Raw genomic sequence first — 42321 nt, forward strand, 5'->3', positions numbered from 1 at the left:
TCGATAGCGCTATAAACTCTTATTGGATATTTAGTTACTTCCTGTACAACAGTGCGCTTCGCTTTCTTTTTATCTATCACTTTAAAACTGACGAAATCAATTGGAAATGAAACGAAGCTTGAATTCTTAATTTGTGTATAAAAATAAAATTTGTCATCATTAATATAAATACCTTTCAATAGAAATTCTATTCCAAATTTTCTGGTGCCAATTTGTTTTATAAAGTGCTTGTCTTGCTTATAAATCTCCTCCATTAATTCGTCGACCAATTTGGGCGAATTCGTTCCTAGTTCTTTAAACAAAATTGGTTTTGAATTCCACTCACGATCGGTCTTGACGGTTTTAGTTAAACTGTAATTAGTAACCCTAGGACATATATTGTAGGAGACATTAAAACTATAGAAGGCTCCGTCTTCCGTAATTACTGAAAAATTAGTTTCTTCTTCAAAATCGCGAACAAATGCCTTAACTCGCAAAACATTACCAGCATCCTCAGCCTTACTCGCAACCAAGTTAGTACTACCTAAATCTACGTAACGAATACCAGAGGGAAATAATAGATGTGTAGTTTTATCGAATGTTACTTCTATATCGTATGGCTCTATTATAGTTAGGTTTTTCTTTGCGCTTGTGCACAAGGCCTCCTGCCCATGCGTAATTGATGTGTATCCTAATATTAAAATTAGTATCATCAAAGTATTTTTTACAGCTGTTTTCATTTTATACCATTTATTTTTTAAACAATTATTTTTTTGATACTAGCAGCACTTGCAGTCCTGCTTTTAGGGTAACTTTTGGAATCTTAATTTTTTTTGAGAAATAATTTGAAACACCTTGAACTAATCCTCGGCTTAAATCCCCTGCAATTTGTTGTCCAGCAGAAGTTGACAGCATTATACTACTACCAGAAGTTTGTCCCATATTTGCTGCCATGTCGGTCATAGCGGTACGTTCTGGAGAATAAGGCACTACCAATCCCTGTTGTCCGTCCAAGCCATAGATAGTGAGCTCAATGGGGAGAATATTTCCCTCCAACTCAATAGAGCTAATTTTCAGTTGTAACCTACCTTGCTGAAACTTCGAATTTGCAGTTACTACAGTTCCGACTGGGATCGTTTTATTCTGTATCCTTGCAGGTTCCAATAAACGCAGGCTAACACTAGTTTCTTCGGAGACGAGTTGTGTTTCTTGAACAACAGCACGAATACTATTCTTTGCTTGCTGTTGTTGATTAGTATTGGTGAATGTACTATTACTAACCGCTACTACTAGATGTTCCTCGACTCTTTGCTCCAAGTTAGAAACGACATTTCGACTTTCTGGAATTATGGAAACAAAGGCTTCTTTTGGTGGTGAAGAAGTAACATTTGCCTTGCTTTCAGGCGATGCTGAATTGATCGGCAAATATTTAGCCGCCATTTGATACGATTTCTCCATTAACTCCAACTGATTATCAACAATATTAGTTGGTGTTTCTTCCTTTCTTGCCAGTTCTTCTTTTAGTTCCTCTAGTTGCTTGCGTAATTCCTGCGTTTCAGAATTATCATTATTGTAAAAACTGCCCAATGTGTTTTGTGCATTACGATAACTACTTAATGAAGCGTTAGTATTCCCTTCTTTTTCAGGAACATCTTGCAAAGATTCTTCTGTACTCCCTTCATTCCAGTAATCAGACAGCGATGTCAGGGCATTTTGTTTTTCTTGATTTTTCTGTTCTAATAATTCTTGTTCATAGGCTTTTTGTTTGTCATTTTCTAAACCAATAGTGGTAGCCTGAGGAACAGAGTCGTTAAGTCCTAGAATCTCAATATTTTTTATATTTTCTGCTGGTTTAAAAATCAAATACATACAGCCAAAAAATACTATCGCCATCAATCCAAAAATGATTGGCTTTTTAATTTTTTCGGCTTTACCCTCCCTACTCACTTCCAGTCCATCAGAAGCTGCATTTATACTGCCATCTGTAACATAGACTGCATTTTTCTTGTTTTCATTTTCTTTCATGTCTTTTCTTTTTTATAATTAGTACTAATGATCCCTCTAGCGATTGCTCACTACAGGAACTAAAACAAACTGATAAGAATACCAACTATGCTGATTATTAGATAGACAGTAAAGCAAACCATAATGTATGTATTCTGCTTCTGCAATGGAAGCATCCTCCATTTCACCTCAACTTCATTGATCCATAGGTTAATATTTGTTCGAATATGTTTCATCGTTACAATTTTAGCGTTCTATAATTTCTAGGTCTTTATTTTCCAAAACCGTAAACTTCTCCATATTGAAGCCTTGTGGATTGTTATCTGAACGAACGGAATTAACCAGATAGCAAGAAGTGACGAGATTCCTTTTTGTCACATTACTGGATCGAATGATGAACTGCTTAGAATACGTTTTCACAGCATAAGGATAGGTTTCAAAATCACAAACCACACTATCTGCTTCAAGTCGTTGTTGGACATTTCCTGAAATGATCCTATTGTAATATCCTTTTTCTGCTAGGTCTTTGTAATAATCAAAAGCACTTTTATCAGCAAGATTGAATGCTCTTTTCATATTATTGTCAATTGCATTTTTATCTGGAGCTAGTGTAAAGAAAAGCTCGTGAAACCGACGAACATGCTCACGAGCCTCTACAGGTCGATTGATCGAAGCATCCTGAGCAAGAGCCAACATTAGCGATTTTCCGTTGTCTAATACATAGACCTTCTGACGTTGCAATTCAGCGAATCGGTAAGATTCCCAAACAGCATAACCCGATATACCAACACACAGTACTGCAAATACAAAAGCGTAAAGCCTAATTTGACTGAAACTATTTTCGATGTTTCTTAAAGTTTTAAATTCCATTTCATCTTATTTTTAAATTGTTACTTCATTAGTTTACCGCCAATATTTCCAGCAACAGAGCCTGTACCAGCCCCTACTATATTCCCAGTTTTAGTAGTGGTTTGATTAATATTGCGAACAAAGTTTCCTGCGCCACCAGCCTGAATTATCCATCCAGTCACCGTAGGTATGGTAAAATACCCTATGATGCCAATAATCATAAATATGATATAAACTGTGCTTGATGAATCAGGGATAAAATTGGGATCAGATAAACTGTCAATATCCTTTTGGAGTATCAAGGATTGGATCTTGGACAACATCGCACTAAAAAGATCTGAAACGGGTAACCAGAGATACACACTAATATACCGAGTCAACCATTGCGTTAAAGTAGACTGAAATCCATCCCAGACTGAAATCGCAAATGCTATTGGCCCCAATATTGAAAGCACTATTAAGAAGAAAGTTCGTATCGTATCTATAACTAATGCAGCTGCTTGAAAAAGCACTTCTAAAAATTCACGAAAACTATCCCGAATCATTTTCTTAACTCCGTACATTTCTCTTTCGATATACATCCCAGATATGGTTGCCAAATCGGAAGGCGTCCATCCGAGTTCATCCAACTTTTTATCAAATTCTTCATCCGATGCTAAATAGGCTGTTTCAGGATTACGCAGCATCGCTTCTCTCTCCAATAGGTCTTTCTGCTGTTGTAAAGAATTCAAATCTAAAACTTGACTTTCTAATATGCTGTGCGTTCCTTGCACTACTGGACTAAGTACCCCATTAAGCGTTCCTAAAACAATCGTTGGAAAAAATGTAATACAAATACCCAAAGCAAAAGGCCTAAGTAACGGGAAGAAGTCTATTGGTTCGGCACTACTCAGCGCTTGCCAGACTTTTAATGCGACATAAAACAAAGCACCCAATCCAGCCAAGCCTTTAGCAACCGCAGCCATATCAGATGATAATGGTACCATCTCATCATAGAGCGAACGTAATACTTCATGAAGATTACTAAATTCCATGATTACCAATATTTCTGGTTAGCGGTTCCGTATAGATCCAATACTCTTTGGCTGTTATTAGCTTTCTTGGCTCGCAGATAACTAACCGAAATATTTTTATTCGTGAAATAACGAACCAAATTGTGGTACTCTTTTACTTTCAGATACACTTGGTCAATAATGTCCATTCGTTCTTTGTCATTGAGCGACAAGCTGGAAGAGTTTACAATTTGTTTTAGCTCCTTCAATAGTTCTGTGCTTTCGTTTAACAGTATGGAATACCCATTAGCAATAGCTGTTAATTCCTGCTCGTTGAAATTGGGATCGTTCAACATTTTCCCAAAATTGTTTACATACATTTCAGAAACATCACCAACAAGCAACACAGTCTGTTGCACTTTTCGAGCATCTTTTACCAGGTTGTTTACCGCCTTTAGTTTATCATAATATTCTTTACCTTGATTATACACTTTTTGAACTTCTTTAAAGTTGTTAATCATATTGGTCGCTGTGGTCGAAGTCTGTATAATCTGTCTTGCTGAATTGACTATTCCTTGAGCCAAATTTGTAGGATCTGTTACCACCCACTGTGCTTTAGCATTCGGCATGAAAGCGAATAAAATCACCATGCATATCATAATTTTTAAATTTTTCATTTCTATTCGTTTTTAAAATGTTTACTAATTGTTTTCTTGTTCCCTTTTCTCAAGAGCAATCCTCTTGATAGCCTGTTCTACATTTCCATCTAATTGGCTAGCCAGTTGCATCACTTCCAACTTTTCTGTTTCTTCAGTGGTGTAGGCTAGATATTCCTCGAAACTAACTTCTGTAGCATATACTGCCGAATGCGTTCCTCCTAGCCCAATCCAAACTTCTTTGTAGAGTCGCTTGGGATCATTGTTCATATTGATGGAAAGTACTTGCGCTTTTTCTTTTTCAGTTAGACCAAGCATGGCCTGGATATCGTCAAATTTGTTCATGTACTTTCTTTGATCCAGCAGTATTTTACAATCTGAATTATTGATAATACTTTCTTTTACAATGGGAGATTGGATGATATCATCTACTTCTTGTGTTACAACAATGGCTTCTCCAAAAAACTTTCGTACCGTTTTAAACAGGTACTTGATGTACTCTGCCATCCCTTCTTTTGCGATAGCTTTCCAAGCTTCTTCAATCAGGATTAGTTTTCGTACTCCTTTCAAACGACGCATCTTATTGATAAAAACCTCCATAATGATGATAGTCACAATTGGAAAAAGGATTTTATGATCCTTGATCGCATCTATTTCGAAAACAATAAATCGTTTAGAAAGTAAATCGAGTTGTTTTTCGGAATTCAATAGATAATCGTATTCACCTCCTTTGTAATAAGGTTCTAACACATTTAAGAAGTTGGCAATATCAAAGTCTTTTTCTCGTACTTTTTTATCTTCTAAGACTTGTCTATAATCTCCTTGTACAAATTCATAAAACCCATTGAAGGAAGGAAATTCATCCTGCTGCTTGATTCGTTCAATGTAACCACTCACTGCATTCGAGAGTGCCACTTCTTCGGACCGCGTTGGTGGTTCGTCATCCCTTTTCCATAAGGTCAATATCAAAGTTTTAATGCTTTCTCTTTTTTCAATATCGAATATGCCATCATCGGTGTAGAAAGGGTTAAAGGCTATCGGATTGTCTTCGGTATAGGTGAAATAAACGCCATCTTCTCCTTTGGTTTTTCCTTTGATTAATTCACACAATCCTTGATACGAATTACCTGTATCTACCAATAATACATGAGCTCCTTGTTCGTAATATTGCCTCACCATATGATTGGTAAAAAATGACTTCCCTGAACCTGATGGACCTAATATGAACTTATTCCTATTCGTAATAATACCGCGCTTCATCGGCAGATCAGAAATATCCAAATGAATGGGTTTTCCAGTCAGTCGGTCAGCCATCTTGATTCCAAAAGGAGAGGGGGAACTTTTATAATTGGTTTCTTCAGTGAAAAAACAAAGTGCAGGTGCTATAAAAGTGTAAAAGCTTTCTTCACTCGGAAAGTCTCCTGCATTACCTGGCATTCCTGCCCAATAGAGCGTCGCTACATCTGTAGTGTTGTGCCTTGGTTTACATTCCATCAACGCCAAAGCACTACCGGTGTCGTTCTTTAGTTGTTTTAATTCCACTGGATAATCTGACCATGCCATTACATTGAAGTGCGCTCGAATAGAAGCATGTCCAAAAGAATGTGCTTCGTTCAAATAGCGTTCGATCCATTCTTTATTGATTTGATTAGCCCTGCTATACCGTGCCAAGGAATGCATATTTCTTGCTGACTTCTCAAACTTGCGCAGGTTGTCTTCGCTGTTATCTAAAAAAAGATATTGGTTGTAGATGTGATTGCAACTTAACAACAATCCAACTGGCGCAGCAAAAGACAAGAGACAGTCACTTCTATCGGTGGACAACTTTTCGTAACGGGTTTCTGCTGCTACTGAACTCGGCAAATCATCGGTATCGGACAAGGTGTGCAGACAAAGCCTTTTGTTTCCTATGCGAACTTCTTCTCCTCCCAAAGCAATGTCTTGCAATGGTGTACCCTCCTCTCTTGAAAGACTTAGGTATTGTTCCAATAATCCTTGTTTGCTAGTTGTTCCAATAATATCTTCCTCGCTTAATCGTTCTAATTTTATAAAATCGGAATCGTTCACAATTCGCTCAAATTGCGCCACCGATTCCATAAAGCGAGAGATGGTTTCTTTATCTCTTAGCTCTTTTGGGATGAGCACTCCTTTGCAAAGCGAAGAAAAATTACTCTGCATTCGCATACGCTCTTTGGACGTTTTAGTTAAGAACAGATAGCAATAATGATTGAGAAACGGACGCTCATTAAAATGTTGCTGGTAGGACTTTGCCAAAAAACTCAAATCATCTTTGGCTATATCAGGAGCATATTTTTCCTTGATGTACCAATCCTGTTTGTGCACCACCGTATAATTAGGCAATGTTTTGATTGCCTTGTGCCATGCCGAATGAATGGCTTCGTATTCCGCAGAGGCTACTGTAAAAAGCTCTGGTAGCTGTACTCGAAAACAAGCGGTGATATCAGCATCCTTGGAGATAATACAATTATTTTCTACTGCTAGCAACGGAAACTTACTTTCCAGTGTAGTCGCCTTTGATTTATTTCTCATAGCTGATACATTTTAGAAGTCAACTGAAAATAGCGATGCACAGGCTTGCGACAGATGATATATCGTGGATGTCTTTTGTTCGCTCCCACTTTCATCAAACCATGTTCACCGTATTTTTTGTTCAGTGAAAAAGTTTGCCATACGAGTAGCGATCCACCACCGATTCCTATAAATAGGCACAGATAAGAATTGACTCCAGTCATGTACAAGATCATTATCAGGATAAGCATCCCGAGCAAACCACCTGCAAAGATGAACAGGTACTGCGCTTTCAGTCCTTTGAACTCCACCGTTCTTCCAATACCTTTATTAATATTATACGTATTCATAAGGCAAAAAATTATAGGAAGAAAGAGCGTAAAACAGTTGCCGCTACAATCAAAAAGATACAAGCTCCAAACCAACTGGCTGCAGTCTTACTCGTATCTGGATCACCGCTACTAAACTTGTTATAGACCTTCACGCCACCAATAAGTCCCACTACTGCCCCAATAGCATAAATAAGTTGGGTAGCAGGATCAAAATAAGAAGTGACCATTTGCGTCGCTTCTGTGATGCCTGCTGTTCCATTTCCTTGTGCCATTGCACTAATTGTTGATAGTACAGCCACTACCAACACTACTTTTTTAACTTGATTTCTCATGATTTGAAAAAATTAAATTGTTCTTTATTCCTGTACTTTACGGGAGTATGGAACAAATATCATTTGGAAACAGTTGCTGTTTAATATGTTGTCGTTAAGTGGAGTTATTTGGCAGAAGAAGACTTGACAACTTAGTTTGTGATAGTAAAAATCACTAAATTTGGGTAATCAATATTATGATATTTTAAGTTGCAATATGCAATACAGCGTGATGAAAGACTAATAATTAGAAAAGAACGTTTTTAAATGTTGATGAAGAAGATAGAATAAATTAAAATGACAATCCACAAGCTTTAACTATTGCTCATAATTATAAACTTATGTTCGAAACATCTTTGGATAAAATAACTACAAAAATTACAGTAAGGCTTAAAGAATCTTCAAGAAATATCTATATAGGAAGTGGAGTATTATATTATCAAGACAACTTTAAAGACAAAATTTACGTCCTTACAGCTTCTCATTGTCTCTTCGCAGATGGAGATGCATTCAAAGACCAAAGAATCGAAATCTGCATAGACATTCTAAAATCAGATTCTACAGAATATGAGACTATCAAAGTACAAGTAAGTAGAGAATTATTATTTACCGATATAACTAAAGATGTCGCTGTTTTAATTTTAGATAAAAAAGAAGTTGAAAATATTATTGGTATAATTCCAAAAATTTCACCTGTAAAAGAAAGAAGCAATTATAGTAATTTCATAACTAAAGGGTTTCCAAACGCTACTTATGGAAAAGAACTTGCAACTTTATACCCAACTTGGGTGCACGGTATAGATAATCAATTTCAATTACAACTACATGAAGACTATTCAAAATATTCAATTGAGGGCTTTTCTGGGAGTCCAATTTATATAATAGCTGAAGACGAAATTTATCTATATGGGATTTTCACTAGATTCAGACCTGAAGAAAAAGGGAAAGTTATCTATTGCCAATATATTGAAATAATTAACGAATTGTTATATAAACAATATCTACCAAGTATAACTTTTGGATATTTTGGCAACTACGGATTAACATCAGAGTTCTTTACTAAGCATATTCTGAATTCTATAAAAGATTTAGGGCCTAGATTTAATGAAGATTTAAATTTTCAATTACCAATTGCAAAAATTTTCAACGATATTGCTAAAGATGATTATTTCTTCAAAAGATTTTTAAATATCGTTGATAATTGGATAGTAGAAAAAGGCTATAGACAATTAAATGATAATATTCATCTTGATAAAATTGAGAAAGAATATGATAGTGTCAAACAGAAAGCTATTAATTGGATTAAAACGTTAGAAAATTCAATTATCCAAAATATTGATGTAAAATGGCTGTTGGAAAGTTTAGAAAAACTCAATGATTGTATTGACGATAAATCTCAAGAAGTCTATAAATTGAGAAGGGAGGAAGAAGAAAAAAATAAAAATATTAAACAAGATCACACTTATCGAACTCCTTATGAACAAGAAACAAGCAGATTAAGAGAAATAAAACAATCTAATAATGATTTTATTAATGATATTTCAAATAAGGTACATGTTAATCTTGCGAATAATCCTTATTTAATAATTAAAGGAGATGCTGGAAACGGGAAATCACATTTATTAGGAGATATCGCAAAGACTAGAATAAAAAGGGGGTTACCAACTCTTTTATTACTTGGACAACAATTTAATAGTTCTAAAGATATTTGGGAAAACATTAAATCCAATTTATCCGTCAACTGTACAAATAAACAATTACTAGAAACTTTAAATAATATAGGGAAGCAAGTTGGCTCAAGGGTTTTGTTTTTAGTTGATGCAATCAATGAAGGAGCAGGTGCGGATTTATGGAATTCTAGAATTGCAAGTTTTATTAATGAATTTACCAACTATCCTTTTATTGGTTTAGTTCTAACAATTAGAACAACCTATTTAGATTTTGTAATTCCGGAGAATGTTAGAAAAGATGCTAAGATAACTTTTAAAACTCACGAAGGATTTAAAGGCAATGAATATGCAGCTCTTAAATTATTCTGCGAATTTCACGGACTAAAACAACCTAACTTTCCAATATTAGCACCTGAATTTACAAAACCGTTGTTTTTACAATTAATCTGTGATACAATTAAAGACACACCCGAAAAAACATTTCCGCAGGGTTTCCAAGGAGTAAGTAGTATTTTTCAAATTTATATTGATTCAATAAATCGTAAGTTTCAAAACAAACGCGATGAGTATAAATATTGTAATGTTGTTTTAGACGCAATTCACAAAGTAGCATTTGCAAACTACAATAATGAAAATAACTCTTTACTACTCAAAGATGTTAGACAATTGCTAAAAACAGAATTTCCAGACCACAAACTTTTATTAAATGATTTAATAGAAGAAAGTATATTCATAACAAATCCACAAACAAACTATAAAACAAATCAGCAAGAAGAAGTAATATATTTTGCATACCAACGATTTGGAGATTTTTATATTGCCGAAGAGTTATTAAAGAACTTTAATAATTCAGATAATGTCATAAATAGTTTTAAAAAAGAAAATAAGTTTGGAAAATTAATTAGCGATAGAAACGGATATTGGTATAATGAAGGTATTCTCGAAGCTTTTTCTATTTTGTTACCAGAAAAATTCAAGTTAGAAATATTTGAAGTTTATAATTGGTATTTTGAGAATGACGAAATTGATAAATTTCATAAATCACACATCATAGGAGTATTAAATAGCTTTTTACTAGACAGCTTAAATTGGCGAAAGATTGAAAGCATAGATAATGAAAAACTTGTAAATTGGTTCAGAGGAGAATATTTTAGAGTTTCTGAAGATGACTATTTTTACAAGTTGATTGAATTATCAACTATTAAAGGGCATCCATTTAATAGTGATAGATTGTTTAGAATATTGAAGAGTTATAAAATGCCAGTGAGAGATAGCTTTTGGCAACAGCATTTACGATATTTTAGTAGTTATGATGACAATGAAAATGGTTATCCCATTCGTCGCTTAATTGATTGGGCTTGGACACCAGATATTTCTAACAAGTTAGATTTTGAAACAACTAGATTGACAGCTCAAACACTAACTTGGGTTTTATCCTCTACCAATATTAAATTACGTGATCAAACGACAAAAGCAATGGTTAATCTTTTAGAGCAACAACCTGATGCTCTAATATCAATTTTAAAATCATTTAAAAATATTGATGATTTATACGTATCTGAAAGACTGTATGCTATAGCCTATGGATGTGTTTTAAGAACTGGAAACGTAGATTCTATCAATAAAATTGCTTTAGTTATTTATAATTATATTTTCAAAAAAGGAATACCTCCAAATCATATTTTATTAAGGGATTATGCAAGAAATACGATAGAATATGCTTTATATAAAAATCCTAAACTAAAAATTGACATAAGTTTAATAAGACCTCCATATAAAAGTAAGCTACCCAACAGACTGCCTTCTAAGGAAGAAGTATTAAAATATAGCGTTCCATATGATGACCCTAAATCTAAAAAAGATTATAGATTAACGAACAATAGAATATACCATTCAGTAACAGGTTATGGTGATTTTAGTAAGCATATTGATGGTTGTTTAGATGACTTTGCCCCAACAAGTTTTACGTTTGAAATAGAATATAATTTATTTTATAAATCATTAAATAATAGTAAAAAGAAGTTATTACGAACAATAATTGAAATTTTAAAAACAAAAGCTTCATTAAATAAAAATAAGTCTCTTTTCACATATAAATATGGTGAAGATAAACACAAATCTCAATTAAAAAGTATTGATGAATTTTTAGATAAAATGTTGAATTTTATTGATGATATTTTTGATTCTAACGAAAAACTGTATTTGTTGGAAAAAGTAATTCCATTTTTAGAAGCAAAATATATATCTGCAGATTGGAAATTAAATAAAAGGGATATTAATTCTTTCAAATATTGGATTATAGATAGAGTATTTAAACTTGGGTTTAATGCAAAAATTCACGGTCAATATGATGATTCAATTTCACGTTATACTTCAAGAAGCGAAAATACTATTGAGCGAATTGGAAAAAAATATCAAAGAATTGCTTTTTTTGAAATTTTAGCTATGATTTCGGATAACTATAAATTAAATAAATTTAGTTGGAGTAGTGATAAAAAATATGAATTTTTCAAAGGTCCTTGGCAAATTTATATTCGAGATATAGATCCTGCTTTTACTTTAAAAAATCCAGAGGAAAATGAAGAAAAAGATGATTTAGGAATTTTGAGCGAAAAAAAAGAATGGTGGGAAGATTTAGATTATAAATATTGGAATCAAACTAATTCTGAATGGATTGAAAAACTAGATGATTTGCCAATAGTAAAAGATATTCTTGAGAAAAATGACTCTAAAAATAATGAAAGTTGGCTTTTTTTGAAAAAAATTGTTTCTTGGAATGAACCAAAACCAATTGGTGAAGATAAATATGATGTTCAACGTAAAGAGATCTTTTATAAAATTCAAGGTTATTTAATAAATAAAAAAGATAAGAATAAAATACTAAATTGGCTTGTTTATCAAAATTTCTGGGGAAATTGGATGCCAGAAAGTAGTGATTATAGTAAATTAATAAATAGAGAGAAATTTTGGTCACCTGCATATTTAGATAGTGATAAAGAAAATAAATGGGAGATAATTCGTGATACCAACTTTAAGCTTATAATTGCCTCTTCAAATGCTCTTGGAGAAATGAGTGATGATAAATCAGATGCTCATTTTAGTTATGATATGCCTTGCGAGACAATATTTAAAGGAATGGATCTTCAATATGCACCAATTGATGGACAATTTAAAAATGAATTAAATGAAATAATCGTGACCAACAAAAACTATAAAGGTCTAATGATAAAAAAGAAAGAATTTTTAAAGTTTTTGGATGTAAATAATTTAGATGTAATTTGGACAGTACTAGGTGAAAAAATGTCTTATCAATCAAGTAGACATACTAATTTTCACAAGGAGTTAAGCGGTGTTTATTACTTTGAAAATGGCATTATTAAAGGTCAAATTAAATCTTTAGAAGAAGAAAGTTTTTAAAATATGGAAATTAAATTTTTTCAAGCTGAATGTGGAGATGCTGCAAGCTTAAGGTATCTTGGCACTGATAATAAATATCATAATATTTTTATTGATGCAGGTTATGAAAGGACTTTTCGTCATGTATTAGAGAAAGAAATTCAAGAAATCACAAATAGAGGAGAACAAATTGATATATGGATTATCTCACATATTCACGATGATCATATTGGTGGAATAATAAAGTATATTGATACTATTAATGATGGTGAATATAAAGAAATCGTAAATCAGTATTTTTATAATCCACCGAAAGGTTATGATTTCAATCCATCAACAAAGAGTGCAAGTAAATTTGCCAGTATTGGACAAGGAGATTTATTATATGAGTACTTAAAATCGAATAATAAGTTATTAAATATTGACATTACAAATTCAATGGAACCAGTTGAATTGTTTGGATTAAAAATAACGATTTTGTCACCATCTCCTCAAAAATTAGATAACTTAAGATTAAAATATCCTTTAGATAGCACAAAATCATTTGAAAGAGAAGAAGATGAAAAAATAAGTTACGCAGTAGCACCACAACAAAACGACTACAAAATGCTTATCAACGATTTTACTTTGGATAAATGGAAAGAAGATGTTTCGGTTGAAAATGGAAGTAGTATCTCTGTACTTACAGAATTTAATAATAAAAAAATACTTTGGTTAGCAGATTCTCATCCCACTGATATTGTAAATTCATTAGAAAATCTTGGGTTTAATGAGGATAATAAAATAGTATGTGATTGGGTTAAAGTTACTCATCATGGCAGTAAAGGAAACAATAGTGATGCACTTTACAGCTTAATTGAATGCAACAACTATTTCTTTAGCGTTAATGGCGAAAACAACCATAATCTGCCATCGAAAGAATGTATTGCGAGAATATTAAAGAATGATCGGCGTCCAGTAAATTCTAAATATAAATTTCATTTTACTTATGATAATGAAATCCTGAGAAGTATTTTCAAGAATGAGAATAGTAGTATTTATGCAGAGTATAATTTTGAAGTATTTTATGGAATAGAGAAATATTTAAAATTTGACGTTGTATAAATAAGATAACAATTTAAGATTCTAAAAAATATCGGGGAATTTAAACAAACTCCCCAATATCAAAATCTTCCAAATCATTTTTGTGCAAAATAGAAGAACCAGAATCCGTCTCTGAAGAAAGTGTACCGTCTAGCAGCTTGGCTATTTTTTGAGAAGCATCTTCGATAGAATTTTCCAATAGGTCGAATAATTCGGTTCCTTGTATTTTCTGAAGTAGTACTGTCGCTGTTTCCTTTTGAGAGGGTCTCATTTTCTCTTTTTTTAACAACTTTTTTACAGTGCTTAATTCTTCAAAGGTAACCCCTTGGGCAAAACCATTATCGCCATCGGATCGTCCATAACTATTCCAATCTTCTTCCTCATTCTCAAAATCAGGTACATTCCCAAAAACTTCATCCAGCTCTTCTTGTGGAATTTGTAATTCGACTTTATCTTCGTCGATTTCTATATCAAAATTACCATTATAATGAACCTCTTTTTGCTCTTGTCTGTCATAGGGCTTCTTTGGCACGCAAAGGCTTCTTTGAGGCTTAGGCTGCCCCATAATATCAGGTAGATTCGAATTGACTTTCTCTTGCCTTGGCTTTTGCTTATGATATTTTCCTATGACAATTTTATCCTTTGCCAAAAGGAAAATGATGATGAGTAAACAAATTACAATTACAGTTTCCATGCTATTTAGTGTTATACATTAATTAAAAAATCGGCTTGTTTCTCTCATTAAAAAATTCCTGAATTTCGGTTCCAAAATCATTAAAATGCTGTTCTAAAATGTTATCGATATAGGAATACAAAGTTGTTTTCTCTTCCCTTGTCAATTGAACAATTCGAAGGAGCCGTTCGTGGTATTCAGGTCTTATGTACACCACTTTACCACTACGCCCAGACGGGTATCTGTTGGTAAGAAATACTTCTTCATAATTCCGTTTCCTTGGAGTGCTTACACGAATTTTCTCTTTAGGCTTATTTTCCTTAGCTTCGATACTTTGACTTGTGTTTTTATCGTTGTTGATCGCTTCATCCCCGCTCATAATATTCATGAGGTAATCCTCATCTACAACTGGTTTTTGAAAACCCTTATGCTTTTTATCAGATTCCATACAAGAAAAGATTTAGGAGTTTATGATTTTCAGAAATTCATTTACAAAAAGATCTAGCTTAGTTATCTTCATCAAATTAGGCTCAGCAGCAAGCAAACTAGATCTAAAAATATAATTACTAGTATCATCCGTTTCCTTGCGGAAACGCTTACTATCCATTATTCTTGACTCCATTATAGAAAGACCCAATTCTTCTATTACACTTTGATAGGACTTATACAAACTAGTCTTCTCCCTCCTATCTACTTGGTTCCAAAACAACCAAAACTTTAAGTTCTTGTTGCCTCCATCTGTTTCTGGAAGTTGCAAAAATGCTTTGGCAAAGCCTAAAGTGCTTTCTACTACCAAACGATCGGCAGTAATAGGAGAAAAGATAAAGTCCATTGCTTTCAAAGTTGTCAAAACACCTTTAGTGTTGGCAGTTCCTGGAAGATCAAACAAAATAATATTCCAATCACTATTCGATTGCTCTATATATTCTGACGCTTTTTCTAGCGCATTCTCGGCCTTACAGCGAATGACAGGAAATGCTTTTTTATCAATCGTCTGAAATTGCTTCATTGCCGCTCTCTTATGATATTCATTTTGCATCACCGTTTTAAGATCTCTGTCTCTCATATTGCCGAGACTATGCTGCGGAAAATCACAGTCTAAAACCAGTACATTAAATCCCAATCGATAATGAAGCACACTAGCCAACAAAGTTGTCATTGTAGATTTCCCTACTCCACCCTTTTGAGTTGAGAAACTAATTTTTAAAGTTTTTTTTATTGTTTCCATTACTTATAATTTTAAAGTTATCTATTTACTAAATTGTTTTGCTGTACAGCAGCGTGCCTTCTTATATTTCTATACAAGGTTCTGCCCTATTTATTTACTTTAAGTATGTGCTTATTTACAATTGTAGACTCATACAATTTCCAACAGCTATGCCTTGTTTATTGATAATAGGTACGCTCATTTGTTTTACTACTTTTATGCTTTTATAGTTGCATAGTTGTACAACTGTATCGTTTTATACTTTACTATTTTACTAAATACTTGCTTACTCCTGCACCTTGGTATTTGTGTTTGAAATTGGATATAGAGTCATTTATAAATATCCTTTTACAACTTTGAAACAAAGAAAGCTGGTAACTCCAGAACATCTCAGAATAAGGAATACATTGGCGTTCAATGGCAATGTTTGGCAATACTTACTACTACACCATTCTAAAAATCAATGATTTACTTTGTTAAATAAGTAAATAAATTAAAAAATGAAAGGCTCAAATCTATATTTGAATAAGAACAGGAACGGCTTAAAGCCGTTTTTCCCTGCTTTATTAAATCTGTCCCGAAGGGCAGATTATCTGTTCACCAGAACAGAGCAAGTTGTGTTTTGAGGCACTCGAAATGAATTCCGTGCCTCAAAACAACTTGCCCTTGCAGGTGCTTAAAACTCCCTCCGAAGTCGGGGTTTTCTAAAAATTAAAATTAGAATGATGATGGAGAATCAACAAAGCAAAAATCAACATAAAGGCGGTAGGAATCCTAAAAAGGATCCTAGCATCCACCGTTATGTTTTTCGATTAACAGACCAGGAAAATGCTAAATTCCTTTCTCTTTTTGAAGCTTCAGGAGCGGATAATAAAGCGCTATTTATCACTTCTCTCTTATTTGAAAAGCAAATAAAAACGGTAAAAGTAGATCTAGCAGCAATGGATTATTACATGCGCTTAACCACTTTGTACGGTCAGTTTCGTGCTGTTGGTGTTAATTACAATCAAATTGTTAAGATATTGTACCGTAATTTTTCTGAAAAGAAAGCCGCAGCCTATCTCTTTAAATTAGAGAAACAAACGATCGAGTTGGCTCAATTATGTCGTGCCATCACTCATTTAACGGAAGAATTCGAATTAAAACATTTGAAAAAAGAAGAGAAATGATAGCAAAAATTGGTCGTGGATCAAATATAATTGGTGCACTTTCTTATAATCAACTTAAAGTAGATCAAGAAAATGGATCAATAATAGCGACTCATAGAATAAGAGAAACAGTCAATGGACAATTTACTGTTAACCAATTATACCCTTCATTCGAACCGTATTTAATGGCAAACAAGCGAACAGAGAAACCTGTTTTGCATATCTCTCTAAACCCCAACCCAAAAGATAGTGTAAGTGATGAAGACTTTAAAAAAATCGCACAAGACTATATGGAACTGATGGGCTATGGAGACCAACCTTATGTCATTTTCAAGCATACCGATATTGAACGAACTCACATTCATATCGTTTCGATCTGCGTTGATCGTTACGGAAAAAAGTTATCTGATTCCTATGAGAAATTACGTTCCATGAATGCGTGCCGTGCATTGGAGCAAAAATATCAATTACTTCCTGCAACTGAACAGAATCAAAAACCGAAGGAAGTAATTTTTAAACCAGTTGATTATAAGGAAGCCAATGTAAAAAGTCAAATAGCATCGGTAATTCGACATCTGCCAAAGTATTATCAGTATCAAAGTTTAGGAGCTTATAATGCACTACTTTCTCTTTTTAATATTACCGCTGAGCAAATAACCGGAGAAATACACGGTCAGTCTAAGCAAGGACTTGTTTATTTTGCAGTGAAGGAGAAAGGAGAAAAGGTAACTAATCCTTTCAAATCCTCTCTTTTTGGAAAACAGGCTGGTATGGATAGTTTGCAAAATCATTTCGAACAATCTAAAGAGAAAATGAAAACAGCACCTGCTAAAGAAATCCTGAAAAATTCGATAGAAGTTGCCATGCACACCACGAATAATGAAAACGATTTCAAGAAGCAACTAGTTGATCAGGGAGTAAACACCATTGTTCGAAGAAATGATCAAGGTCGTATATACGGAATGACTTATATTGACCATGAATCGCGCACTGTTTGGAATGGATCCCAATTAAATAAAAATTTATCTGCCAACGTTTTTAATGATTTATGGAAAAATGGAGGGACTCAAAAAGTTCAGAATGAGAGACAGAATACCAAAACAATTTCATCCACAGCTAGTAAAAATGAATCCTCGCCAGAAACAGAAAAACCACATGCTCTTTTTGATTTTCTTGATGGAAATTATTCAACCCATTCTATACCTGACTTTGGACTTATAACAAGCCTTGGAACTTTACTACCAATTACTCAAGGTGAAGATTATGAAGAGCTAATATTTGCTAATCAAATAAAGAAAAAGACAAAACGCAACAATCATCACGGAAAGAAATAGTTTAGCGAGACAACCAACGCCAACTGATGCCAGCGAAAGTCAATTGACTTAGGTTCTTTTACGTTCGATCTACTTTCGCTCGTTACATTTTTAACTTTTCGATTATGCAAGGAGAAGACGATTTAAGAGGACTCGCCAAAATAATGGCTTTCATGCGCGCTGTAAGTATCCTTCTAGTACTCATGCACTTTTACTGGTTTTGTTATAGTTTTTTCTTAGAAAAGGGTTGGACGCTACAAATCATTAACAAGATCCTAGGCAATTTTCAACGGACTGCAGGTCTATTCTCTCACACCATCTACACCAAAATTTTTGCTTTGGTATTGTTAGCATTAAGCTGTTTGGGAACAAAAGGAGTCAAAAACGAAAAAATTAGCTGGTCTAAAATATCCATTGCCTTAATCGTTGGATTTATACTTTTCTTTCTCAACACACCATTGCTGAAGTTGTCTGATGGTACAGCGATTTCTTTATACATATTCACTACGTCAGCCGGCTATATTTCGTTAATGATGGCTGGAGTTTGGATCAGTCGACTATTGCGTACCAATCTTATGAGCGATGTTTTTAATAATGAGAATGAAAGTTTCATGCAAGAAACCAAATTGATGCAAAATGAATATTCCGTTAATCTGCCAACCAAATTTTATTACAAAGGCAAATGGAATGAAGGATGGATTAATGTGGTAAATCCATTTCGAGCTTCCATAGTTTTAGGAACACCTGGATCTGGAAAAAGTTACGCCATTATAAACAACTATATAAAGCAGCATATCGAAAAAGGATTTTCGATGTACATCTACGATTTCAAATTCGATGATCTTTCTACTATTGCGTATAATCATTTACTAAAACACAGCGATAAATATACCGTTAAACCAAAAATCTATATTATCAACTTTGACGATCCTAGCAGAAGCCATCGTTGCAATCCAATCAATCCAGATTTTATGACTGACATCTCAGATGCTTATGAATCAGCCTATACCATTATGTTGAATCTTAACCGCAGCTGGATACAAAAACAAGGCGATTTCTTTGTGGAGTCTCCCATTATATTACTAGCCGCTATTATTTGGTTCCTGAAAATTTATGACAATGGAAAGTACTGCACGTTTCCACATGCCATTGAATTGCTCAACAAGAAATATGTTGATGTTTTTACCATCCTTACTTCCTACCCTGATCTCGAAAATTATTTATCTCCGTTTATGGATGCTTGGCAAGGTGGCGCACAAGATCAATTGCAAGGACAAATCGCTTCCGCAAAAATTCCCTTGTCACGAATGATTTCACCTCAACTCTATTGGGTGATGACGGGAGATGACTTTTCGTTGGACATCAATAATCCGGATGAACCTAAAATTCTTTGCGTGGGAAACAATCCCGACAGACAAAATATTTACTCTGCTGCCTTGGGTTTGTACAATTCGAGAATCATAAAACTAATCAATAAGAAAGGAAAATTAAAAAGTTCGGTGATAATTGATGAGTTGCCAACTATCTATTTTAGAGGATTAGATAATTTGATTGCCACAGCTAGAAGTAATAAAGTAGCTGTATGTTTGGGGTTTCAAGATTATTCGCAATTGACACGTGATTATGGTGATAAGGAAAGTAAGGTCATTCAGAATACTGTGGGTAATATCTTTAGTGGTCAGGTTGTTGGAGAAACGGCCAAAAGCTTATCAGAAAGATTTGGCAAAGTATTACAGAAACGCCAGAGTTTAACGATCAATCGAAATGACAAATCAACCTCAATATCTACACAACTAGACAGTTTGATACCAGCATCAAAAATCTCCACGCTTACTCAAGGCGTGTTTGTGGGAGCAGTTTCAGATAACTTTGACGAACGTATTGAACAGAAAATTTTCCATTCTGAAATTGTGGTAGACAATGAAAAAGTAACGGCAGAAACGAAAGCTTATAAACAAATACCCGTTATTTTATCTTTCGTTGATGAACATGGCGAAGATCAAATGAAAGTCGAAATTGAGGCTAATTACAAACAGATTAAGCGTGATATTGTTCTTATTATAGAAAGTGAATTGGAACGCATTAAAAACGATCCTGATTTGCAACATTTGGTGCAAGAGGGTTGAAATCAATTACCCTAAATAGAATAAACCTTTATTCAATGTTTGTTATTATGTACATATTTGCTTTTTTTGTTCATATTAATGAACATTTATACAAATGAGTGCGAAAAAGCAGGTCTTATTCCCCAAGGACCAACTCCTTTTAAAGTATTCCTGACATTTAATTTTGTATGTTTCACTAAATTTAGTTGTACGTTTTCTTTCGTTTTTTTTTTTTAATAACTCCAAACTATCAAAAAAATTAAACCCGGATTAAATAACTTAAATTATTTTACGGGTTTTATCGTGAAATTTATCCCACTACACGAGAGGTGTTGTAAATCAAATAAAATCTAATTCCCTACAAGTATAATCTTCCATTTTTGATACTGGTAATTTACCTCGTTTATTTATTACCTCAGTGATAAATTTATTACATCTTTCAAGGCTGAAGTAGCCAGTTTTTAATGCATTACACAGGAAGTCCATAGTTGTCAAATACTCAATTTTATGTAAATTGCAATATAGTTTGATATCTTTTAGATTACTACTTGCTATTATGTTGTTAGTATATCTGACATAAGCTAAACATGCACTCTCACCTTCACCCTTTAACATTAATTTTTTAATATGAAAATACTCTTTTTTAATTTCATTATTAGACTCAGGAAACGGTTCAATTTTCAAAATTCGTTGATTAACTAGATTATCTATCTGAGTTTTCCACGTCAAATTATCCTTTAATTCATTATACACTTTGTCTAAGACTCTAATTTCATAATCAAAAACTGCATTTAGTGAATATACCTCTCCCGCCTTAATAAAATGCGAAACTACATCAGCATCAATCAAGATGATTTTATCATTATTCTTCTTCGCCATTGATAATAATTTGTAGTTCCTGTTCAGTCAGTCCTAAATCTTTTAACAACGTATAATAATATGTTTCGGATATTTTCTCTTTCTCATATAATTCATATGCTAATTCACCATAATTACCTAGTACAAGATTATTATTACCATTTGAGTATAAACTAGTATTGTACCCATGCTGTAAAGCACCGTACTTAATACTAGTTCTATATTTCTCACTAAATTGCTTTGTTATAATCCCAAGTTCTATAAGTCTATATAATAAAGCGGCTCTTGAGCAAGAATAATAATGTTCTATTTTTAAAATTGTTTTAAGCGAAATTTTATCTTTATTTAGTTCATCATCAGGTATAAGAGCTTTAACTCCAGATTCAGGTAATAATAAAACCGCAGCAAAATAATCCGCATTAAATTCCTCTTTATCTTTTTTATCAAATCTCCCTGTTTGACAAATCATAGTATTAAATTCTTTTTGAATAAATAAATGGTACAACTCATGGGAAATTGTAAAATGTTGCTTTCCTAAACTATGATCGCTATTAATTAGCATAAATCTAGTAATAATATTATCTTTTTGTATTTTCAAAGCCATACCAGAAAAATCAGCTCCTAGCGGCTTAAAAACAGTAATTACATCTAGATTAGTTAGCATACTTTTCAGACGTATTGGATCATTGGCACCAAATCCATTTTTTTGTCTAAAAGAAATTGCTTCTTTTTCTACTATTATATTATTCATTACAAATGGATTCTTTCATTTTTAAATAATTCATTGCAATTTTTTTAAAAGATGCAATAGTTTTTAAATCTTCTACTTTCAGCTCATTTGCTCTAAAGGCGAAGGCTAGATTTGTATTTATTTTTGCGGCATCTTCTTCATAAAAGTCATACTCATCTACAGAAAACAGTTCGGCAAGTTTGGTTAAATTATCAGTCGACACGGGAGTTGTTCCATTTTCATATCTAATAATCTGCATTCTACTTAATCCTAAAAAATCTGCCAAATCGCCTTGTGTTAAACTTATCTTATCTCGTAGTAGTTTAATATTATTGCCTATAATTGCATCCATAATTAAGTTTTTAGTGTTGCAAAATTACGGTTTTTTATTAAATTAAAATAAAAAGTAACATTAAAATTTTTATAATAATTAAATGTAGACTGTTAAATATCACCAATAATTCAGTCTCACTCCAGTCATTCACTCTGCTCCGTTCGGCTGCTACCGTCGGTATGTCATCATGATTAAGGTGTAAACAAAATCTCTTTTTCGGCATACCTACCCTTCGCAGGCACTTCACAGCCCATAAAAAAACAGCAACTTAAAAATAAGCAGCTGTTTATTTTAGGCTGTTACGTTCCTCAGCTCCGCACGTTCATTCCTTCCGTTCGGTCAGGCTTATATAAGCAGAATAAAGCTTCATTGCTTTACGCTCCGTTCCTACGCTCCACTGCATTCCAGCCCTATCCTGCTTATAGCCTTCCTTTATATAATTTGAGTTGGTACTCAAATCTCTTAGATTCATCTTTTCTGCGAGAATTGCAGATTCAGTAATAGTTACTTTTTAGTAAAACAAGCAGAGATCCATTAACTAATTTATTTCCTTTTCTTCTTTTGGGGAAATATAAAAGAGGTCTCTCCTCCTTCATCCAGAGCTATAAAAGCATCGAATTTCTTGCCTGATTTACTTGTCATTCCTTTTAAGAGACTGGTTCTTCCTTTCGTTAGTAGTGCCTCCAAATCCACAAGGCTGAGTTGGATGCCGCAAATATTTCGAAACTGAACCCAATTACATTTTTCGTCCCTGCATTTTACCAACTTGTCCCGAATTATCAATTTTTGGACCTTACATTTCGGACAAAGTAGCTCCGGTTGTTGCTCTGCCTCTACTCCTAAATCGAGTATTTCTTGCGTTAAAGACTTTGTATAAATTTCTATTTCTTTCTGGAAAATTGCTAAACTAGATTCCTTATTCTCTATTTTTTGCAAAGCTAGTTCCCAGTTTGCAGTCAACACTACATTGGCAATATTTTTGTCCTTTACCAATTCATAGACCTTTAATCCTTTTTCAGTCGGCAGTAGTGATTTCTTATCGCGTTTGACATATTCCCTATTAAAAAGTGTTTCAATAATGGCTGCTCTAGTAGCTGGGGTACCAATTCCTACGCCTTGTATTATTTTGCGCTCCTGCTCATTTTTAATCTGATTCCCTGCGTTCTCCATTGCAGATAACAAGCTTGATTCCGTATAAATAATTGGTGGTTTGGTTTTCTTTGCTACTATTTTTGCTGTCTTAATCTTAACTTCATCACCAATTTTTAGTACTGGCAATTCTTGAATTAAATCTTTATTCTCATCAATAAAATCACCTTTGATAAATCTCCAACCTGCATCCAAAATTTTAACTCCTTTTAAGGCAAAATCATAGTGTGCAACTTGCAGTAGAATGTTCGTTATTTCTTTAGTAAAAACCGGAGAAACTGACTCTAATAATCGATTGGCAATCATTTCGTAAATTGCTTTTTCCTTGGCGGATAAAGCCGATGGTATTTTATCCGTGATTAATATACCATGATGATCGGTTACTTTTAAATCGTTGACAATCCTTTTATTCAAACGATTTAATCTCACTTTAGCAACTACAGCTTTGAATTTCTCAGTCTCATCCATTATCCTTATCAACTTAGGGATTTCTTCCCACATGTCTTCAGGAATATATTTACTCCCAGTACGTGGGTAACTAATGAATTTCTTCTCATAAAGACTTTGAGCAATATTGAGTGTTTCTTCAGCTGTTAGACTTAACCTTATGTTAGCTTCCTTCTGCAATGCGGTAAGATCAAATAATAATGGTGGTTGCTCATTAACAGTTTTAGTTTCTGTGTCCATTACTGAAGCCTTTCCATGCTTATGTAACGTTTTCAATACATACTCAGCCTTTTTACCTTCATCCCATTTAAGTGTAGAAAGACTTTTAAAATCAACATACTCTTTGTTATGTTCTAATTCAATTTGCCAATATTCTTCAATTTTGAATGATTGGTTTTCTAAAAAACGTTTACAAATTAGTGCTAATGTTGGAGTTTGAACCCGACCCAACGAAAAAACACCACTACCGCTCGTTACAGTTAGTGCTTGCGACGCATTGATTCCTACTAACCAATCTGCACGGCTCCTTCCTACTCCTGCATCATGTAAACCATCATAGTCTTTTCCTGATTTCAAGTTCTCAAATCCTTTAAGGATAGCCTTTTCCGTTAATGAACTAATCCACAATCGTTTGAAAGGTTTAGAGCAGTTTAAATATTCATAGATGTACCGAAAAATAAGCTCGCCTTCTCGTCCTGCATCGGTAGCCACAATAATACTATCGCAGTTTTTGAATAGTTGATCAATAGTATTTAGTTGTTTCAATGCCCCAAGATCACGAATATAAGTCTTGTCTTTTTTCATTTTAAGTACTGTCAATAAGAATGGATTAGGCAGTATAGGCAGAGCCTCTCTTTGAAACCCACTAATTCCATAATCTTCCGGCATTGCTAAAGACACTAAATGCCCGAACGCCCAGGTTACCTGATACCCATTTCCCATCAAGTAACCTTCTTTCTTTTCTGTAGCTCCTAACAAGAGAGCAATCTCCCGAGCTACACTTGGTTTTTCTGCAATTACTACTTTCATCTGAACAAGTCTTTAGAGTAATTACATTTTTCGACCTTTAGATTTAGCAGCTACTTTGGGTTTCTCTTGTAGTTGTTGCTGCTTTTCAGTTTCAGGGCTATTCTGCTTGCTTTTCAAAGGCTCTTTACTATTTTTAGTCGACTCGTTGGTTTTACCTTCTGAATTGACAGCAACTTGTGTTTTACTTTCCTCTTTTGGTAGTGCTTTCTCTTTTAGCTTATTGGGATTGTCAAAAGAAAAATCGGTTTTTCCTGTATCTTTATCGAATGTGATATAACCTTGGTATTCTTTGCCTTTCTTATCAACCAATCCGCTTACATACACGGTCTGTCCTTCTTTGAATTTTCCAAATTGCGCAGTATCCAATTCTTTTCCTCGAAAAGCTTTTGGAACTTCAATATCTTGCTTTTCTAGTTGCCTGTTGGCAGTTCCTCTATCGAATAAAAACTCAACGTATCGCTTGTCTGCATTAAACTGTACAGAAGCATTAAATGGCTCTCCCTTTTTAGAAATCATACCTTCAATATACAAAGATTTACCTTCTGACAAAGTCATTTTTTGTTGATCATCAAGCTTAATGCCTTTGATTTCTTCTGGAATTTTAATGAGGGTTGTTCGAAGTGCAATAAGTTCATTTGTTAACTTGTCGATACTTATGATTGATGGAATTGTTTCCCCTGTTTTGGGATTTGTCAAGTCAACTACTCGCCCCATATTTCCATTTTTTAACAAATTATCTTTGTCTTTCTTTGTAAATTCATGACCAAAGAATTTAAAATGCAGTTGAGGTTCTTTTCGAATTCCGTGAATTGCCAATACTACTTGCCCATCTTCTTTTGCTTGCAGCGAAAGCCTAGCATCCATTTTAGTGATTGAAGTCCCTAAATCAAGAGTAACAGGAATTAATTCATTTGTTTTGTAGCCTTTGAGCAAAGGTTCTAGGACATTCATTTTTTCAAGTCGTTCTTTAGTTAATCCGAGATTAGACATTGATTTCCAATCGATTTGTTCTAATTTGTAACGGTTTTCCGTTTCCATTGTTGATTTTGTTGTTTCCATAGTATTCTTATTTTCTTGTTTATAATTTATTTTTATTTCATTTTTGGCTGCTATTTTTTCTACATCTTTGTTAAGATTTTTAATCGCTTTTTTTATTTCATTAGCTACAGCTATTGCTTGCTGTGCTGAAAAACTAAAAAAGGGAAAATGGGTAGGATCTTTAAATTGATGGTAGAAATTGGTAAAAAAATTAGTAAACAGATCTCCGTGTTTGTCTATACGTATAAACTGGTTTTCATTCTTTTTTTTAGGCATTACCGTTTGTAGCTCTTGATCCTTTCCAATATCCCTAACTACATCAATTTTCTTTTTTTTGTATCAAGTACTAGTAAGACATCCGAAAATTGTTCTGAAAATTCTGGTCTATCAATAGGTTGTTCGTTCATTACGACAGTATTTAAAATTTCATTACCCGAAAATAATGGGACAAGAACCTTCCAATCAAATAATGACTTCAACTGGCTTGACTTGTCCTATTTTGTCTTTACATCTTTCAAAGGGTGCATTAAAACTATCCCGTATAAATTGATGAACATCTGATAGTTTATAATAGATCTTGCCGCTAATTGTATAGTAAGCCAGTTTACCTGAAGATCTATACCGCTGTAAAGACCTATTACTGATTTTTAACATTTGAAGGACGTCTTGATTATCTAGCAATTCTTCTCCATCAATATTGTTTCTACTTTTTTGGACATCATTAATTTGATCATTCATTAAATCAAATCGTTCCATGATACGTTCCATCCAACTTATAAATTCCATTCTATCGATATTCATATAGATATGTTTTAATCATTTATACAAAGTTGGAAAACATTTGTACTATATTTTGCCAAGGTTAGCCAATTGAAAAGAAGATTTTTGAATTTCTAAAAAACATATAGTTAATTGTTTTTCAGATGATTACGTTATTATTTTGCACGATAAGTTTTATGCAGAGCGAGCTTTACCAATGGGTATATATGGGTAGCTATTATAAAAAAAGCAGTATTTTAAAACACTGCTTTTAAATGAGGTAAGAATATAATTATTTATAAATCTTTATCCATATACTGCTCTAAAGAAGATTTGAGTTGGTCTAAAAATAAAGTGCGATTACCTGCACGGTCTTTCATCCGATGAAATGCATGATGAATATCTCCCAATTGGACACGAAATAATAGCTGAAAAATTAAACTGATTTTACGGATTCCGACCTTACCATTAGAAATTGCTCCGGATGCGTAAAGGGCATAAATCAATTCTATCACTGCATTTTTGGATTCTGTCCAGAAAACATCTTTGGTGGATTCGGCATTCTGTAAAGTCATACCCGGCTTGTCTACGGGATTTATTTTGATAATCAGATAATTATAAAGCAGTTCATCCGCTATAATACGGGAAACTTTGTAATCATAATAAGTAGAAAATTGGGTATCAACTTCAAAGATAAAACTGTTAAGGCCCGTATTAAGATTTATCTTCCCCAATTTAAAAAAATCGTGGTCCCTGTCAGTTCGTCCAGAACGATAATACCGGTAAAAATCGGAATTGCAAATATGTTCCTTATATTCCTGCTTTAGCTGCTGTAATTCACTGGAAAAATATTTATAATACATTTTTCCAGTACTCACTGGACAAGAGGTTTCTATTCTGTACATCTTGTTGTAATAGATTAACTTACCCAGTATTTGCGGTTTTATGATTCTGAAGAATTCAATTTCTTCAGAATCATCTGTAAAATGATGCTCCAAAACATGGTTTTTCATACCTGATAATAAATCCTGAAGGAATTTAGTCATACGACAGGATTCGTCTATTACATGCACTGATTCCAAACTTATTTCCTGTTCTTTTTTCAGTATACTGTAGAGAGCATCTTTATAAGTGGACTGCATCATACTGACAATATTAAAGTGAATAAGTAATCCATTTATGTCCCATCTTTTAAGTTTGGTAATGTTTTGTTCATAATGTTATTCCGCTACATATCTTTCCTAGTGTCACTTCGTTTGCTTCAATAATTTCATTTCAGACAATATTGTGGCTGTCTCACAACACGTGAAATAGCCTCTTATTTCATTTTTTGCTCTAGTTCACTGTAAAGCGGATCCGAAATATATGACTTTGAAAGTGGAAATTGTGCACCATAATTGTTGATGGCTGCTATTGCAGCCTCTTTCAACCGAATGTCTTGTTCGAGTCCCAAGTAACCAGTTGTACCAAAATGAAACACTTCTTTTCCTTTAATTTTAATTGTCCTACCTGTCAATATTTTGTGTTCAGCATATAGATGTAGTACTCCTTCTTTTTTTGCTCCTGATAAAACCTCATCGACTGTGTCTATGAAATTATTGTGCTTAATTTTTGCCATTTTTTTAATTTTAAATTGTTCCTGTCCAAAATTTGATGAAATTTTAGAGCCTGTTCGAGATTGTTTATTGAATAAAATTCTAAATAAAAATTTAATCGCCGACATTTACTTTTAAAAAAATCCTTATATGATAACTAATACTCCCGAAATGATAATTTTTATAGTCAGTTAGTTTTAATTGCACTATTTTTCTCTAGCTTTTATAATTTTATACTATTTTTTTTACTAAATTGTCTCGTTTTATTGTAAAATCATTGTAAAATGAGATATAATCATCATGAGAATGAGTTTGCCAAATTCTGGATTCGTGACGACATTCTGTTTGTTGAATATAAACCTAATGTTGTTATCAATTTGGCTTCTGCCCAGCGTATTGTAGCCGATCGAGTTATGGTGCAAAATGAAAAAGCATACCCTGTTTTTTGTGATATAAGAGGTTTAGTGGATTCAGATAAAGCCGCTAGGGATTATTTGTCTCAATCTGGTTCTATTTTAACCAAAGCAGTAAGTCTAGTAGTTCATCAGAGCATTTCTTTAATTTTGACTTCTTACTATCTTAAAATCTGCAAACCAAGTGTCCCAACAAAACTATTTACGGATGAGGCGGCTGCTTTGGCTTTTTTGGAACCCTATATTTAATATTCTAATTAACTTTTTTCTAGACTATTTTATTTAAAGCCCAACTATTATGCAACAGGAAATCAATCAACAGCGAATTCAAAATATGTATCAGATGCTTCTTGAGATGGCGGCAGGTAATTTTACAAATCGCATTCAGCGTACCGAGCAAGACGATGAATTGGAGGCACTAGTTATGCTCATTAATATGGTTGCAGAAGAAATGAAGGAATCTGTTTTTCACTCAGGTTTTGTGAATCCTCATTATACCCATACCCATCTTGTTCAAATTACTTTTATTCTGGATGCTGATTTTGTTATTCGAGACTATATTTCCACTGTTCCCAAGGTGTTAGGATTTTCGCCTGATGCTCTCCAAAATAAACATTTCAGTAGTATACTTTCGCAGAAATCCTTGCCAATATGGAATCGTGTTACAGCAGCATTACTTCAGGATACTACCTACAATAATACCGAACAGCTAATTTATAATAGCCAAGAGCAATTGCTTGTCCCTTGCTTTTGCACTATTTCACGACTGATACACGATACCTCTATTCTAGTTAGTGCCGTTATTACCGTTATTGCCGATCCTATCGCTGCTGAAACTTTAGTTTCCGATGATGATCCCGATTTGCATGGAGGACTCAGTAGCTATAATGATGTACAATTGATGCAACATGTTTATGATTACATTTTAGTGCATTTGGATTCACCATTGCCTTCCATGAAAGAACTTTCGAGGATTTTTGGAACCAATGACAATAAACTGAAATCTGGATTTAAACATTTATTTAAAACGAGTATTTACCAATTTTATGCTACTGAACGGCTAAAAAGAGCTCATCTTTTGATCCAACAAACGACCATACCTCTAAAAAGCATTGCTTTCATGGCTGGATTTCCGATCTATCCTAATTTTTCAAGAGCTTTTAAAAAACGATTCGGCTATACCCCAATGGACATTAAGAGAAGGCTTTCGGGTGTTTTATTATGGATAGTGAGTTCTGCTTTGTGGGATGTGGGGGTTTGAGCTGTCGGTTTTAGGTTAAGGGTTTGGGTTATTATCGGCTATGAGTTTTGCCCTTCGACTTCCCTCGGTATTAATTTCTAGGATGTGAAGGAAAGAGGTATTAGTGAAAAAATATGCGAAACGCTCCGTTATTTAAAAAACTCCTTTTTGGGTAACTAAAGCTCCCAAATTGATAACGCTTTTTTCTTTCTTTTTTCGGAATTTTATATCGGATTAAATTTAAAGTTTAGCGATATGAAATTACGTGCCACCACCCAAAGTATTCTTCTCAATAGTATCTGCCTGCTATATGTTTTATTGTTTGTTTATGCAGCAGTAAGTAAACTACTAGATTTTGAAAACTTTCAAGTACAGCTGGGACAATCCCCTTTGGTGAGTGCCTTTGCAGGATGGGTTTCATGGGGCGTTCCAGTCATTGAACTGCTTATTTCGATTTTTATTGTTATTCCTCGTTTTCGGATTGTAGCACTATATGCGGCTTTCAGTCTCATGGTACTGTCTACTGCCTATAACTTTATTGTTCTGAATTACAGTTCTTTATTCCTGTGGAGGAATTCTTGAAAAGCTAGGATGGAATCGTGTCTCTCCAAATGTGCCATGTACAGAACTGAGAATGTGTAACAATGTCGGCAGTACTATTTGTACTCTTTCAGGTGTACAGGCTTTTGAAAAAGTAGGTGCGAACTGCACAAAAGAGCTGTACCACAAAAATTAGTTGTTCTTTTTGAAACTTTTTTAAAAACAATGCAGGCTTAAAAACGGCCTGCATTGTTATTTTATCTTGTGCCATTTACGATCCATTTTGCTTCTGATTTATCCTTTAGATAGTAATCAAACCACTCCTCGATACGACGTGTAAGATCCTTTTGATGTGATCTATCGTAAATTACATGGCGGTCACTTGGGTATACTAACATAATTTCTTTCTTGTTGCATCTTTGTAATGCAAGATAAAAAGCAATACTTTGATAATAATGTATTTGTCTGTCTTCTTCACCAGTCCACAATAGTAAGGGCGTATTTACTCTATCTGCATGTACCACAGGTGAGTTTCGGTCATAACCATCCTTATCCTCAAAAAGTGATTTATTCATACGAAGCTGCTGGCTTTCATAGCGCCAGATTTCGGCCGAACCTAAAGGCCAGCCAATTGAAAGATAATGACTCCTAAGATCAGATATTCCAGCACCCGATACTGCCGCTGCAAAAAGGTTAGTTTGGGTAATAATAAAATTGGTTTCATAACCTCCAAAGGAATGTCCTGTCAGTCCAATCTTATCAGAATTTACTAATCCTCTTCTGATGACTTCTTTCGTTGCGGCAATAGTACAATCCGCTGCAGATAGACCTGGATTTCCCATTTCGTATTCAATATCTGGAAGCAATACAAAGTAGCCTTTGGCGGTCAGATTCGCAATATTGAATCCTTCCATATTGAATTGTGATGGATTAAAATAACGATGTAGTCTGTCAAATAGTTTTTCATATATATGCACTACCATCGGATATTTTTTTTCTGGATTATATGCCGCGGGATAGAACAAAACTCCATTTAACTTTGTGCCTTTTGAATTTCTATAGTGAATGGCTTCTGCTTTTCCCCAGAGATAATTTTTATGTTGATAATTACTCTGTATCAGGATATTTACTTTATCTTTTTTACTATTTTTTATTTTTAACGATGGAGGTCGGTCAAAATCTTCTTCCTGATAAACGTAGACATCGCTACCCTCGGCTATAGCCAAATTTGAAATAAAGCCTGTGCCCCAAGCTATGGGATACATTCCTTTTTTTCGATCTAATATAAAATATCCATTATCTTCTTTAGCTGTTGCCTCCAGAAGCAAATTGTTAACATCAATTGCTAAACCTGTAAACCCATCAAAATTACTTTTACGACTTAAATCGATTCCAGGTCTTTTAACTCTATAACTAATCCCTTTTTCCATGCCAAAAGTAATTCGTTGACAAGAAGATCCATTGGTTGTAATTTCCCATAGATCATACTGATCACGTAATACTATAGTCTGTCCATCAAGACCCCATCCTTCAACACCAAAGGAGGTTGGTTCCCCGTTTTCTTCACTTAATAGTGCTAGGTTCATTTTTTTAGTGACGTTCGTGTAAGTACCAGCTGAAAAACTGTAAATCCACCAGTTTCCGTTCGTGAAATAGGCAGCATATTTGCCATCTGGAGAAATGCTCAAATTATTCATATCTACAGATTGGTTTTCAAGCCACAACCTAGTTTTACCTGACTTAAGTTCTGTTAGGAAAAAATTTGTATTCGGATACAGCTTGTATTGTAGTTCCCGATCCGTCGGATTAAAGGTTATGGCGTATTCCTGCTTCCCATCTAAAACAACAAATGGTTTATCATCACTGGCAATTTGAATAAAGCTGTTTTCACGTGGCCACCACGCGGCAAGTTTGGCAATGATTTCCCAATCGCGGTATTCTTTTCTTTGTGGATAAAGACGCTTGTCATTGCCATTCCAAATTTGCACTTCATTATCTGCATATTCTCCTGTCGGTATTTTTTTTGTCAAGCCAAAAAAGATCTTGCTACCATCATCTGAAATAGTAAGTCTGCTTTCATATCCATTAGCTATGCGAAGGTCATCAGGAAAGTTGTTTATTCTTTCTGGCTCAAAATGATACATTTTTTGCTCTTTCAATGTGTAATAAAAAACGGTATTTCTTTCATTGCCAGAAACAGCATCCCCTGAGTGTTGCAGGAAAGCAAAGCTTTGTCCATTGTTCTGCCAGACCATGTTTGTAAATGTGCCAGCGTTATCCTGAACAATAATCTTTTTTGCTATTAAATTGCGCATCGTTATCTGAACAATGCTATTGTTGTTACCCTCTGTTACTGAACACAGCATAGTATCGCCTGCAGGATTTAATTTATAACTACTAACACCAATAATACTGTCAAGTATTTTACCATTGGTATCCCTTATGCAAACCCAATTTACGGAAGCAGCCCTGTTTTGTGTTATCAGAAACTTACCATTTGTAGTAAATAAAAAGGACGTTACACTCGGAATAAATTTTCTTGAAGCCGTTTCCATATTGAGCAACTCAAGTCCTTTTCCAGGAACCAAACAGGCAAACTGTGATTCTTTATTAAAAGTTCCATTGGTACCCTCCGGAAATTTATAGGTTATCGTGGCAACAGCATTTCTTACGAACAGTGTATCCGGATGCTCGTCGTAATCCATTCGATAGCTTACCCAATTTCCAAGGTCTGAAATTTTATCAAAATATAATGTTCCCCAGAGGTGGTAATCTGCCTCGGTTACCGGTGCTTTTGGCTGAACCTGTCCGATTACTGGACAGGTAACCAACCAAAAAAATACATATAAAGCCAATTTAGGCGGTAACACCTCCCGTATCCCTAAGTGCTTGTTGCAGGACTTGATGTGTTGCAGCAAGAAACTATTTTGTATCTGATTCATTTAATAGCCTGGATTTTGAGGTTTGAGGTATGGATTTACCTGAAGTTCCGATTGCGGAAGCGGCCAAAGAGAATCATTGCTGTTCCAGCCCAGTTTATTGCCAAGTACTGCATCAAGTTTGCCAGTGCGTTTTAGGTCGAAAAACCGCTGTCCGTGTTCGGTGAAAAATTCCAGCCTTCTCTCTTTAATTATTGCATCTACGATGTCACTTGCGTTATCAGCGGAGGTATCAGTTAGCCCCGCAGTGTGTCTAATTTTATTCAAGTCTTGTTTTGCGCCAATCAAGTCTCCTTGTTGCACCCGTGCCTCGGCGCGGATCAAGTATTGTTCCGCAAGGCGAAAAATTATGGAGTATTCAGTTGTTGCTCCGGTATCTGTCTTCTCTTTATATTTGAATGCATGATACCAAGTATCGCTACCGTCTGTCACTGCTAGTGTCCAATGGCTTTTCCGCAGATCTCCTGCTGTAAAAGATGACATTAACGCATTAGTAAGTGCGACAGTTGGCGGCGGTCCTGAGGAAAAAATAAACACCATACCTTCTTCAGTATTGTGCCCTTCGTAGGCAGGCGCCAATTGCCAGATGGTTGTGGTGCTTTCCTTCAGGAAAATATTATCGAGGTTTTCATCCCAAACATAAAGCGATTCATTGTTCAGAACTGCAGAAGCCATATTAGAAGCCTCTGACCAAGCACCAGTATACAAATATACACGAGCCAGTAAAGCCTGTGCGGTAGCTTTGTTTGGACGCACCCTGTTTGCACTTACATAATCTTGGGGTAACAAGTCAATTACTACTTTCAGGTCGGCTATGACTTTATTGTACACCTCAATTGTTGTCATCCGGGTTGCCACGCTATTTGCTTTATAGTCATTAGTTGCAACATAAGGGACATCACCAAAAATATTGACGAGATAGAAATGATTTAGCGCACGTACAAAAAGTGCCTCACCCTTCAATTGGCTCTTGTCAGCTACTGCGAGGGCAATAGAATTATCTACACCATTAATTACTGCATTTGCGGCATATATTTGATTGTAAGCGGAGTTCCACATTGAAGAAATAAGAGCATTTGATGCCAGTATTGAATTATTATAAAATGGCTCAGACGAATAGGATCCAGTTTCATAGGCTATTAGTTCATCACTATAGTTCCCCATCAGATTACCAATGCCGGAAAGCTTGCCCGTTATTATGCCATTTTCCCTTATTTGTGCATAAATATCGGTCATTGCAGCCTCAGCAGTGGCTTTGCTCTCAAATACCGCACTAGAGGTTAGTTGCGAATTGGGTTGGTCTGTATCCACGAAGCTATCACAGCTAAATAGGATGCCGCACAATGCAACAAGCCAAGCTGAGAATAACATAGTTTTGTTTCTCTTTACGAAAATGTATATTTCTTGGTTCATAATACTATTTTTTAATTAAAATGTAAACTGAAATCCTGCTGATACTATTCTTAATGGAGGCAGGAACCCTGCTTCCATTAATTCAGGATCTGCTCCTTTATAGGATGTTATGGTAAATATATTCTGTGCCTGCAGTGAAATTTTGCAGTGCATAATTTTGAGCCACTCCTGAGGCAGATCATAAGAAAGTGAAATGTTTTTAAGACGGATATATGAGGCATCGCTTACTGCTGCATCACTTTCGGCATAATATTCGCTCGCCTGCATTGCCTCCTGATTTACACCTGTGGTATAAATTTGATATTGTGCATTATCTCCCGGTTGTGTCCAACTGTTTACAATTTCTGCAGGCTGGTTGCGGAAAGTTCCAGCATATCCCTGTGTACTAGCAAAGTTAAAATTGAGCTGCTTTACAAACTGAAACAGAAAATCCAGTTGCCAGCCTTTGTAGGTGAATTGATTATGCAATCCACCAAAGTATTTTGGACTGAAGTTGCGAACGGTCTCTCTGTCATCTGCGTAGGATATTTGACCATCTCCATTTATATCAGCAAATTCATAAATACCTGTTTGCGGGTTGATTCCAGTGGAATGGAACAACTTTCTTATTGTGATGGGCTGACCAATCACGTAATCATTTTTATAAGGTGATCCTTCCAGACCGGGAAAAGATAACAACTTATTTTTGGCTACCGAAAGGTTAAAACTTGTGGTCCAATTAAAATTTGGCTTTTGAATGTTAATCGTGCGCAGTGTGATTTCAAGTCCATTGTTTTGTACCGTAGCATCTAAGTTGGATTGGATGGTTGTAAATCCTGTAGTCCCTGGCAGTGGCAATCCCACTAACTGATTTGAGGAACGGTTTTGGTACCAAGCAGTAGTCAACATAACGCGATCCTTTAAAAAACCCAGTTCAAATGCCGCTTCGAGTTTCTTGTTGGTTTCCCAACCAAAATTTGGATTATAAAGGCGTAGTGGTTGCAATCCATGTACACCCTGATATTCATAACCTGAAGAAGAATAGGTATCTAAAAATTGGTAATCGCCTATTTGATCGTTGCCAGTTGTACCATAGCTACCTCGTAATTTTCCAAAGCTTAGAAAACTAACATTGTTTTCAATCCATTTTTCTCTGTAAAACAGCCATGCTGCGCCTATTGCACCAAAATTTGCAAACTGTTTTCCAGGACCAAAGCGGCTCGAACCATCCCTTCGTCCTGTTAAGTTAAGAATGTATTTATTGCTAAATGTATAATTGAATCTGCCATAAAATGCTTGATATTTATAGACCAGCATTTCATCGCTTTCGACTGATAAATACGATGCTGAGGTAAGGTCATAAATCAGGCTGTTGCTTGTGAATCCTGACGCTTCCTCAATTCGTGTTTTTGTTTGCTGATTCTGGAAAGTACTGCCAAGCAAAACGTCTATTTCTGAGCGACCGAAAGCACTATGCCAATTTAGCTGTGGTTCTACTATCCATGACTGCCTCCCCAGAGTATTCTTGAATATTGATGAATATTCACTGCCATAGTTGTATGCAGGATTATACATGGTTGACGGTGCGGTGCGACTTGCATCGCTACTAAGATCTGTGAAACCAAAACTTGATTTAAATTCTATTCCTTTTGCCAGTTGAAATGTCATTAGTGTACTAGCAACCAGATCATAGGTTTCTGATCTGTTTTTACCTTCCAGATTACTTAACGGATTTTGCCAAGTACTATTCTCCCAATTAAGGTTTCCTTGAGCATCATATAGAGCTGGAGCGTTAGGAGCAAGATTTCTCGATAATAAAGTCAGGTCAGTCCAAGGCAAATCATTTTTCTGGGCTGTATATCCTCCTGAAAAACTGATGCGAAATTTATTACTTTCGGATTTATGGTCTAAAGAGAGATGTGCGCCACCTTTTTTGTATAAAAAGTCACCAGGAAATACGGTAGACTCTGTCCTGTAATTCCCGCTAAGTAAAAACCGAGTCTGTTCAGATCCTCCACTGACGGTTCCCTGCATGCTTAAAATATCAGCCGTACCTCCTGTCAATTCTTTTTGCCAATCAGTATACCGGTTTTGGTCCCATGTTCCGTTCACATCATAAGCATTAGAGGGATAAGTCGTAATCCCATCATTTGCAAAGGCCTGTCTACGCATTTTTAAATATTGTTGGGTATTCATCATGTCAAGCATTCTGGTTACCGTGCCAGTTGCGTGTGAGGTATTAATTGTAAAAGAAGTTACACCTGCTTTTCCTTTTTTGGTTGTGATTAATACCACGCCGTTAGCGCCACGAGAGCCATAAATCGCCGTTGCATCCGCATCCTTTAGTATTTCCAGATTTTCTATATCACTGGGATTAATACTGTTGAGAGGGTTGCTTTCTCCTGGAATTGTCGTCGAAGTTTGTCTGTAGCTTATGGGATCAGACGAATATGGAACACCATCAATGATGTATAATGGCGCATTGCCATCGGTTCTGAGGCTATTTACGCCGCGAATATTAATATTGAAACCACCACCCGGAACGCCCGTTTCCTGTGTGATACTAACCCCAGCCATTCGTCCCTGCATCGCTGCAAGTATATTAGTGACGGGTTGTTTTTCTATGTCCTTAGAAGAAATTTTAGCAATACTTCCGGTGCGTTCACTTTCCTTGACAGTATAATAGCCAGCATTGACACGAACTTCTTGTAAGCTGGTGATGTCTTCCTGCAATTGGACGTTGACTATTTTTCGCCCGCGTATGGGAACTATTGCTGTTTTGAATCCTATAAAGGAGACCAATAAAGTATCTGTAGCAGTAGCCGACAGAATATATTGCCCGTTGAAGTCAGAGCTAACGGTACTGTTTCTTTTTCCTTTTATGGAAATTGTCACACCAGGTAAAGGATTTTTACCATCAGTTATGGTACCGGATATTTGGTTTTGTTGGTGCGGAGACTGCATTTGCCTCAGGAGCTTATTCGCTAAGGCAGGAGTGTTGCTTAGTGTGAACCCGATAATTATCAGGTACCAAAAAGCCGACCGCCCTTTGTAGAATGAATAATTTTTCATAATATTGGTATAGTTAAGTGAAACGTTAGTTTTGTTAGCGATGGTCCTCTAGTCAAGTTTGCCGACGAGTTAGAGGGCCTTTTTTTTAGTGCTTTTAATTCATAGGTAGGATTTTAATTGGGTTTATATTTTGTTCTTTGTACTGCATTTAAAATAAAATAATAAAAACGCCTGCGGCATCTATATTCTTTGCTCTTTTTTCTTCACTAAGTACAACTGTTGCAGCCATAAAGCCAAAGGCATATCAGTACTATTAATGCCACTATTAATGCAGCTTGAATTTGTTTGTAGTATTTCATCTTATTAATTTATGGGGGTTATAAAATGGGTTTTGGGTCATAGGTTTTGGTTTTTAGGTTATGAGTTATTTCAAATAAGTGAATCTATTTCCTTTGTTCTTAATTCACCATCAAAAAACAAGCCTGCACCTTTTACTAACAAATTCAAAATAAATTAACTAGGCGATTATTCAATGGACCTTTCGGTGCAGGTGTTTTTTTAATAGTTTAATAGTTTGCTGTTTATGGTTCGTTGTTGGCATAAGTATCCCAGTCCGGTTAAGAAAAGTTGATTTCCTAATTGGGAATGATGATTTATGGATTTAAGTTTTAAAAAAACCTTTTGCTGCCCTTGCTGAAAAAAGCTCTAAAAGTTTAAAAAAAACATTTGGAAAATAGAAATAAAGACAATACTTTTAAAGTGCGAGTTTAAAGAGGAAAAGCTTAAATCTAGGTGTCAAAAGCATTTTAATATTTGAGTGTATATATAGGGAATTATTTTTTATAATTTCCCATTTTACGTGTTAAGACAGGGGTAAACACATCAGTATTAAAATCCTGATTACGGAAGTTTCTTTGATAAGAATACTTCTCAATGTTTCCCTATCCCAACACCATGTTTATTTCAGTTTTGGGACAACAAAAGGTAGCCTGTTTTAGCAGGTAGTTAGGGTGGTTTGGTCGTGCTGGCAAATAAAAAAATCGTTCTCATAATTTATAGGTTTATGGTTATGGAACGATGTATTTCTTGGTATGAAGGGTACTTGCAGAAAAAAGCAAGGAGCGGTTTCACACTTTAGACTCATGGGCGACCAAACCCGTCTTCTAAATCTTTCGATTTAAAAGTTACCACCTAAAGCTTACGTGAGAACCGCTCGCATGCCGTATGCAAAAGTAAGAAACTTTTTGACATGGAGCGACTTCACGATACTCTCGAAGGTAAAATTGGTCGTTTTGAGTCGAGAAAACATCGTTTGAATTATGACTATTAAAGTCTCATTATCAATTCGCTATAACAAATATAATATTATTTTTTAATGTGGCAATAAAACCACAAAATATTTTTTAAAAAATGCAAGAAAATTTTATCGAGATATACAAAAAGATAGGGAATTCAATACGTAATAAGAGAAAAGAAAAAGGATTAACTCAACAACAGTTAGCTGATAAAGACTCAAAACTCGATAGAGCAAAGATTAGCGATATAGAAAATGGCAAAGAAGACTTTCACTTCTTTACTCTTTTGAAAATCTGTGAAGCTCTTGATATGGATATGAAAGACGTTTTTATAGATAAGAAATAAATATTAATGTATTCACGGAAAACCGTAAAGTATTATGAAAAAGGCTTTTTAGGTTTGGAGAATAAAACTCAACCTTAGTTTAGCGTATACACAAAAAAACAAAGAGATTTTGTCTCGTCCTGAAATAACGATACACAAAACAATCGTTATGGAAAAAAAAACAAATTATGTAAAGCGAAGTCAGCGAGATTATAGTATGTCGCTAAAGCCTCAGATTGTTAATTAAATCGAAAAAAGTTTTACATCCGTTACTCAAGCCCGAAAATAATACGGTATTCAAAGTCATGCAACTGTTCTAAATTGGTTAAGAAAATTTGGTCACTTTGATTATTAAATTCTTCATTAGTTGGATAATTCAAAGTAGAATACCTTCTTTTTCTGTTGTACCAAACTTCAATATATTCTAAGGTTTCCAGTTTCATTTGTTCTTTAGAAATTAGTTTATTTCCATAAATCAATTGCTTCGCCAGTTCGCTATCGTTCGAGTCAGTTTTCAAGGATTTAAAGATGCTTTTTGCTGCAGCATTGTCCTAACAATTCCCTCTACGGCTCATATTGCGGGTTTATTATACTAATAATCAAGAACATTTACAGACTTTTTTCTCGCATATTGGACACCTCTTTCAAAGTAAAAAATTAAGCTTTATTAAATATTTCGGCTTTTAACCATCGTATTTTAAGTTCGAAACCTGATTTCGTTTGTATTTATTTCATCACTTAAACTCCAGCCTATAATTTTTCAATCGTACAAGTCCATAATAATCGTCAGATATACAAATCCTTCCTTGGTTTGTATATAAGTAATATCCGAAAGCCATATTTTTAAATAGTCATTTACAATAAAGCTCTGTTTAATACATATTCGAAAACTAAATACCCTAATTAAAAAAATTAACAAAACTTTTATGCTGTTTTAAATATATATTTTTTACTTTTGATTACTTATATTTTTATATGAAAACAATCCACCTTTTAGTATTAGTAATACTTGGCATTTTTTTGATGCCAACGCCTACTTTTGCCTGTGGAGGTAATTCTAAAAAACACTCTTGCACTAAAGAGATATCTTCTGGAATGGATAAGAAAGATTGTTGTGAGTCCCATTCAAAAAGTAAAAATCACGACGGATGTAATGGAAAATGCGGACAAGCATTATGTAGTACTCCAGTCGTTAACATTGGAATTTTTTCCTATATACAATCAGAAATTAAAAATAATAGTTTTAATTTTTCTACTAAAAAACAAAAATTTTATCAATCAGAAACTTTTACGTCTGATGGATATTCTTCTATATGGCTTATACCTAAAATAAGCTAAATTACTTTTTTGACAGCCAATACTATGTCAAATTCAAAGCAAGCACTGCTTTAAAATCATTTACTTTTTCGGCTAATTGCAATTATTAAACAAATAGTTCAAATTCTATTTGTTGATTGTTTTCTGCTATTTTCAAATTAAATTATTTACATAATGAATTCACTAAAGAAAACAGTGATAACAATAGTTCTATTGTTATCAGTAGTAGTCTCCAACGCGCAAATTAAAAATGCAAAAACAGCAACGGTAAAAATATTCGGTAACTGTGACATTTGCAAAGCCTCCATAGAAAAAGCGGGAAACCTTAAAAAATTAGCTTCAGTAGACTGGAATAAGGACACCAAAATGGCTACGATTACTTATGATGCTAAAAAAACCAATGAAGAAGAAATCCTTAAACGCATCGCATTGGCCGGTTATGATAATGCAAAATTTCTAGCTCCAGAAGATGCATATAATAAACTTTCCGACTGTTGTCTATATGATCGAGAATTAAAAACTGCTGTAAAAACAGATATGGAAACTATGCCCAATCATAGCGAACACGATATACATTCTGATATTACTGATAAGAAACAAAAAACAGCAAGTCCTTTAAAACCTGTTTTTGACAATTATTTTTTATTAAAAGATGCCTTAGTTAAAACAGATGCTGAAATGGCTTCAATGAAAGCTAAAGACCTGCTAACAGCTATTAGTACTTTGAATATGGAGGACTTAAAAATGGAAGAACACATGGTTTGGATGAAAATGATAAAAGAACTCACTAATGACATTAAAATTATTTCAGAAACACAGGACATTAAACGTCAAAGAGATCTATTTAAATCAGTTACCCAAAATACCTATGAATTAATGAAAGTTTCAAAAAGTGAAACTCCTACATATTATCAATATTGCCCAATGCAAGATGCGTATTGGCTAAGTAAAGAGAATGCAGTCAAGAATCCATATTATGGTTCCATGATGCTAAGTTGTGGTAAAACAGTGGAAACAATTAAATAATGCTCAAAACATTTCAAAACTAAAATTTAAAAAAATGAAAAATATAACTCTTTCAGCCATAGCAATGGCATTCGTAATGGTTTCTTGTAACCAAAAAAACAAAGAAGGGGCAACTAATTCGGAAGTGACTGAGCCTGTAACTCAAACTGAATCAACAAATGAACACCAAGAAGGAAACCAGCACAACGAAACTAAATCTGGAGACGTCATAGCAACCGCTACTCAAAGTACTTTTTCGATCAAAGAACTTATCAGTAATTATTTAACTTTAAAAAATGCATTAACGAAAGACGATACAAGAGGAGCTGCAGATGCTGGAAATGTGTTATACGCAACTTTCAATAAAGTAAATTCCAATTCAATAGATGCAACATTAAAAGCTGGATATTTGGATATAGCCGAGGATGCTAAAGAACATGCGGAACACATTGGAAATAATTCTGGAAAAATTGAACACCAAAGAGAGCATTTTGTCATGTTGAGTAAAGATATGAATGATTTGATAAAAACTTTTGGAGCAGGTCAAAAACTATATCAAGATTTTTGTCCAATGGCAGATGATGGGAAGGGCGCAATTTGGATAAGTGAAATCAAAGAAATCAAAAATCCATACTTGGGAAGTAAAATGCCAAAATG

The 42321-nt window shown here is 34.5% G+C and carries 35 protein-coding genes (1 of these 35 cut by a window edge); 12 read left to right on the top strand and 23 right to left on the bottom strand.

Features of this window, described 5'->3' with window-relative positions:
• From traN to AAC069_RS15545, 8 genes are all read right to left on the bottom strand, one after another.
• Positions 1–692, bottom strand: partial view of a conjugative transposon protein TraN gene (traN, locus tag AAC069_RS15510; RefSeq protein ID WP_339921347.1) — the 5' portion only. 193 nt of this gene lie to the left of the window's left edge; the window shows 692 of its 885 coding nt (coding positions 1–692); it begins with the start codon at positions 690–692; its stop codon lies beyond the left edge, outside the window.
• Between the two features lie 52 nt (positions 693–744).
• Positions 745–2004 (bottom strand): conjugative transposon protein TraM, encoded by a 1260-nt coding sequence (traM, locus tag AAC069_RS15515; RefSeq protein ID WP_339921348.1) that lies wholly within the window; start codon positions 2002–2004, stop codon positions 745–747.
• Between the two features lie 225 nt (positions 2005–2229).
• A complete protein-coding gene (gene traK, locus AAC069_RS15520; protein ID WP_339921349.1) occupies positions 2230–2853 on the bottom strand; it encodes a conjugative transposon protein TraK in 624 nt (207 codons plus the stop codon).
• A gap of 20 nt (positions 2854–2873) precedes the next feature.
• Positions 2874–3866, bottom strand: coding sequence for a conjugative transposon protein TraJ (gene traJ / locus AAC069_RS15525; protein ID WP_339921350.1), 993 nt, complete (start codon positions 3864–3866; stop codon positions 2874–2876).
• A 2-nt stretch (positions 3867–3868) separates the two neighbouring features.
• A complete protein-coding gene (locus AAC069_RS15530; protein WP_339921351.1) occupies positions 3869–4501 on the bottom strand; it encodes a DUF4141 domain-containing protein in 633 nt (210 codons plus the stop codon).
• Positions 4502–4525: 24 nt separating this feature from the next.
• Positions 4526–7030, bottom strand: a complete 2505-nt coding sequence (locus AAC069_RS15535; protein ID WP_339921352.1) for a TraG family conjugative transposon ATPase — start codon at positions 7028–7030, stop codon at positions 4526–4528.
• Positions 7027–7359 carry a DUF4133 domain-containing protein gene (locus tag AAC069_RS15540; protein WP_339921353.1) on the bottom strand — a complete coding sequence of 111 codons (333 nt, stop codon included), beginning with the start codon at positions 7357–7359 and terminating at the stop codon, positions 7027–7029. The genes AAC069_RS15535 and AAC069_RS15540 overlap by 4 nt, the downstream gene beginning before the upstream one ends.
• An 11-nt stretch (positions 7360–7370) precedes the next feature.
• On the bottom strand, positions 7371–7673 hold the full coding sequence (locus AAC069_RS15545) for a DUF4134 domain-containing protein (protein ID WP_339921354.1): 303 nt from the start codon (positions 7671–7673) through the stop codon (positions 7371–7373).
• Between the two features lie 320 nt (positions 7674–7993).
• On the opposite strand from AAC069_RS15545, the gene avs2 reads away from it, so the two are divergent.
• Positions 7994–12739: an AVAST type 2 anti-phage system protein Avs2 gene (gene avs2 / locus AAC069_RS15550; protein ID WP_339921355.1), complete on the top strand. Its 4746-nt coding sequence runs from the start codon at positions 7994–7996 to the stop codon at positions 12737–12739.
• Positions 12740–12742: 3 nt separating this feature from the next.
• Positions 12743–13822, top strand: coding sequence for an MBL fold metallo-hydrolase (locus AAC069_RS15555; protein WP_339921356.1), 1080 nt, complete (start codon positions 12743–12745; stop codon positions 13820–13822).
• A 40-nt stretch (positions 13823–13862) separates the two neighbouring features.
• Here AAC069_RS15555 and AAC069_RS15560 read toward each other — a convergent pair whose 3' ends face one another.
• The 3 genes from AAC069_RS15560 to AAC069_RS15570 are packed head-to-tail and all read right to left on the bottom strand — an operon-like array spanning position 13863 to position 15702.
• On the bottom strand, positions 13863–14495 hold the full coding sequence (locus AAC069_RS15560) for a conjugal transfer protein TraD (protein ID WP_339921357.1): 633 nt from the start codon (positions 14493–14495) through the stop codon (positions 13863–13865).
• 22 nt (positions 14496–14517) lie between these two features.
• Positions 14518–14922, bottom strand: coding sequence for a DUF3408 domain-containing protein (locus tag AAC069_RS15565; protein ID WP_339921359.1), 405 nt, complete (start codon positions 14920–14922; stop codon positions 14518–14520).
• A gap of 12 nt (positions 14923–14934) precedes the next feature.
• Positions 14935–15702, bottom strand: coding sequence for an AAA family ATPase (locus tag AAC069_RS15570; protein WP_339921360.1), 768 nt, complete (start codon positions 15700–15702; stop codon positions 14935–14937).
• A gap of 704 nt (positions 15703–16406) precedes the next feature.
• Between AAC069_RS15570 and mobA the strand changes: the two genes are divergently transcribed.
• The 3 genes from mobA (at position 16407) to mobC (ending at position 20268) form a co-directional block, all read left to right on the top strand.
• Positions 16407–16850 (top strand): conjugal transfer protein MobA, encoded by a 444-nt coding sequence (gene mobA, locus AAC069_RS15575; RefSeq protein WP_339921380.1) that lies wholly within the window; start codon positions 16407–16409, stop codon positions 16848–16850.
• Positions 16847–18163 carry a conjugal transfer protein MobB gene (gene mobB / locus AAC069_RS15580; RefSeq protein ID WP_339921361.1) on the top strand — a complete coding sequence of 439 codons (1317 nt, stop codon included), beginning with the start codon at positions 16847–16849 and terminating at the stop codon, positions 18161–18163. The genes mobA and mobB overlap by 4 nt, the downstream gene beginning before the upstream one ends.
• 104 nt (positions 18164–18267) lie before the next feature.
• On the top strand, positions 18268–20268 hold the full coding sequence (gene mobC, locus AAC069_RS15585; protein WP_339921362.1) for a conjugal transfer protein MobC: 2001 nt from the start codon (positions 18268–18270) through the stop codon (positions 20266–20268).
• A 318-nt stretch (positions 20269–20586) separates the two neighbouring features.
• Here the strand turns inward: mobC and AAC069_RS15590 are convergent, their stop codons facing one another.
• From AAC069_RS15590 to AAC069_RS15625, 8 genes are all read right to left on the bottom strand, one after another.
• Positions 20587–21126 (bottom strand): hypothetical protein, encoded by a 540-nt coding sequence (locus tag AAC069_RS15590; RefSeq protein ID WP_339921363.1) that lies wholly within the window; start codon positions 21124–21126, stop codon positions 20587–20589.
• Entirely contained in the window at positions 21110–21856 is a 747-nt protein-coding gene (locus tag AAC069_RS15595; protein WP_339921364.1) for an ImmA/IrrE family metallo-endopeptidase, read from the bottom strand. The genes AAC069_RS15590 and AAC069_RS15595 overlap by 17 nt, the downstream gene beginning before the upstream one ends.
• A complete protein-coding gene (locus AAC069_RS15600; protein ID WP_339921365.1) occupies positions 21849–22187 on the bottom strand; it encodes a helix-turn-helix transcriptional regulator in 339 nt (112 codons plus the stop codon). The genes AAC069_RS15595 and AAC069_RS15600 overlap by 8 nt, the downstream gene beginning before the upstream one ends.
• A 525-nt stretch (positions 22188–22712) precedes the next feature.
• Positions 22713–24794, bottom strand: a complete 2082-nt coding sequence (locus AAC069_RS15605) for a DNA topoisomerase (RefSeq protein ID WP_339921366.1) — start codon at positions 24792–24794, stop codon at positions 22713–22715.
• Positions 24795–24815: 21 nt separating this feature from the next.
• A complete protein-coding gene (locus AAC069_RS15610; protein WP_339921367.1) occupies positions 24816–26108 on the bottom strand; it encodes a DUF3945 domain-containing protein in 1293 nt (430 codons plus the stop codon).
• 186 nt (positions 26109–26294) lie between these two features.
• Positions 26295–26633, bottom strand: coding sequence for a helix-turn-helix domain-containing protein (locus AAC069_RS15615; RefSeq protein WP_007139588.1), 339 nt, complete (start codon positions 26631–26633; stop codon positions 26295–26297).
• Between the two features lie 254 nt (positions 26634–26887).
• Positions 26888–27736: an RteC domain-containing protein gene (locus AAC069_RS15620; RefSeq protein ID WP_339921369.1), complete on the bottom strand. Its 849-nt coding sequence runs from the start codon at positions 27734–27736 to the stop codon at positions 26888–26890.
• A 173-nt stretch (positions 27737–27909) separates the two neighbouring features.
• Positions 27910–28209 (bottom strand): hypothetical protein, encoded by a 300-nt coding sequence (locus tag AAC069_RS15625; protein WP_339921370.1) that lies wholly within the window; start codon positions 28207–28209, stop codon positions 27910–27912.
• Positions 28210–28470: 261 nt separating this feature from the next.
• Between AAC069_RS15625 and AAC069_RS15630 the strand changes: the two genes are divergently transcribed.
• The 3 genes from AAC069_RS15630 to AAC069_RS15640 all read left to right on the top strand — a co-directional run bounded on the left by AAC069_RS15630 (position 28471) and on the right by AAC069_RS15640 (position 30421).
• The gene (locus AAC069_RS15630) at positions 28471–28848 is read left to right on the top strand and encodes a hypothetical protein (RefSeq protein ID WP_339921371.1); all 378 of its coding nucleotides are present in this window, start codon (positions 28471–28473) and stop codon (positions 28846–28848) included.
• Positions 28849–28897: 49 nt separating this feature from the next.
• Positions 28898–29860, top strand: a complete 963-nt coding sequence (locus AAC069_RS15635) for an AraC family transcriptional regulator (RefSeq protein ID WP_339921372.1) — start codon at positions 28898–28900, stop codon at positions 29858–29860.
• 234 nt (positions 29861–30094) lie between these two features.
• Positions 30095–30421 carry a MauE/DoxX family redox-associated membrane protein gene (locus tag AAC069_RS15640; RefSeq protein ID WP_339921373.1) on the top strand — a complete coding sequence of 109 codons (327 nt, stop codon included), beginning with the start codon at positions 30095–30097 and terminating at the stop codon, positions 30419–30421.
• 215 nt (positions 30422–30636) lie between these two features.
• Here the strand turns inward: AAC069_RS15640 and AAC069_RS15645 are convergent, their stop codons facing one another.
• Genes AAC069_RS15645 through AAC069_RS15655 form a run of 3 tightly spaced genes read right to left on the bottom strand, consistent with a single transcriptional unit; the run spans position 30637 to position 37782 of the window.
• The gene (locus AAC069_RS15645) at positions 30637–33321 is read right to left on the bottom strand and encodes a prolyl oligopeptidase family serine peptidase (RefSeq protein ID WP_339921374.1); all 2685 of its coding nucleotides are present in this window, start codon (positions 33319–33321) and stop codon (positions 30637–30639) included.
• Positions 33322–34731: a RagB/SusD family nutrient uptake outer membrane protein gene (locus AAC069_RS15650; RefSeq protein WP_339921375.1), complete on the bottom strand. Its 1410-nt coding sequence runs from the start codon at positions 34729–34731 to the stop codon at positions 33322–33324. It lies immediately after the preceding gene.
• 15 nt (positions 34732–34746) lie between these two features.
• Positions 34747–37782 (bottom strand): SusC/RagA family TonB-linked outer membrane protein, encoded by a 3036-nt coding sequence (locus AAC069_RS15655; protein WP_339921376.1) that lies wholly within the window; start codon positions 37780–37782, stop codon positions 34747–34749.
• Between the two features lie 1350 nt (positions 37783–39132).
• Here AAC069_RS15655 and AAC069_RS15660 point away from each other — a divergent pair.
• Positions 39133–39363: a helix-turn-helix domain-containing protein gene (locus AAC069_RS15660; protein ID WP_339921377.1), complete on the top strand. Its 231-nt coding sequence runs from the start codon at positions 39133–39135 to the stop codon at positions 39361–39363.
• 248 nt (positions 39364–39611) lie between these two features.
• Here the strand turns inward: AAC069_RS15660 and AAC069_RS15665 are convergent, their stop codons facing one another.
• Positions 39612–39860 (bottom strand): IS3 family transposase, encoded by a 249-nt coding sequence (locus tag AAC069_RS15665; protein ID WP_165932656.1) that lies wholly within the window; start codon positions 39858–39860, stop codon positions 39612–39614.
• 457 nt (positions 39861–40317) lie between these two features.
• Here AAC069_RS15665 and AAC069_RS15670 point away from each other — a divergent pair, with 457 nt between their 5' ends.
• The 3 genes from AAC069_RS15670 to AAC069_RS15680 all read left to right on the top strand — a co-directional run.
• On the top strand, positions 40318–40680 hold the full coding sequence (locus tag AAC069_RS15670; RefSeq protein WP_132003493.1) for a hypothetical protein: 363 nt from the start codon (positions 40318–40320) through the stop codon (positions 40678–40680).
• Positions 40681–40833: 153 nt separating this feature from the next.
• A complete protein-coding gene (locus AAC069_RS15675; RefSeq protein WP_339921378.1) occupies positions 40834–41685 on the top strand; it encodes a DUF3347 domain-containing protein in 852 nt (283 codons plus the stop codon).
• A 34-nt stretch (positions 41686–41719) separates the two neighbouring features.
• On the top strand, positions 41720–42321 hold a 602-nt coding region (locus AAC069_RS15680; RefSeq protein WP_339921379.1), incomplete at its 3' end, for a DUF3347 domain-containing protein.

This window comes from uncultured Flavobacterium sp. (assembly GCF_963974175.1).
Classification (GTDB): Bacteria; Bacteroidota; Bacteroidia; order Flavobacteriales; family Flavobacteriaceae; genus Flavobacterium.

What these genes read in the sequence shown, in the direction of transcription:
- AAC069_RS15545 (WP_339921354.1), bottom strand. Translation starts at nt 7,673, where the DNA reads ATGAGAAATCAAGTTAAAAAAGTAGTGTTGGTAGTGGCTGTACTATCA.
- AAC069_RS15640 (WP_339921373.1), top strand. Translation starts at nt 30,095, where the DNA reads ATGAAATTACGTGCCACCACCCAAAGTATTCTTCTCAATAGTATCTGC.
- AAC069_RS15625 (WP_339921370.1), bottom strand. Translation starts at nt 28,209, where the DNA reads ATGGCAAAAATTAAGCACAATAATTTCATAGACACAGTCGATGAGGTT.
- AAC069_RS15595 (WP_339921364.1), bottom strand. Translation starts at nt 21,856, where the DNA reads ATGAATAATATAATAGTAGAAAAAGAAGCAATTTCTTTTAGACAAAAA.
- AAC069_RS15590 (WP_339921363.1), bottom strand. Translation starts at nt 21,126, where the DNA reads ATGGCGAAGAAGAATAATGATAAAATCATCTTGATTGATGCTGATGTA.
- AAC069_RS15610 (WP_339921367.1), bottom strand. Translation starts at nt 26,108, where the DNA reads ATGCCTAAAAAAAAGAATGAAAACCAGTTTATACGTATAGACAAACAC.
- avs2 (WP_339921355.1), top strand. Translation starts at nt 7,994, where the DNA reads ATGTTCGAAACATCTTTGGATAAAATAACTACAAAAATTACAGTAAGG.
- mobC (WP_339921362.1), top strand. Translation starts at nt 18,268, where the DNA reads ATGCAAGGAGAAGACGATTTAAGAGGACTCGCCAAAATAATGGCTTTC.
- AAC069_RS15565 (WP_339921359.1), bottom strand. Translation starts at nt 14,922, where the DNA reads ATGGAATCTGATAAAAAGCATAAGGGTTTTCAAAAACCAGTTGTAGAT.
- traK (WP_339921349.1), bottom strand. Translation starts at nt 2,853, where the DNA reads ATGGAATTTAAAACTTTAAGAAACATCGAAAATAGTTTCAGTCAAATT.
- AAC069_RS15530 (WP_339921351.1), bottom strand. Translation starts at nt 4,501, where the DNA reads ATGAAAAATTTAAAAATTATGATATGCATGGTGATTTTATTCGCTTTC.
- AAC069_RS15560 (WP_339921357.1), bottom strand. Translation starts at nt 14,495, where the DNA reads ATGGAAACTGTAATTGTAATTTGTTTACTCATCATCATTTTCCTTTTG.
- traJ (WP_339921350.1), bottom strand. Translation starts at nt 3,866, where the DNA reads ATGGAATTTAGTAATCTTCATGAAGTATTACGTTCGCTCTATGATGAG.
- AAC069_RS15645 (WP_339921374.1), bottom strand. Translation starts at nt 33,321, where the DNA reads ATGAATCAGATACAAAATAGTTTCTTGCTGCAACACATCAAGTCCTGC.
- AAC069_RS15655 (WP_339921376.1), bottom strand. Translation starts at nt 37,782, where the DNA reads ATGAAAAATTATTCATTCTACAAAGGGCGGTCGGCTTTTTGGTACCTG.
- AAC069_RS15605 (WP_339921366.1), bottom strand. Translation starts at nt 24,794, where the DNA reads ATGAAAGTAGTAATTGCAGAAAAACCAAGTGTAGCTCGGGAGATTGCT.
- AAC069_RS15620 (WP_339921369.1), bottom strand. Translation starts at nt 27,736, where the DNA reads ATGATGCAGTCCACTTATAAAGATGCTCTCTACAGTATACTGAAAAAA.
- AAC069_RS15535 (WP_339921352.1), bottom strand. Translation starts at nt 7,030, where the DNA reads ATGAGAAATAAATCAAAGGCGACTACACTGGAAAGTAAGTTTCCGTTG.
- traM (WP_339921348.1), bottom strand. Translation starts at nt 2,004, where the DNA reads ATGAAAGAAAATGAAAACAAGAAAAATGCAGTCTATGTTACAGATGGC.
- mobB (WP_339921361.1), top strand. Translation starts at nt 16,847, where the DNA reads ATGATAGCAAAAATTGGTCGTGGATCAAATATAATTGGTGCACTTTCT.
- AAC069_RS15660 (WP_339921377.1), top strand. Translation starts at nt 39,133, where the DNA reads ATGCAAGAAAATTTTATCGAGATATACAAAAAGATAGGGAATTCAATA.
- AAC069_RS15570 (WP_339921360.1), bottom strand. Translation starts at nt 15,702, where the DNA reads ATGGAAACAATAAAAAAAACTTTAAAAATTAGTTTCTCAACTCAAAAG.
- AAC069_RS15675 (WP_339921378.1), top strand. Translation starts at nt 40,834, where the DNA reads ATGAATTCACTAAAGAAAACAGTGATAACAATAGTTCTATTGTTATCA.
- AAC069_RS15670 (WP_132003493.1), top strand. Translation starts at nt 40,318, where the DNA reads ATGAAAACAATCCACCTTTTAGTATTAGTAATACTTGGCATTTTTTTG.
- AAC069_RS15540 (WP_339921353.1), bottom strand. Translation starts at nt 7,359, where the DNA reads ATGAATACGTATAATATTAATAAAGGTATTGGAAGAACGGTGGAGTTC.
- AAC069_RS15635 (WP_339921372.1), top strand. Translation starts at nt 28,898, where the DNA reads ATGCAACAGGAAATCAATCAACAGCGAATTCAAAATATGTATCAGATG.
- AAC069_RS15555 (WP_339921356.1), top strand. Translation starts at nt 12,743, where the DNA reads ATGGAAATTAAATTTTTTCAAGCTGAATGTGGAGATGCTGCAAGCTTA.
- AAC069_RS15600 (WP_339921365.1), bottom strand. Translation starts at nt 22,187, where the DNA reads ATGGATGCAATTATAGGCAATAATATTAAACTACTACGAGATAAGATA.
- mobA (WP_339921380.1), top strand. Translation starts at nt 16,407, where the DNA reads ATGATGGAGAATCAACAAAGCAAAAATCAACATAAAGGCGGTAGGAAT.
- AAC069_RS15650 (WP_339921375.1), bottom strand. Translation starts at nt 34,731, where the DNA reads ATGAACCAAGAAATATACATTTTCGTAAAGAGAAACAAAACTATGTTA.
- AAC069_RS15615 (WP_007139588.1), bottom strand. Translation starts at nt 26,633, where the DNA reads ATGAATATCGATAGAATGGAATTTATAAGTTGGATGGAACGTATCATG.
- AAC069_RS15630 (WP_339921371.1), top strand. Translation starts at nt 28,471, where the DNA reads ATGAGATATAATCATCATGAGAATGAGTTTGCCAAATTCTGGATTCGT.